Annotated in this window: 50 protein-coding genes, 1 tRNA gene and 1 pseudogene (1 of these 52 running past the window's edge); 32 read left to right on the forward strand and 20 right to left on the reverse strand. The window is 72.3% G+C overall.

The window, feature by feature from the left end; genetic code table 11:
• From QPK52_RS13605 to QPK52_RS13645, 9 genes are all read right to left on the reverse strand, one after another.
• A protein-coding gene (locus QPK52_RS13605; RefSeq protein WP_410537756.1) for an acyltransferase family protein crosses the window boundary here: on the reverse strand, positions 1-723 show its 5' portion. Its footprint begins 573 nt before the window's first position; the window shows 723 of its 1,296 coding nt (coding positions 1-723); the start codon lies at positions 721-723; its stop codon lies off the left edge, out of view.
• 87 nt (positions 724-810) lie between these two features.
• Entirely contained in the window at positions 811-2,067 is a 1,257-nt protein-coding gene (locus QPK52_RS13610; protein WP_410537757.1) for an FG-GAP repeat domain-containing protein, read from the reverse strand.
• Positions 2,068-2,075: 8 nt separating this feature from the next.
• Positions 2,076-2,861, reverse strand: a complete 786-nt coding sequence (locus QPK52_RS13615) for a hypothetical protein (RefSeq protein WP_410537758.1) — start codon at positions 2,859-2,861, stop codon at positions 2,076-2,078.
• On the reverse strand, positions 2,858-4,030 hold the full coding sequence (wecB, locus tag QPK52_RS13620) for a non-hydrolyzing UDP-N-acetylglucosamine 2-epimerase (protein ID WP_410537759.1): 1,173 nt from the start codon (positions 4,028-4,030) through the stop codon (positions 2,858-2,860). Before wecB ends, QPK52_RS13615 begins: the two co-directional genes overlap by 4 nt.
• Positions 4,031-4,131: 101 nt before the next feature.
• Entirely contained in the window at positions 4,132-5,811 is a 1,680-nt protein-coding gene (locus tag QPK52_RS13625; protein WP_410537760.1) for an FAD-binding oxidoreductase, read from the reverse strand.
• Complete coding sequence (locus tag QPK52_RS13630; RefSeq protein WP_410537761.1) at positions 5,808-7,046, reverse strand: MFS transporter; 1,239 nt, start codon at positions 7,044-7,046, stop codon at positions 5,808-5,810. Before QPK52_RS13630 ends, QPK52_RS13625 begins: the two co-directional genes overlap by 4 nt.
• A 97-nt stretch (positions 7,047-7,143) precedes the next feature.
• A complete protein-coding gene (locus tag QPK52_RS13635) occupies positions 7,144-7,938 on the reverse strand; it encodes an SDR family NAD(P)-dependent oxidoreductase (RefSeq protein WP_410537763.1) in 795 nt (264 codons plus the stop codon).
• A 202-nt stretch (positions 7,939-8,140) separates the two neighbouring features.
• Positions 8,141-9,058, reverse strand: a complete 918-nt coding sequence (locus tag QPK52_RS13640) for a UTP--glucose-1-phosphate uridylyltransferase (RefSeq protein ID WP_410537764.1) — start codon at positions 9,056-9,058, stop codon at positions 8,141-8,143.
• A 205-nt stretch (positions 9,059-9,263) separates the two neighbouring features.
• Complete coding sequence (locus QPK52_RS13645) at positions 9,264-10,502, reverse strand: transposase (protein WP_410537765.1); 1,239 nt, start codon at positions 10,500-10,502, stop codon at positions 9,264-9,266.
• 1,279 nt (positions 10,503-11,781) lie between these two features.
• On the opposite strand from QPK52_RS13645, the gene QPK52_RS13650 reads away from it, so the two are divergent.
• Complete coding sequence (locus tag QPK52_RS13650; protein WP_410537766.1) at positions 11,782-12,264, forward strand: hypothetical protein; 483 nt, start codon at positions 11,782-11,784, stop codon at positions 12,262-12,264.
• Between the two features lie 499 nt (positions 12,265-12,763).
• Here the strand turns inward: QPK52_RS13650 and QPK52_RS13655 are convergent, their stop codons facing one another.
• Positions 12,764-13,942 carry a protein kinase family protein gene (locus QPK52_RS13655; RefSeq protein ID WP_410537767.1) on the reverse strand — a complete coding sequence of 393 codons (1,179 nt, stop codon included), beginning with the start codon at positions 13,940-13,942 and terminating at the stop codon, positions 12,764-12,766.
• Positions 13,943-14,315: 373 nt separating this feature from the next.
• On the opposite strand from QPK52_RS13655, the pseudogene QPK52_RS13660 reads away from it, so the two are divergent.
• The 3 genes and pseudogenes from QPK52_RS13660 to QPK52_RS13670 form a co-directional block, all read left to right on the forward strand.
• Positions 14,316-14,855, forward strand: a pseudogene (locus QPK52_RS13660) (replication initiator); the annotation flags it as partial.
• Entirely contained in the window at positions 14,852-15,064 is a 213-nt protein-coding gene (locus QPK52_RS13665) for a helix-turn-helix domain-containing protein (protein WP_093852174.1), read from the forward strand. The pseudogene QPK52_RS13660 and the gene QPK52_RS13665, both read left to right, overlap by 4 nt.
• Positions 15,064-16,239 (forward strand): tyrosine-type recombinase/integrase, encoded by a 1,176-nt coding sequence (locus QPK52_RS13670; protein WP_410537768.1) that lies wholly within the window; start codon positions 15,064-15,066, stop codon positions 16,237-16,239. Before QPK52_RS13665 ends, QPK52_RS13670 begins: the two co-directional genes overlap by 1 nt.
• A gap of 61 nt (positions 16,240-16,300) precedes the next feature.
• Here the strand turns inward: QPK52_RS13670 and QPK52_RS13675 are convergent.
• Positions 16,301-16,374 (reverse strand) — tRNA-Gly (locus tag QPK52_RS13675).
• A gap of 233 nt (positions 16,375-16,607) precedes the next feature.
• Between QPK52_RS13675 and QPK52_RS13680 the strand changes: the two genes are divergently transcribed.
• From QPK52_RS13680 to QPK52_RS13690, 3 genes are all read left to right on the forward strand, one after another.
• Entirely contained in the window at positions 16,608-16,796 is a 189-nt protein-coding gene (locus QPK52_RS13680; RefSeq protein WP_093656872.1) for a hypothetical protein, read from the forward strand.
• Between the two features lie 101 nt (positions 16,797-16,897).
• Positions 16,898-17,473 carry a dCTP deaminase gene (gene dcd / locus QPK52_RS13685; RefSeq protein WP_093657735.1) on the forward strand — a complete coding sequence of 192 codons (576 nt, stop codon included), beginning with the start codon at positions 16,898-16,900 and terminating at the stop codon, positions 17,471-17,473.
• 23 nt (positions 17,474-17,496) lie between these two features.
• The gene (locus QPK52_RS13690) at positions 17,497-17,994 is read left to right on the forward strand and encodes a phosphoribosyltransferase (protein ID WP_093656870.1); all 498 of its coding nucleotides are present in this window, start codon (positions 17,497-17,499) and stop codon (positions 17,992-17,994) included.
• 64 nt (positions 17,995-18,058) lie between these two features.
• Here QPK52_RS13690 and QPK52_RS13695 read toward each other — a convergent pair whose 3' ends face one another.
• Positions 18,059-19,111, reverse strand: coding sequence for a Yip1 family protein (locus QPK52_RS13695; protein WP_410537769.1), 1,053 nt, complete (start codon positions 19,109-19,111; stop codon positions 18,059-18,061).
• Positions 19,112-19,270: 159 nt separating this feature from the next.
• On the reverse strand, positions 19,271-20,743 hold the full coding sequence (locus QPK52_RS13700) for an FG-GAP-like repeat-containing protein (RefSeq protein ID WP_410537770.1): 1,473 nt from the start codon (positions 20,741-20,743) through the stop codon (positions 19,271-19,273).
• Between the two features lie 222 nt (positions 20,744-20,965).
• Here QPK52_RS13700 and QPK52_RS13705 point away from each other — a divergent pair, with 222 nt between their 5' ends.
• On the forward strand, positions 20,966-21,529 hold the full coding sequence (locus QPK52_RS13705; RefSeq protein WP_410537771.1) for a hypothetical protein: 564 nt from the start codon (positions 20,966-20,968) through the stop codon (positions 21,527-21,529).
• Between the two features lie 113 nt (positions 21,530-21,642).
• Here QPK52_RS13705 and QPK52_RS13710 read toward each other — a convergent pair whose 3' ends face one another.
• Positions 21,643-23,934 (reverse strand): (Fe-S)-binding protein, encoded by a 2,292-nt coding sequence (locus tag QPK52_RS13710; RefSeq protein WP_410537772.1) that lies wholly within the window; start codon positions 23,932-23,934, stop codon positions 21,643-21,645.
• A 294-nt stretch (positions 23,935-24,228) separates the two neighbouring features.
• Here QPK52_RS13710 and QPK52_RS13715 point away from each other — a divergent pair, with 294 nt between their 5' ends.
• From QPK52_RS13715 to QPK52_RS13740, 6 genes are all read left to right on the forward strand, one after another.
• Positions 24,229-25,596: a PP2C family protein-serine/threonine phosphatase gene (locus QPK52_RS13715; RefSeq protein ID WP_410537773.1), complete on the forward strand. Its 1,368-nt coding sequence runs from the start codon at positions 24,229-24,231 to the stop codon at positions 25,594-25,596.
• 136 nt (positions 25,597-25,732) lie between these two features.
• The gene (gene dnaK / locus QPK52_RS13720) at positions 25,733-27,580 is read left to right on the forward strand and encodes a molecular chaperone DnaK (RefSeq protein ID WP_410537774.1); all 1,848 of its coding nucleotides are present in this window, start codon (positions 25,733-25,735) and stop codon (positions 27,578-27,580) included.
• Entirely contained in the window at positions 27,577-28,269 is a 693-nt protein-coding gene (grpE, locus tag QPK52_RS13725; RefSeq protein WP_410537775.1) for a nucleotide exchange factor GrpE, read from the forward strand. The genes dnaK and grpE overlap by 4 nt, the downstream gene beginning before the upstream one ends.
• A 33-nt stretch (positions 28,270-28,302) precedes the next feature.
• On the forward strand, positions 28,303-29,484 hold the full coding sequence (gene dnaJ / locus QPK52_RS13730; protein WP_410537776.1) for a molecular chaperone DnaJ: 1,182 nt from the start codon (positions 28,303-28,305) through the stop codon (positions 29,482-29,484).
• A 5-nt stretch (positions 29,485-29,489) separates the two neighbouring features.
• Positions 29,490-29,966 carry a heat shock protein transcriptional repressor HspR gene (locus QPK52_RS13735; protein WP_093663053.1) on the forward strand — a complete coding sequence of 159 codons (477 nt, stop codon included), beginning with the start codon at positions 29,490-29,492 and terminating at the stop codon, positions 29,964-29,966.
• A 266-nt stretch (positions 29,967-30,232) separates the two neighbouring features.
• Positions 30,233-31,096: a trypsin-like serine peptidase gene (locus QPK52_RS13740; protein ID WP_410537777.1), complete on the forward strand. Its 864-nt coding sequence runs from the start codon at positions 30,233-30,235 to the stop codon at positions 31,094-31,096.
• Between the two features lie 189 nt (positions 31,097-31,285).
• Here the strand turns inward: QPK52_RS13740 and QPK52_RS13745 are convergent, their stop codons facing one another.
• Entirely contained in the window at positions 31,286-31,717 is a 432-nt protein-coding gene (locus QPK52_RS13745; protein ID WP_410537778.1) for a pyridoxamine 5'-phosphate oxidase family protein, read from the reverse strand.
• A 111-nt stretch (positions 31,718-31,828) separates the two neighbouring features.
• Here QPK52_RS13745 and clpB point away from each other — a divergent pair, with 111 nt between their 5' ends.
• Positions 31,829-34,426 carry an ATP-dependent chaperone ClpB gene (gene clpB / locus QPK52_RS13750; RefSeq protein ID WP_410540325.1) on the forward strand — a complete coding sequence of 866 codons (2,598 nt, stop codon included), beginning with the start codon at positions 31,829-31,831 and terminating at the stop codon, positions 34,424-34,426.
• A gap of 189 nt (positions 34,427-34,615) precedes the next feature.
• On the forward strand, positions 34,616-35,143 hold the full coding sequence (locus QPK52_RS13755; RefSeq protein WP_410537779.1) for a YbjN domain-containing protein: 528 nt from the start codon (positions 34,616-34,618) through the stop codon (positions 35,141-35,143).
• A gap of 132 nt (positions 35,144-35,275) precedes the next feature.
• Here the strand turns inward: QPK52_RS13755 and QPK52_RS13760 are convergent, their stop codons facing one another.
• Positions 35,276-36,499, reverse strand: coding sequence for a pyridoxal phosphate-dependent aminotransferase (locus tag QPK52_RS13760; RefSeq protein WP_410537780.1), 1,224 nt, complete (start codon positions 36,497-36,499; stop codon positions 35,276-35,278).
• Here QPK52_RS13760 and QPK52_RS13765 point away from each other — a divergent pair.
• From QPK52_RS13765 to QPK52_RS13835, 15 genes are all read left to right on the forward strand, one after another.
• Entirely contained in the window at positions 36,489-36,827 is a 339-nt protein-coding gene (locus QPK52_RS13765) for a hypothetical protein (RefSeq protein ID WP_410537782.1), read from the forward strand. The genes QPK52_RS13760 and QPK52_RS13765 overlap by 11 nt on opposite strands.
• 166 nt (positions 36,828-36,993) lie before the next feature.
• Complete coding sequence (locus QPK52_RS13770; RefSeq protein WP_410537783.1) at positions 36,994-37,263, forward strand: hypothetical protein; 270 nt, start codon at positions 36,994-36,996, stop codon at positions 37,261-37,263.
• Between the two features lie 249 nt (positions 37,264-37,512).
• Positions 37,513-38,046 carry a DUF2617 family protein gene (locus QPK52_RS13775; protein ID WP_410537784.1) on the forward strand — a complete coding sequence of 178 codons (534 nt, stop codon included), beginning with the start codon at positions 37,513-37,515 and terminating at the stop codon, positions 38,044-38,046.
• 232 nt (positions 38,047-38,278) lie between these two features.
• Positions 38,279-39,982: a polyamine aminopropyltransferase gene (locus QPK52_RS13780; RefSeq protein WP_410537786.1), complete on the forward strand. Its 1,704-nt coding sequence runs from the start codon at positions 38,279-38,281 to the stop codon at positions 39,980-39,982.
• A gap of 74 nt (positions 39,983-40,056) precedes the next feature.
• Positions 40,057-41,178 carry a hypothetical protein gene (locus QPK52_RS13785; RefSeq protein WP_410537787.1) on the forward strand — a complete coding sequence of 374 codons (1,122 nt, stop codon included), beginning with the start codon at positions 40,057-40,059 and terminating at the stop codon, positions 41,176-41,178.
• 42 nt (positions 41,179-41,220) lie between these two features.
• Positions 41,221-42,045 carry an aldose 1-epimerase gene (locus tag QPK52_RS13790; protein WP_410537788.1) on the forward strand — a complete coding sequence of 275 codons (825 nt, stop codon included), beginning with the start codon at positions 41,221-41,223 and terminating at the stop codon, positions 42,043-42,045.
• A gap of 77 nt (positions 42,046-42,122) precedes the next feature.
• The gene (pyrE, locus tag QPK52_RS13795; RefSeq protein ID WP_410537789.1) at positions 42,123-42,662 is read left to right on the forward strand and encodes an orotate phosphoribosyltransferase; all 540 of its coding nucleotides are present in this window, start codon (positions 42,123-42,125) and stop codon (positions 42,660-42,662) included.
• 314 nt (positions 42,663-42,976) lie between these two features.
• On the forward strand, positions 42,977-43,999 hold the full coding sequence (gene fbaA / locus QPK52_RS13800) for a class II fructose-bisphosphate aldolase (RefSeq protein ID WP_410537790.1): 1,023 nt from the start codon (positions 42,977-42,979) through the stop codon (positions 43,997-43,999).
• Between the two features lie 152 nt (positions 44,000-44,151).
• Entirely contained in the window at positions 44,152-44,565 is a 414-nt protein-coding gene (locus QPK52_RS13805; RefSeq protein WP_237880779.1) for a DUF3151 domain-containing protein, read from the forward strand.
• 143 nt (positions 44,566-44,708) lie between these two features.
• The gene (locus QPK52_RS13810) at positions 44,709-45,608 is read left to right on the forward strand and encodes a tryptophan 2,3-dioxygenase family protein (protein ID WP_410537791.1); all 900 of its coding nucleotides are present in this window, start codon (positions 44,709-44,711) and stop codon (positions 45,606-45,608) included.
• A complete protein-coding gene (gene kynU, locus QPK52_RS13815) occupies positions 45,601-46,887 on the forward strand; it encodes a kynureninase (RefSeq protein ID WP_410537792.1) in 1,287 nt (428 codons plus the stop codon). Before QPK52_RS13810 ends, kynU begins: the two co-directional genes overlap by 8 nt.
• Positions 46,880-47,656 (forward strand): alpha/beta hydrolase family protein, encoded by a 777-nt coding sequence (locus QPK52_RS13820; protein ID WP_410537793.1) that lies wholly within the window; start codon positions 46,880-46,882, stop codon positions 47,654-47,656. Before kynU ends, QPK52_RS13820 begins: the two co-directional genes overlap by 8 nt.
• Positions 47,657-47,747: 91 nt before the next feature.
• The gene (locus QPK52_RS13825; protein WP_410540326.1) at positions 47,748-49,181 is read left to right on the forward strand and encodes a sensor histidine kinase; all 1,434 of its coding nucleotides are present in this window, start codon (positions 47,748-47,750) and stop codon (positions 49,179-49,181) included.
• Positions 49,178-49,843 carry a response regulator gene (locus QPK52_RS13830; protein ID WP_410537794.1) on the forward strand — a complete coding sequence of 222 codons (666 nt, stop codon included), beginning with the start codon at positions 49,178-49,180 and terminating at the stop codon, positions 49,841-49,843. Before QPK52_RS13825 ends, QPK52_RS13830 begins: the two co-directional genes overlap by 4 nt.
• 138 nt (positions 49,844-49,981) lie before the next feature.
• Positions 49,982-51,835 carry a protein kinase domain-containing protein gene (locus QPK52_RS13835; RefSeq protein ID WP_410537795.1) on the forward strand — a complete coding sequence of 618 codons (1,854 nt, stop codon included), beginning with the start codon at positions 49,982-49,984 and terminating at the stop codon, positions 51,833-51,835.
• Here the strand turns inward: QPK52_RS13835 and QPK52_RS13840 are convergent.
• The 3 genes from QPK52_RS13840 to QPK52_RS13850 all read right to left on the reverse strand — a co-directional run bounded on the left by QPK52_RS13840 (position 51,819) and on the right by QPK52_RS13850 (position 55,300).
• Positions 51,819-52,481 carry a hypothetical protein gene (locus tag QPK52_RS13840; protein ID WP_410537797.1) on the reverse strand — a complete coding sequence of 221 codons (663 nt, stop codon included), beginning with the start codon at positions 52,479-52,481 and terminating at the stop codon, positions 51,819-51,821. The two genes, QPK52_RS13835 and QPK52_RS13840, sit on opposite strands and share 17 nt — an antisense overlap.
• 189 nt (positions 52,482-52,670) lie before the next feature.
• Positions 52,671-54,308 carry an ABC transporter permease gene (locus QPK52_RS13845; protein ID WP_410537798.1) on the reverse strand — a complete coding sequence of 546 codons (1,638 nt, stop codon included), beginning with the start codon at positions 54,306-54,308 and terminating at the stop codon, positions 52,671-52,673.
• Complete coding sequence (locus QPK52_RS13850; protein ID WP_410537799.1) at positions 54,305-55,300, reverse strand: ATP-binding cassette domain-containing protein; 996 nt, start codon at positions 55,298-55,300, stop codon at positions 54,305-54,307. The genes QPK52_RS13845 and QPK52_RS13850 overlap by 4 nt, the downstream gene beginning before the upstream one ends.
• 96 nt (positions 55,301-55,396) lie before the next feature.
• Between QPK52_RS13850 and QPK52_RS13855 the strand changes: the two genes are divergently transcribed.
• The gene (locus tag QPK52_RS13855) at positions 55,397-55,957 is read left to right on the forward strand and encodes a GbsR/MarR family transcriptional regulator (protein ID WP_410537800.1); all 561 of its coding nucleotides are present in this window, start codon (positions 55,397-55,399) and stop codon (positions 55,955-55,957) included.
• 42 nt (positions 55,958-55,999) lie between these two features.
• Here the strand turns inward: QPK52_RS13855 and QPK52_RS13860 are convergent, their stop codons facing one another.
• On the reverse strand, positions 56,000-56,857 hold the full coding sequence (locus QPK52_RS13860; protein ID WP_410537801.1) for a diacylglycerol kinase: 858 nt from the start codon (positions 56,855-56,857) through the stop codon (positions 56,000-56,002).
• Positions 56,858-56,929 lie beyond the last annotated feature (72 nt).

Genomic DNA, 56,929 nt, shown 5'->3' on the forward strand with positions numbered 1-56,929 from the left:
GACGAACTCGAAGAGGCGGCCGGGAGGGAAGAGGTAGCCGAACCAGAACTGCATGTCCGATATGGGGGTGATCGCCGACTTGGGGGTGGCGGGCACCAGGTGCATCGAGACGAGCTGGACGAGCACGGTGCCGGCGACCATGGCGGCGGCCCAGGCCCACAGCGCGCCCTCCCTGATCCTGCGGATCGGCACGATCAGCAGCGGGAAGAGCAGGTAGAACAGCAGCTCACTGCTGAGTGACCAACTGGGCGGGTTCATGCTGAGGTTGACGTCCGCCTGCGGGAAGAAGCTGTGCACCATGAAGAGGTTGGGCAGCCAGTGCCCGACCGAGGTGATCGCCGAGCCGGCGAAGAGGACCAGCGAGGCCGCGAACACCACCAGGTGGTTGGGGAAGAGCTTGGTCACCCGGCGGCGCCAGAAGGCCGTCGTCCGCTGCCCGGGGCGGGAGGACCAGGCCAGGACGAAGCCGGAGAGGACGAAGAAGAAGGAGACGCCTATGTAACCGGTGTTCAGCAGCAGCTTCTCGTAGGTTCCGGCGATGCCCTCGTCGGCGAACGGGTTGATGGGGTCGTTGGGCGGTATGGGGGAGTTGGACAGCGAGGTGTGGAAGAAGAAGACCAGCAGCGCCGCGAAGAAACGCAGCCCGGTCAGGGACGGCAGATTGCTCCGCCTCGCCCCCTGGCCGGCCTCTGCGGCACCGCTGACAGGACTTGCCGACGACATGGAACACCACTCCTTTTTCCGGATGCCGTTCCGGTCCCCGGGCGGGCGGCGGGTGAGCCGCCGCCCGCCCCGGGCCGGAACGGCGGTTTACTTGCCGTCCGCCTGGACGGTCTCGTTGCGGTAGACCATGACCTTGGCGTCCTTGGCCACGTAGTAGTTCTGGACCGAGTAGGCGATGGTGGCGAAGTCCAGCCGGCCGTCGCCGTTGAAGTCGGCCGTGGCGATGCGGGCCACGGACTCGTCCGACACGCGCCACTTGGCCCAGACGCCGTTCGCCGGGTCGACGGCCTTGTAGTAGATGACCCCCTGCCAGGGCCACGGGCCGCGCAGGGCGACCAGGAACTCGTCGTCGCCGTCGCCGTCGAAGTCCGCGCAGACGATCTGGTGGCCCGGGCCCTCGCCGTTCTCGTTGGGGTCGCCGTAGACGTCCAGCAGGGTGCGGTGCCAGCCGGAGTCCCCGTTCGCCGTCTCGCCGGTCTTGGTGTAGACCGCCACCGTGTTGCCGTGGAAGGGCTCCAGCGCGGCGACGTAGGCCATGGGGTCGTCGCCGAGCCGCCCGGCGTTGAGGTCGCCGCTGCCCCGGAAGCCGGTCTGCTCGAACTGGGTCAGCTCACCGGTTCCGATGAGCTCGCTGACCCACTCGCGCCGGCCGGTGTCGTAGTGGAGCCAGGTGACGCCCTCGTCGGAGGCGAGCAGCAGCGAGTCCAGGTCGGAGCCGGGGACGAGGCCCGCCTTCTTCTCCGCTCCGTGGATCATGCGGAAGCTGCTGTCGTCGATGACGGTCATCGGCCATTCCTCGGCCCGGTGCACGTCGTCGGGCTGGGTGAACATCACCACCGGCAGGACGGCGTGCACGTCCTCCTTGGCCACGATCGGCAGCCCGATGATCTCCAGCCGCTCGGTCTGGGTGAAGTGTCCGGCCCTCAGCCGGTGCATTCCGGTGGCCCGGCCCACGTAGTGCTGCTTCCAGCGGGAGGGGTCCTTGTCCGGGCTGCCGTTGTTCTCCAGCCAGGTGATCTTCCCGCCCTCGGTGTCGGGGTCGACGATCGTGCCGATCGGCCCGTACAGCTCGTGGCAGAAGATGATGTCGGCGACGCCGTTGCCGGTGATGTCGGCGAAGTCCGCGCCGACCGGCATGCGGAACTTGTCGGCCGCCAGCCGGCGGGTCCAGGAGCCGTCGTTCTGGTACCAGTAGATCTCACCGAGGCGGAGGCCGTACCCGAACAGGTCGGGGCGGCCGTCGCCGTCGATGTCGGGCGCCTCCAGCCAGTAACCGTCGCGCAGTTGGTCGGCGACCAGCTCGGGAACGAACTTCGGCTTGCGCAGGGAGGGGTGGTCGGTCATGGCAATCCTCATCTGTCGTCGGTGGGCGGGGCGAGGCGGTGGTATTCGACGGCCAGCCAGACGCAGTCGGTGTCCGCCCGGTACTGGTGCCAGGGGTAGTGGAAGGAGCCGTCCGGCCGGGTGGCGCAGAAAGGATCCGGCGTGGTGTAGCCCGGGCTCATCGGCACGTCCTCGTAGAGCGTGCGGTGGTCCTGCTCCCTGAACTTCTGCATCCGCCCGTGCCCCGAGATCTGGGTGTGGACCTCGATGAAGTCGTGGCGGTTGTGGATGAAGCAGTCCGTGCCCGCGGGGGCGAACCACAGGTTGACGCGGACCTCGAAGAGGTCCTCGCGGGCCGGTTCCGAGGTCTCCCGCAGCAGGCGCGCGGGGTCGAACCGCACCCGCCCGACGGTTTCCTGCGGGCCCTTCCACAGCGGTGTGCTCCGGTCGAAGGGCAGGCCGCCGGTGGTGTCGGCATCGTCCCCGAGAAGGTCGCCCAGCAGGCTCCAGCCGGGTTCGCCGGTGATCTCGGCGGCGGAGCCGTCCCCCGCCGCGGTGCGCAGCACCACCAGGGTGTCGGCGTGCGCGACGTGCGTACCGCTCAGCAGCGCCGAGCTCAGCGGCGGGATCGGCTTGCGCGGGGACTCGCCGGCGAGGGCGTCCGTCATCGCGGTGTTGACGACGATCGCGGGGCCATCGAGGTACAGGTCCCGTACGTCGGACACCACCTCGGCGGTGACGCGCTCCCCGCCGAGGTTCAGCGGGCGGGAGGCGTTGCGGGCCCCCCGCGCCGCGTTCGTTAATGTCATGCTCATGCCATCTCCACAGTGAGGTCGGCGGCGGCCCCTCCGGGGACGAAGGGCACCGCGGGCGGGCCGTCCCCGAAGAAGTGCGCCAGTGCGTCCACGGTGCGCCGGGTGGCCCGGCCGTCCCCGTAGGGGTTGGCCGCCGTCGCCATCCGCCGGTGGGCCTCCGGGTCGCGCAGCAGCCGCAGGGTCTCCTCGACGATGCCCGCGTGACGGGTGCCGACCAGGCGCGCGGTGCCCGCCGCGACCGCCTCGGACCGCTCCGTGACGTCGCTGATGACCAACGTGGGCTTGCCGAGGGCCGGCCCCTCCTCCTGTACGCCGCTGCTGTCGGAGAGCAGGATGTCGGCGCGGCGGACGAGCCGGCAGAAGTTCAGGTAGGGCAGCGGGTCGACGACCGTGATGTTCGGGTGGCCGCCGATCCGGGGCAGCATCGCCTCCCGCACGGACGGGTTGCGGTGCAGCGGCACGACCACGCGCACGTCCGGCTCGTCGGCGATGTCCGCGAAGGCCTGCGCGATCTGGGGCAGCCGGGGCCAGGCGTCACGGCGGTGCGCCGAGGCGACGACGACCCGGCGTGGGTCGGTGTGCAGATCCTCCAGGGCCGGATCGCCGAAGCTCTCCTCCTGGCCGCCGGCCCACTGCAGGGCGTCGATGACGGTGTTGCCGGTGACGACGATCGACTCCTCGGACACGCCCTCCCGCAGCAGGTTCGCCCTGTTGCCCGGGGTGGGGGCCAGGTGGAGGGCGGATATCTGGGCCACCAGCCGGCGGTTGCCCTCCTCCGGGAAGGGCGAGTGGAGGTGGCCGCTGCGTAATCCGGCCTCGACGTGCACGACGGGGATCTGGTGGTGGAAGCCGGCCAGCGCGCCCGCCAGCGTGCTGGCGGTGTCACCGTGCACGAGCAGCGCCTCGCAGCGGATGTTCCTGAGTTCCTCCTCCAGCCGGTGCAGGGAGCGGTACGTGGTCTGCGGGAGGGTCTGCCGGGGGGCCATGACCGCGAGGTCGATGTCCGGCTTGAGGCCGAACGCCCTGAGGGTGTCGTCCAGCATCTGCCGGTGCTGTCCGGTGGAGATGACGACGGGCTCGAAGCGCGGGTCCTCCTGGAGGGCCCGTATCGGAAGGGCGAGCTTGATGGCTTCGGGGCGGGTGCCCAGAACGATGGCGACGGTCCGCATGACGTCTCTTTCCTCGTGGGAACGGGCGATTGAGCGGAAACGGGGCGATCGGGGCGGCGGGCGCCGGCGCAGGGGTCGGTCCGGTGCCCGCCGGTGCGCGGTCAGCGCTTCGCGGGCTCCACGGACAGGGAGTGGCGGAAGAAGTTGCCCGGGTCGTAGCGCTTCTTGACCTGCTGGAGCCTGGGGTAGTTGCCCTTGTAGTAGAGCGTGTGCCAGGGCGTGCCCGAGCGGTTGTAGCGCGGGTCGGCCATGTCGCTGTCGGCGTAGTTGATGTAGCAGCCGTCGGTGCGCCCGTCGATCTCCGGGACGCCTCCGGTCTCGGCGAAGAACTCCTCGTAGAGGTCCCGGATCCAGTCCATGTAGAACCGGTCGTCCCGCTCGTCCGGCCAGAACGTCTGGAAGGTCATCTTGAAGACCGAGTCGCGCTGGGCGTTGGCCGTGGCGTCCGGCGCGACCGCGTTGACCCGGCCGCCGAAGGAGAACAGCACCAGCATGGTGTCGGGATTGTGGAAGTCCGGGCGGGTCATGTACTTGTACAGCGCGGCTATCTGGTGGTCGGAGAAGTTCTCCCGCATGTAGCCGGACTTGTGCGCCGCCCGCGACATGGGATCGGTGATGGTCGGGTTGTTGGTGCCGACCATGCGCGTCGCGTTGAGCCACGGCATCTCGCGCGGCTCCGCGAGGTTGGGCATGTACCCGATCTCGCCGGAGGCCTTCTCCATCGCGCGGGGGGCGACGCCCGTGCCCGCGGTGAGCGCCGAGAGGTAGTCGTCCAGGAGCCGCCGCGCCCCCGGCACGGTCGCGTCGACCTGGGTGAAGACGCTCAGGCTGCCGTGCGCCTTGGAGTTGACGTTGAACAGGCTGGACAGATGCCGGTATTCGGAGTCCGGCGCGCTGTTCGCCTCGTGCCAGGCCCCGAAGTTCTTCAGCAGCCGGGTGAAGGACGCCTCGGTGATCTCGGACCAGGGCAGGTCGACGGCGCTGACCAGGACGCTGGAGGGCGGGGAGACCAACTGGTCGCCGGGCTTGCGGCCGAAGGCGTCGGGGGAGCGGAACCAGTAGCACGTGACCAGGCCGAAGTTGCCCCCGCCCCCGCCCGCGTGCGCCCACCACAGCTCCCGGTTCGGGTCGTCCTCCTCCCGGGTGGCGACGACGGTGCGCACCCGCCCCTGCCGGTCGACGGTGACGACCTCGACCGCGTACAGGTGGTCCACCACGAGTCCGTGGGCGCGCGAGAGCAGACCGTAGCCGCCGCCGCTGATGTGGCCGCCCGCCCCGACGCTGTAGCAGATGCCGCCGGGTATCGTCACGCCCCAGCCCTTGTAGAGGGCCTCGTAGACGTTCAGCAGCCGGGCCCCCGACTCGACGCGGAAGGCCCGCATGCGCGGGTCGTAGTCCACGTCCGTCATCTCGGAGAAATCGAGGATGACCTCCACCTCGGGGTTGCAGACCAGGTCGGCGAAGCAGTGGCCGCCACTGCGGACGGAGACCCGCTTGCCGGCCCGGAAGGCCGTGCGCAGGGCGTCCTCGGCCTCCTTGGTGGAGCGGATCATCCTGATGTAGTCGGGGCGCGAGACGTACCGCTGGTTGTTGCCCGTGGTCAGCAGCTCGTACCGGGGATCGTCCGGCCCGATGACCGCGCCGGCACCGGTCACGCGGCCGGCGGCCCGGGCGGGCGGGGCCGCCGCGGTGGCGAGCCCGGCGGCCGCCACGGTGGCGCCGCCGACGAGGGTCGCGCCGCCGGCCAGCACGGAGCGCCGGTTCGGGGGTCTGTCCGTCATGAGTACCTCGCATGGTCGTCGTGACGACCGGGCTGTTCCCGGTCGGAGGGCTCCGGGACGGCCGGTCCCGGCACGGAGCGCAGGCGGAGCTCCGACCGCCGGTCGAGCGCCCCGGAGAACAGGGCGACACCGAGGCCGGCCGCGGCCAGGCCCGCACCGATCCAGTTCGGCGCGGTGTAGCCCAGTCCGTGGTCGATGGCGGCACCGCTGAGCGAAGCGCCCAGGGCGTTGCCGAGGTTGAAGGCGGCGATGTTGGCCGCCGACGCCAGGGCGGGCGCGCCCTGGGCCTTCTGCATGACACGCATCTGGAGCGGCGGGACGGTGGCGAATCCCACCGCGCCGAAGACCGCGATGGTCACCGCCGCCGTGACCCGGTTGGCCGAGGTGAAGGCGAAGACCGCCAGCACCAGGGCCAGTGAGCCCAGCACCAGGTAGAGGGTGGGCATCAGGGCCCGGTCGGCGGCCCGGCCGCCGAGCACGTTCCCGGCGGTCAGCCCCAGACCGAACAGGACGAGCAGCCAGGAGACCGCCGAGGCGGAGAAGCCGGCCAGACCGGTCATCATCGGCGCCAGGTAGGTGAACGAGGCGAAGACGCCGGCGAAGCCCAGCGTGGTCATGGCCAGTGCCAGCCACACCTGGGGGAGCCGGAACACCGCCAGCTCCGCGCGCAGGCCCTTCCCGGTGTCGCGGCCCTGGCGCGGTACGAGCGCGGTGATGCCCAGCATCCCGGCCGCCCCCAGCGCCGTGACCGCCCAGAAGGTGGACCGCCAGCCGAAGTGCTGTCCGAGCATCGTGCCCAGGGGCACGCCCAGGACGTTGGCGAGGGTCAGTCCGGTGAACATCAGCGCGACGGCGCTCGCCCTGCGCTCCGGAGCCACCAGACCGGCCGCGACGACGGAACCGACGCCGAAGAACGCCCCGTGGCACAGCGCCGCGACCAGGCGGCCGGCCATCAGCACGCCGTAGCCGGGGGCCAGCGCGCAGAGCGCGTTGCCGGCGACGAAGACCCCCATGAGCAGCAACAGCATGGTCTTGCGCGGCAGCCTGTTCCCCGCGGCCGTCATCAGCGGGGCGCCGACCACCACCCCGAGGGCGTATCCGGTGACGAGCATTCCGGCGCTGGGGATGGACACGGACAGATCGTCCGCCAGTTCGGGGAGCAGTCCGACGATCACGAACTCGGTGGTGCCGATGCCGAAGGCACCCAGGGCGAGTGCGAGGAGTGCCGGTGGCACAGGGGCTCCTTTCCCGGGAGGCCGGGCGACCGCCCCCGCGCGAGACGCGGTGTGACGCGCGTCGCGCGGGGCCTGCCGCGGGGTGGGTGGGGCGGGATCAGATCTGTCGCAGGGCGCCGCCGTCGACGGCCCACTCGGCGCCGGTGACCTGCCGGGCCAGGGGGGAGAGCAGGTAGGCGATCACCCGGGCCACGTCCTCGGGCCGGCCGATCCGCCCGCTGGGCAGCCGGCGCTCCTCCCGGATGAAGCGGTCCACCGCGTCGTCGGGGGACATGCCGTACCGCTCCCCGAGCTGCTCGGCGAACCCGCCGGGAGCGTCGAACAGCGCGGTCCGGGTCGGCCCCGGCGACACGACGTTGGAGCGGACGCCCAGCGGACCGAACTCCGCCGTCAGCGACTTGGAGACCGAGAGCAGCGCCGTCTTCGTCGCCGCGTAGTCGACCAGCGGCGCGTCGGGGAACCGGGCCGCCTCGCTGGCGAGGTGGACCAGGCTCCCCGAGCCCTGCTCGACCAGCACGGGCAGGACGGCCTTCGTCATCCGCACCAGCGAGTGGAAGTTGAGCTCGAAGGTGTCCTTCCACTGCTCGTCGGTGACGTGCAGGAACCCTCCGCGGGAGGTGAGCCCGCCGACGTTGTTCACCAGGCCGTCGATGCGGCCGTACCGGTCCAGTGCCGCACGGGCGATCCGCTCGGCGGCGCCGGGGTCGGTGACATCGGCGCGTACGGAGGTCACCCGGCCGCCGCCGTCGTCCAGCGCGTCGACGGGCCCGGTGTTCCTGGCCACCCCGACCACGCGGGCGCCCTCGGCGGCCAGCAGCCGGGCGGTGGCTTCCCCGATTCCGGCGGAGGCTCCGGTGACGATGTACACCTTGCCGGAGATTTCGAGGTCCATCAGCGGGTTTCCTCTCGTGCAGAATGCGGTGCTTTTCGTGAATTCGGTACAGCGGTACGGTCAGGTGTTTCGAGCGGGTGCGGGCAGCCCCGGCCGGCCGGGGAACACGGAACGGTGTGCGCGGCCCGGTCGATGATTTATTCGGATGGATATGGGCGGAGGAGACCGCGCGGAAATCCCGGTGTAACAGGGAGGGGCGGTGTCAGGCGCCGGCCGCCGCGGGCTTCCTGTCGTCCACGAATTCCAGCAGCCAGTCCCGGAATTCCGGGCCGAGGTCCTCGCGGTCCCAGGCGAGGCGCACGATGGTCCGCAGGTAGTCGGCCCGGTCCCCGGTGTCGTACCGGCGGCCGGTGAACACCACTCCGTGCACCGGACCCGCCGCACCGCTGCCGGCCATCTCGCGGAGCGCGTCGGTGAGCTGGATCTCCCCTCCGTGCCCGGGGCCGGTGCGGCGCAGCACGTCGAACACGCCGGGATCCAGCAGATAACGCCCGATGACGGCGTAGTTGCTCGGTGCGAGACCCGCAGGCGGCTTCTCCACCAGGTCGGTGACCCGCACCACCGCGGCCTCGTCCGCCGCGGTCACGGCGGCGCAGCCGTAGAGACCGGTCAGTTCCGGGGCCACCTCCATCAGTGCCACGACGCTGCCGCCGTACCGGTGCCGCACCTCGGCCATGCGGTCGAGCAGCACGTCGCGCGGGTCGATCAGGTCGTCCCCCAGCAGCACCGCGAACGGCTCGTCGCCGACGTGCGAGGCGGCACGCAGCACCGCGTGGCCCAGACCCTGCGGATCCCCCTGGCGCAGGTAGTGGATGTCCGCCAGGCCGTTGGAGAGCCGGACCTGGGAGAGTCTGGCCATGTCGTTCTTCCGCCGCAGCGTCTCCTCGAGTTCGAAGCTGCGGTCGAAATGGTCCTCCAGCGGGCGCTTGTTGCGCCCGGTCACCATGAGGATGTCCGTCATGCCGGCGGACACCGCCTCCTCGACGACATATTGAATGGCCGGCTTGTCCACCACGGGGAGCATTTCCTTGGGAGTGGCTTTCGTGGCCGGCAGGAACCGTGTGCCTAGTCCGGCAGCCGGGATGACTGCCTTGGTGATCCGAGCTTTCGGTCCGGTCATGCGGAAACAGTATCCGGCGGGCGGGCCGGAACGGAACGAGAGCCGCGAGATCGTGGAGAGTTCGGTGATTTCCGGATGCCGCCGTGCGGCGGCCGGTCCCCTGTCCAGGGGTTTTCCCGGCCGGCCGGGCCGGCCGGTGGGCCGACTTGCCAAAAACGTCGTCCGCCGGTGCGGCGGGAGGCCCGGAGCCGGAGCCCTCCCCCCTCTATACCCCCGTCCGGGCGTACTCGTGCGTCTCCCGCACGGGAGGAACCGGCAGTTCGCCGGGCTGGGCCAGCCGGGTGTAGGCGTACGCGGCGGAGGCGAGCGTCATGTGATGGTGCCAGCCGGGGAAGGAGCGGCCGGCGAAGTCCAGCAGCTCGAACCGGCTGTCCAGGCAGTTGACGGTGTTCGTGGCGCTGGTGTGCAGCAGCGCCAGCTCCAGCAGCTCGTCCAGCCGCCTGTGCGTCAGATTCGTCATCCACAGCAGGCCCGTGCCCCGCCCCTCCGGGGCGGGCTGGGTGAACAGGCGGTAGACCCCCCGGTCGGCGCCGGGCGGACGCTGCCCGGAGAGCCGGAACAGCGCCGAGAGCACCGGGACGTGCCGGAACACCCCCTCGGGGCCCATGACGGTGGCCGTGTAGTGGTGCCGGTCACGGCGCGATCCCAGCAGCTCGTCCGCGGTGTGCACGGTCTCCCGCGGGTGTGCCGGATGGACCCGCTGGGCGTCCGGCCGCCGATCGGCCACCACCTTGGTGCCCGGCCGTACGGCGACGACGAAACCGCACCCCATCGCCTCCAGGCGCGCGACGGCCGGTCCGACGTCGTCGGTGTCGCTCAGATCCGCGACGACCGGTGCGGGAGGACCCGAGGTGACGGTCAGCATCTTCTCGACGAGGTCCAGGGAGTCCTTCCACAGCGGCTGGGGCATCACGTCCCGGGGGATGCGGGCCCCCCTCCGCAGCGCTTCCTCCTCTCCCCACTCGGCGGGCATGTACAGACGCCAGTCGACCGGGAGGTTGGCCCCGGGACAGGAGAGGAACAGGGCGGTGCCCAGCTGGCAGTTGACCGTGCGCCCGCTGGACGCGACGAATCTTCGGTGCACGCAGGCGGATCTGCCGCCCCGCTTGGGCGAGACGGCGAACGCGACGGTCCACGCGCGGACGGACGCCCGGCGCTCCACCCACCGGGCCAGCTCGGTGCGGGAAGGCTCCCACTTCCACGAACTGCCGCTGATGAACTGCTGGAGCGAGTACCAGGCCGTCGGCGAGCTGGAGACGGACTCCGCGAGGCGCCGCATAGACTTCCTGCCCTGGGTGAAGAGCAGTCCTCGCATGTAGGCGCGCGCCCACTGGCGCTGGTCGGCCCTCGGCAGATGCCCGAAGAGGAGATCGCTGAAGACATCCGCGTCATGGACGTCGGGTGCCGCTCTGTCCAGCGTGCCGATACCGGTGCTCTGGGGCATTGGTCGAACCCTTCTCTGACGGAGTGTCGGTGACCTTGACGACTTGCCGTGCGCCGGGCCGGGCGGTGCGGACCCGTCCGGACGAGGGGGAGGGCCCGGCGCGTGTGGCCGCCGGCAGGCCCGCACCGTAGCGGTCCTGCCGACGGGCGCGCGGAACGAGTGGAGCCGGACCGGCCCCGCCGTCGTGCCCACATGCCTGCGGCGGGAGCGTGTCCCGGCACGAAGCTCCGCGCGTAGCGCCGGGCCCGGGCTACCGCCGTTCCGGCGGTTCGGTACGCCCGTACCCCCGGCGTCGGGGGCACGGAGGAGGATGGAACGAACGCGGGGTGCACACCGTCGGCGCCGACGCCCCGCTCACGGAAACCGGACGGTCACACCGTCTGCCGGCCCGGGGTACCGCGGGGGCCCGAGGGCCGGCGGCGGTGCGCAGGAGGACCGGGCGCGGCCGCCTCTGCGGGCGGCGACTCGGCGCCCGGCGACTCGGACAGCTCCGCGACCACACCGGTCCGACGTTCCCGCAGCACGCGTGCGCCCATCTTTCCCCCTGTGAGAAGCCCCTGAGCAGGGGCCCGAAAACCAGCCGCTACATCCGGATACTCACACACGCATCATCGTGGGCGTATGTGCGTACCCGCGAACACCCGTTCCACACCTCTCGTAACAAGCCAGGTGCCGGGCAAGCGCACAAGCACAGGGCACGTGCGGGGAAACGTTCCGCCGGGTGCCGCGCGCTCGCGCGGGAAAGTCGCAACATCGGCGCGAAAACACCGTAGGACCCCTGTGTTCCGCTTCTGCGTGCCGCTGTCCTGAGCCTTTCTCGGAGCGGCCCGGCACGTCCGTGGCGAGATCGGGCGCCCGGGTTCCCCGCCGCCGCCCGTCCTGCGGGCCGGGGCGAGCCGGGCGGAGCGCCGCCGCACCGTGTCTTTTGCGCCGGGGCGGCACCGGCCCGGCCGCCGGGACCGGGCCGGCTCGCACGGCACGGATCGGGCACGGGGCGATTGGAACGGCGCCGGGAGGTCCGGACAACGAACAAGGCCCAGGTCGCTGACCTGGGCCTTCGTCATGGAGCGGGTGACGGGAATCGAACCCGCGCTCTGAGCTTGGGGATCACCGCGCGATCACCCGCGCATTACGCCTCTGACCTGTGCGGACGCCTTCGCAGACCGCACTGCAGTGGTGTCCGAAGTGACCGCTGCTGACCGCCCTTCCCCGCCCGTTCTGGCACGCATCTGGTACGGAGCCTGTGTCTGGAGGCAGCAACGCATGGAAGGATCCGGGCGTGGAGATCATGGCGGATCTGCGAGTGATGCTGGGCTCGCTTGCCCGGGAGGACGGTGTGTTCGGCCGGGTCGCGGCAGCGGACACCGGCACTGTGGAAGAGCATGTGTACCGTCTGGTGCTCGACGCGCACGAAGCCTGGGCGGACTACGCGGTCAAAGATGCACGCGGGCCGACCGGTCCCGCCGACATCCGCGGGGCACTGGAAGCCATCGACGCGGAGCAGGCCACGGACGTCATGACGTATCTGTCCGCCGGGGACCTGGTCTTCCCGGGCCGGATGCGCCGCGACCGGGAGCATGCTCACCGAGCCGCCCGGCGAGTGGTGAAGCTGCTCGGCTACGAGGCGACGTGGTCGACGAACATCGAGCTGTCCGACGCAGGCTACGGGTGGAACCCCGTCACCCGGCACTCCTTCGATGGGGTGGTCGCCGGCGTGGGTAACGGTGTTGTCGTTGCCTTGCTGCAAGTGGGCGAGGACTGACATCGAAGCGCCGCATTGACCACTGCGTTACAAGTTCGATCATCAGGCCGCTTAACCTGCTCGGTTCCCGCGTCTCCGGCAGCTCTTGGTCCTCCTGCGACTGCCTCAGTCTGTCTCCGTCCGGGGGCGTTGATGTCATCTGGTGGTGTCACCACGCCTCACCACCACTTTAGGGGAGAGGCTGGGTGATCTGGCGGCTGAGCTGCGGCTTAACTAGGCCAGAAAATGGGCGGGAATTTGCATATGAGGCACCGGTGTTGCCCGTGGCTGACCCCTGTATCTGGACCGGTTGTGGCACGAACTTCAACTGACAGCAGCGAGCCACGATGGCGGAGTACCAACAACCAGGCGCGTGTATGCCTCACTGCACCCGGCCTCCACCATGCTGCCAATTCCGTCGACCGGAGCAAGCCTCATGCCAGCCGACACGTACTGGTGGTGCTTGAGTCCTCAGCTTGGGAAGCGTACAGCTGCCCATAGGCGTTAAGCGATACAAGGGTCAAGCAGGGGAATCGGTGGGGTTTGGGGTGGACTCCAATTTCTCGACATCACCAATTAGTTCGCGCACGCTCTGGTATCGATGGGATACATCATGCGCCGTGCACTTCCGTACGATCTGGCTCGGTGCATCATTTTGGGACATCAGGGCCTCTCTGCCGCTGAAGATATAGGACAGCACCCAACCGATCGAGTAGATCTCATTATGTACGCCATACTCCTTGAAGCTCGCCAGGAGGGGATCCCGAATGGTTCCGCGCATCTCCGTCTTCGTTCGCGTGTATTCGGAATTCTTATCTTTGGCGAGGCCGAAGTCCGAGAGCTTCACAAGGACAGCCCCACCGTTGAAGGTCTTAACTAGAACGTTCTGGAGGCTGACATCGCGGTGAAGCAGATTTTCGGTATGGATATAGTTGATGCCGTACAAGAATTGCAGCGCAATTCTCTTCCTTGACGAAAACGGCAAGTTGCTGTTCCGCTTCTTGATGTACTTGCGGAGCGTAGACTCGCAGAACTCCATTAGGTATTCATTGCGGGTCGTGTCGTACTGGAACACTTCAACTATGTACGGGAACCTCAAGCGCTTGAGGATATCGAACTCCTGCCGGAATCGATGAAGATCCCGGTCGCTTAGGTCCTTGTTAGCACGCTTAACGGCAAATTTTATTCCGTAGTCAGGGTCGACAAAGGAGAATACCTTTGCGTATGACCCCTCGCCGATCAGCTGCAGCTGAGTGCGTTGACTGGACTTCTTCAGTTTGATCTCGGTTTCCGGGCGAGAAAAAACTGGCTCATATTTAATAATGGCAATTTTTTTGAAGTCATCCGGAATGGCGCTCCCTCCGCTGCGCTTCAGCCATGACTGGCAGCTTTTTATTGCGCCTGCATAGGGTTCCGCTAGATGCACCTGCATGTTAGCATGCTCGCACTCATCAAGGAATTCAGTCAATTCCTTGATGAGTGCGAGCATTTCTCTGCTATTTTCGGCCCGGTAGTGGCGGGTCGAGTCTGTCCTGTCGTTGATCGATTCAAAATGCTCGTTCAATCGCTCGTGAAGGCTAGCGAAAGCGCGGCCGAAGCGGGAATCGTTCACGTACAGGCGGAGGAAAGCATTAGAAACTTTCGCGTCTGCGTACGAGTTCGAGAGGTCGGTCAGCATCAGTTCGGTAGGGTCAGCCACTTCCTCGTCCTCCTGGCGTTTGCTTGCCTCGCGCCTTCCTCTTTTAATGTCTAGCCAGGTTAGGGGCCGTTTGGGGCCTGCGGGACGAGAACCTAGAAAAAGGCCAAGGCGAGCGTCCTACTCACGACTCGCCCCAGCTCCCATCCCGTCTGCCTGGGTCGATGGCAGACGGGATGGGAGCTCCCCGCGCTCACCACTGACGACCGGCACTCACCAGCCGTGCCCCTCCATCCCGGAGCCCGAGTGCCCCCGCCGGAGGCACTGTTCTGACCGAGGCCGCAGCAGTTCAGCGTCGCCTCATGGCCTCCGCCCTATCCCACCGTGGGCGCGCGGTCGGCGGACGGCCGGGGCGGAGACAGGAGCGCAGGCCCGGCGGGAAGCCGGGCCGCGCACGGCGAGCGGAGCGAGCCGCCTTGACGACGGCACCGAACTGACCGACCGGGCCGTCGCGGCCTACATCGCCAAGTACGCCACCAAGGGCGCCGAGACCGCCACCGGCACCCTGGACCGGCCGCTGAAGTTCCTCGCCGAGCTGGCCGCCCTCGACCTCTCCGACCACGCCCGGCGGATGATCCGCACCGCCTGGACCCTCGGCGCGCGCAAGGACCTGGAACACCTGCGGCTGCGGGCCTGGGCCCACATGCTCGGCTTCCGCGGCCACTTCTCCACCAAGACCCGCCGCTACTCCACCACCCTCGGGGCGCTGCGCACCGCCCGCGCCGAATGGCAGCGCCTCCAAGCCGCCATCGCACGCGGCGAGACACCCCACGATCCGGCCGCCGAGCCGGAGGAGACCACCCTCGTCCTCGCGCACTGGGCCTTCGCCGGCACCGGCCTCACAGCGGGCGAGCAATGGCTGACCGACGCACTCACCTCCAACACCGCCAGCACGGAAGGGGAAACAGACCGATGAAAGACCGATACCTCAGCGTCGACCAGGTCGCCGAGCTGCTCGGCACCACGCCTCGTTTCCCCCGGCGGCTGGTCGCCGAACGGCGGATCACCTTCGTCAAGCTCGGCCGTCACGTACGTATCCCGGAAAGCGCGCTGGCGGCCTTCATCGAGGCGAACACCGTGCAGCCGGTCCAGCGGCGCCGGGCTCGTCTGCGGAGGGCCGCCTGATGGCCAACAGGAAGGGCAAGCGCCGTCGCTTCGGTGCTGTGCGCAGGCTGCCGTCCGGCCGCTGGCAGGCTCGTTACCCTGGCCCGGACGGTGTGCTGCGTCCGGCCGACCGCACCTTCGACACCAAGGCGGACGCCGAGATCTGGCTGTCGCAGACGGAAGCGGACCTGACGCGCGGCGACTGGCAGGATCCGGATGCCGGGGCGGTCAACTTCGAGGTCTACGCCCGCCAGTGGATCGCCGAACGCGGTCTCCGGCCGACGACCGTGGAGCTCTACGAACGCCTGCTCCGCATCCACCTGCTGCCCGCCTTCGGGCACCGGGACCTGGACGAGATCACCGCTCCCCGTGTCCGCACCTGGCGTACCGAGCGGCTGGAGGAGACCGGGGCGCCCACCACCGTGGCCAAGGCGTACCGGCTGCTCAAGGCCGTCATGGAAACCGCTGTGGACGACGAGCTGATCCGCCGCAACCCGTGCCGCATCAGGGGCGCCGGCCAGGAGCGGGCGCCCGAACGGCCCATCGCCACCGTGGAGCAGGTGTACGCGGTGGCCGACGCCATGGGGCCGCGGTGGCGGCTGATGGTCCTCCTCGGGGCCTTCGCGACCTTGCGGCCGGAGGAACTGGCCGAGCTGCGGCGCGGTGACGTCGACCTCGACACGGGGACGCTGCGGATCACGCTGGCCTCGCCCGAGCTGACGACCGGCCGCCGTGTCACGGGCGAGCCCAAGTCGGCGGCCGGGAAGCGCACGCTGATCCTGCCCGCGTTCCTGCACACCGATCTGCGGCGGCATGTCGAGTGGTTCGCCGACAGGAAGGACCGGGGCCCGAACGGGCTGCTCTTCGTCGGCGAGAAGGGCGCTCCTTTCCGGCGGTCCACCTTCGGGCGGAAGTGGCGCAGGGCGCGCGCGAAGGCGGGGCTCCCCGAGGGCTTCCGCTTCTACGATCTCCGTCACACCGGGAACACTCTCGCGGCGGACACCGGGGCCAAACTGAAGGACCTCATGGTGCGGATGGGGCAGTCGTCCGTACGGGCCGCGATGATCTACCAGCACTCGTCGCTGGAGCATCAGCGGGAGCTCGCCGACGGCATCGACGCCCGGGTACGCGCGGCCCTGACGCCTCCGGAGAAGGGCGGCGGCCCTTCTGGCACGGATCTGGCACGGGATGCTTAGAACGGCGCTGAGAGGTCCGGGGAACGAGCAAGGCCCAGGTCGCTGACCTGGGCCTTCGTCATGGAGCGGGTGACGGGAATCGAACCCGCGCTCTGAGCTTGGGAAGCTCATGTTCTACCATTAAACTACACCCGCGAGGAGCGGACGATCACGTCGCTCATCGACGCACACTGTACCTCATCCCGGGCCCCCGGCGCACAGCCGAGGGGTCCTTTTCGTCGTGTCCCCGGGGCGTGTGACGGGCGGGTTTCCGGGAAGCGGAGGAGGGGAGTTGGGGCGTACGGTGGGAGCGGAGCGCCGGGCGCGAGACAGGCCGATTGATCCCCTAATGTGGCTTTGGTCGTTCACGTAGTGGGGAGAGGCAGGCGATGGAGTCCACCGTCGTTCAGTGTGCCGATGGGCATGTGTTCAGCACCTCGACGTTCCCGATGCAGAACCTCGGCAGCGGCCGGATCGGCCCGGGCCGGCTGCTGCGGTGCCCGCGGTGCGCGCGGCTGAGGCAGGCGGTGCCGGTGGCGCGGCAGGCCGTGACGGGCATGGAGGTCGTGAGGCGCTGAGACGCCGGGGTGCCGGGCGGCCGTGGTGAGCGGCCGTGGCGGACGAGGGCACGCGGGCCCGGTGCGCAGGCGCCGGGCCCGCGGTCTGTACGCTCGACGTCGTGCTTCTCTCAGACAAGGACATCCGGGCCGAGGTCGACTCCGGGCGGGTGAGGATCGATCCGTACGACCCGGCGATGGTGCAGCCGTCCAGCATCGACGTGCGGCTGGACCGCTTCTTCCGGGTGTTCGAGAACCACCGCTACCCCCACATCGACCCCGCGGTCGAGCAGTCCGACCTGACGCGGCTGATCGAGCCGGAGGGGGACGAGCCGTTCATCCTCCACCCGGGCGAGTTCGTGCTGGCCTCGACCTACGAGGTGGTCACCCTGCCCGACGACATCGCCTCCCGGCTGGAGGGCAAGAGCTCGCTGGGGCGGCTGGGCCTGCTGACGCACTCCACGGCCGGCTTCATCGACCCCGGCTTCTCCGGGCACGTGACGCTGGAGCTGTCGAACGTGGCGACGCTGCCGATCAAGCTCTGGCCCGGGATGAAGATCGGGCAGCTGTGCATGTTCCGTCTCTCCTCGCCGGCCGAGCACCCCTACGGCTCCGCCCGCTACGGCTCCCGCTACCAGGGGCAGCGCGGCCCGACGCCCTCGCGGTCCTACCTGAACTTCCACCGCACGCAGGTCTGAGCGCGAGGAGCGAGGAGAGACGCATGGGCGACGAGCGGGAGAACCTGACCTACGAGCTGTTCGGGCAGGCGGTCCGGGAGCTGGCGCAGGCCGTCGCGGACGACGGCTACGAGCCGGACATGATCCTGTCCATCGCGCGCGGCGGGCTGTTCGTCGCCGGAGGGCTCGGCTACGCGCTGGACGTGAAGAACCTGCACGTGATGAACGTGGAGTTCTACACCGGCGTCGGCACGACGCTGGAGATGCCGGTCATGCTGCCGCCGGTGCCCAACGTCGTCGACCTGAGCGAGAAGAGGGTCCTGGTCGCCGACGACGTCGCCGACAGCGGCAGGACGCTCAAGCTGGTGCACGACTTCTGCGCCGAGCACGTGGCCGAGGTGCGGTCCGCGGTGGTCTACGAGAAGCCTCGGTCGCTGGTGAAGTGCGAGTACGTGTGGAAGCACACCGACCGCTGGATCAACTTCCCGTGGAGCGTGGAACCGCCGGTCGTGCGGCGGGAGGGACAGGTCCTCGACTCCTGACGTGCGGACGGGGCCCGCGCACCGGCGCGGGCCCCGTCCGCATGCGGGCCGTACCCGCCGCGCCCTACAGCGTGCCGAGCTTGAACAGCGCCAGCAGCGCGACCAGTTGGATCGCGGAGGCGCCCAGCGCCTTCGGCCAGGGCAGGTCGTGCGAGCGGCGGACCATCGAGGTGAGCAGCGCGCCCGCCGCGAGCAGTGTGATCCAGCCGACGACCTGGACCACCGTGGCGCTGCCGCCCAGGAACATCGCCAGCAGCAGTCGCGGGGCGTCCGTGATCGACATGATCAGCATGGACAGGCCGACCGTCGGGGCCCACAGCCCCTCGCCGCCGAGCTGGCGGGCCAGGGTGTGGGTGACCACGCCCATCAGCAGGGCGGAGACGACCACGGCCACGCCGGTGATCAGCACGAACGGGATCGCGCTGGAGAGCGTGGAGTTGATCGCGTCCTCGCGGGCCTGGTCGAAGCCGAAGACGGCGAGCAGGCCGTAGACGAAGGTGACGATGAGCGCCGGGCCCCACACCGAGTGGTCGCGCATCCGCCAGAAGGTGGCGTCGGGGCGCAGCACGATGCCGCTCAGCAGCTGCTTCCAGTGCAGCCGCGGGCCGGAGGGCGCCGCGGGCGGCTGCCCCGCCGCGTAGGTGCCGCCTGCGGTGTAGCCGTCGTCGGCCGGGTGGCCCTGCTGCGGGGCGTGGCCGTGGTCGGGGGCCTCGCCGAAGCTGAACATCTGTGTGTGCCCGGGGTTGTTGGCGGGATCGTGCGAGGCCGGGCGCACATGGCCGCCGTGCCCGCCGTGCCCGGGGTGGTGGCCGCCGTGGCCCGGATCGCCGAAGTACTCCGGCTCGCCGTGCCCCCCGCCGCCCTGGCGCCACAGGGTGTGCCCGGGCTGACCGGGCTGTACGGGCTGCTGTCCCGGCTGCGCGGGAGGCGCGTACGGCGGCTGCCCGTACGTGCCGGGAGCCTGCTGCGGGGGGCGGTGCCCTTGCTGTCGTGCGTTCCGGGGATCCCGGCCGTGTCCCATCCTGAATCCAGCCACGCCTTCGAACGTACCGTGTTCCGCCGGACGTGGTGCCGCGGGCCGGGCGGAGGGGCGCGCATTGCCGCCGAGCTGTGACATCCCCTGGGGGATCCCCGTAGGGGAGGCCCCGGGGCGGTGGTCGGGGCAGCCGGAGGGCGGCGCCGCGGGGACGGCCGCGGGGCCCGGCCGGCGGGCCGGGCCCCGCGGGGCGCGTGTGCGGAAGCGGTTGCGCGAGTGGCGCGGGCGGTGCGGAAGGCGTCAGCCGGCGAAGTTGACGCCGAACAGCGGGGCACCGGCCGAGGAGACGCCCACCCTGCTGACGGAGAGGAAGTAGCCGCCGCCGGCGATCTTCGTCCCGTCGGAACGGAGCGCGGTGACCGCGCCGTTGCCGTTGTTCTCGCCCAGGGCGCCGACCGTCAGGTCCGCCAGGCCGTCGTCGTTCATGTCGGCGAGGTGGACGTCGCTGCCGAACTGGTCCTCGGTCTCGTTGCCGCCGGGGACGCCGGGGGAGTCCTGGTGGATGAGCTGGGAGCCGGCGCCGGTGAGGCCGGAGCCGTCCGCCGCGCCGTACAGGACGACGACCGCGCCGGTGTACTTCGCCTCGCCCAGGGACTCGCCGGGTGCGCCGACGGCGAGGTCGAGGTGGCCGTCGCCGTTGACGTCGCCCAGGTCCAGCTCGGCGCCGAAGCCGTCGTACCGCTCCGAGCCGCCGGGGACGCCGGGGGAGTCCTGGCTGAAGGACTGGCGGGTGCCGCTCGGGCCGGAGGGGGAGCCGTGGAGGACGTTGACCAGGCCGCCGGTGCGGCTGCCGGGGACGCCGGAGTCCGCGTCGAACTCCATGCCGATGACGATGTCGCCGAAGCCGTCGCTGTTGACGTCGCCGATGTCGGTGATCAGGCCGGCGGGGAGCTTCCGCTGGCCGCTCGCGGTCAGGCCGGAGGCGGAGCCGGGGACGTAGTAGTTGGCGTTCCAGTGGTACTCGCCGTCGGCGGAGTCCCTCTCGTAGCCGTCCACGACCAGATCGGCGATGTCGTCGCCGTTGACGTCGCCGGAGTGGAGGTTCATCGGGCCGGTGTCCGCTCCGCCGAGGATGGCGGGGCGGACACCGTAGGCGCCGCCGTACTCCCCCTTGCCCTTGCCGAAGCCGCCGCGGAAGACGCGGACGTAGGAGGAGCTGGTGCCGACGGCCAGGTCGGCCAGGTCGTCGCCGTCGTAGTCGGCGGCGTCCAGCACGTAGCCGAAGCGGTCGTGGGAACCCGGCGAGGGGTCGGGGACGGTGGTGCCCCCGTACAGGCCCGAGGCGGAGCCCCAGATGATCTGCACCGTGCCGCCGTTGACGTCGTCGCCGACCTTCTCGCGCGGGGTGCCGACGGCGAGGTCGGTGAAGCCGTCGTCGTTGAAGTCGGCCGCGGTGGTGTCGTGGCCGAAGCCGTCGCCGGTCTCGGACGCGCCGGGCACTCCGGGGCTGTCCTGGCTGATGAGGGTCCGCTTGGAGCTGGTGGTGATGCCCGCGGCGGAGCCGTAGAGCACCACGACCTGGCCGGCCCTCGCCTGCCCGTTGACGGTGGCGAAGGGGGCCGAGACGGCGAGGTCGCGGAAGCCGTCGCCGTTGAAGTCGGCGGTCGGGCGGTCGCCTTCGGCGGCGGCCGAACCGGCGGTGGCGGCCATCAGACCGCCGGTCAGGGCCGCCACGGTCGCGGCCGCGAGGGCCGTACGGAAACGATTGTGCACTCGGAACTCTCCTGCTGCACGAGGAGGATGCCGCCAGGCATCCCGGACTGATGCGGCCGAATCCGCCCGTTTCACCGGGTGTTGGCCAGTAATTAACGCGGAGGTGGCCCACAGGAGACCTCCGGGGAGGTGCCGGGGTTGTACGGGAGGCGGGTTTTTCTTCACCGGCCGGGCACGGGACCGTCTGTCGCCGGTACGGGTCCGTCGGTCATACTGCCCGCCGTGGAACAGCTCAGAGGTCCGGTCATCCCGCCCGTAACCGCAGCCGGCACCGATCCGGCCTACATACCCGGCCTCACTCCGCCGGGCCCGGACCGGGCCGGTGAGGAGGCCGCCGCCGAGGAGGTGGAGCAGACAGAGCAGGAGACCCCTTCCGGGGAGACCTCCGGAGAGGCGTCCGGGGAAGCGGTCCCGGAGGAGCCGGCCGAGGACGCCGCCGGGAGTGCCGGCCCGTCCTCCGGGGCGGCCGCGGCCGGTGAGCGGGACGAGGACGGTCAGCGGGACGGCGGGCCCGTCTTCGAGGCGTCCGACCGCCGCGGTTCGATCGCCGCCGGCCCCTTCGGGCTGGTGTTCCGGCTGGACGGCGAGGAGGCCCGGTTCTCCTGGGACGAGATCGGCGCGGTCGAGACGGATCTCCCGCGCTTCGGGCGCCGGTTCTCCGTGTCGGTCTGCACGACCGCCCGCCGCTGGTACGAGGCCGACGTCGACGCGCCGTCCCGGAAGGTCCTGAAGGAGTGGGACGAGGAGTTCGACGCCGTCCTGGACGAGTGGTTCGACGAGGACTGAGAGAAGGGCCGGCACGGCACGGCGGGAAGGCGCCGCATACGGCGGTGGCCGGCCCCGCGTTCCCGCGGGACCGGCCACCGCCGTCCTGTTGCGTACTGCCCGGAGCGCGACCGCTACGCGGCCGGCTCGGGCTCGGGGGCAGACTCCGTACCGGCCGGGCCCTCCGGCTCCGCCGGGGTCTTGACCGACTCCAGCAGGAGCTGGGCGACGTCCACGACCTGGACGTTCTCCTTGGCCTTGCCCTCGTTCTTCTTGCCGTTGACCGAGTCGGTCAGCATCACCAGGCAGAACGGGCAGGCGGTGGAGACGATGTCCGGGTTCAGCGACAGCGCCTCGTCCACGCGCTCGGTGTTGATGCGCTTGCCGATGCGCTCCTCCATCCACATCCGCGCACCGCCGGCGCCGCAGCAGAAGCCCCGCTCCTTGTGGCGGTGCATCTCCTCGTTGCGCAGGCCGGGCACGCGGCCGATGATCTCGCGCGGCGGCGTGTAGACCTTGTTGTGGCGGCCCAGGTAGCACGGGTCGTGGTAGGTGATCAGACCCTCGACCGGCGTGACCGGCACCAGGCGGCCCTCGTCGATGAGGTGCTGGAGCAGCTGGGTGTGGTGGATGACCTCGTAGTGCCCGCCGAGCTGCGGGTACTCGTTGGCGATCGTGTTGAAGCAGTGCGGGCAGGTCGCGACGATCTTCTTCTTGGACCGCTCGACGGTGACGCCCCCCTCGCCGTCCTCGTCCGGGGCGGACTCGCCGAAGGCCATGTTCAGCATCGCCACGTTCTCGGCACCGAGCTGCTGGAAGAGGAACTCGTTGCCCAGGCGGCGGGGGGAGTCGCCGCTGCACTTCTCGTCGCCGCCCATGATCGCGAACTTCACGCCCGCGATGTGCAGCAGCTCGGCGAAGGCCTTGGTGGTCTTCTTGGCCCGGTCCTCCAGGGCGCCGGCGCAGCCGACCCAGTACAGGTAGTCGACCTCGGTGAGGTCCTCGATGTCCTTGCCGACGACCGGGACCTCGAAGCCCGTCTCCCGCTGGAGCTCCTTCGTCCACTCCAGGCGCTGCTTCTTGGCCAGGCCCCAGGGGTTGCCCTTCTTCTCCAGGTTCTTGAGCATCGTGCCCGCCTCGGACGGGAACGCGGACTCGATCATCACCTGGTAGCGGCGCATGTCGACGATGTGGTCGACGTGCTCGATGTCGACGGGGCACTGCTCGACGCAGGCGCCGCAGGTGGTGCAGGACCACAGCACGTCCGGGTCGATGACGCCGTTCTCCTCCAGCGTCCCGACCAGCGGGCGCTCGGCCTCGGCCAGGGCCGCGGCGGGAACGTCCCTGAGCTGCTCCTCGGTGGCCTTCTCCTCGCCCTCCATGGTCTTGCCGCCGCCGGCCAGCAGGTAGGGGGCCTTGGCGTGCGCGTGGTCGCGCAGCGACATGATCAACAGCTTGGGCGACAGCGGCTTGCCGGTGTTCCAGGCGGGGCACTGCGACTGGCAGCGGCCGCACTCGGTGCAGGTGGAGAAGTCGAGGATGCCCTTCCAGGAGAACTGCTCGACCTGGGAGACGCCGAAGGTGTCGTCCTCGCCCGGGTCCTCGAAGTCGATCGGCTTGCCGCCCGAGGTCATCGGCTGGAGCGGGCCGAGGGCGACCTCGCCGTTGGACTCGCGCTTGAACCAGATGTTGGGGAACGCCAGGAAGCGGTGCCAGGCGATGCCCATGTCGGTGTTGAGGCTGACGGTGATCATCCAGATCATCGTCGTGCCGAGCTTCACCATGGCGGTGAGGTAGACGAGGTTCTGCAGGGTGCCCGTGCTCAGCCCGTCGAAGGCGGCCACCAGCGGGTACGAGGCGAAGTACGCGGCCTCGTAGCCGTCCACGCCGTGCAGCGCGCCCTCCAGGCCGCGCAGGACGAGGATGGCGAGGCCGATGATCAGGATGACGTACTCGACGAAGTACGCCTGCCAGGCGGTCGAGCCGGCGAAGCGCGACTTGCGGCCCGGACGGGTGGGCAGGTTGAGCAGCCGGATCACGATCAGGGTGAGGATGCCCACCGTGGTCATCAGGGCGATGAACTCGATGTACATCTCGTACGGCAGGAAGCCGCCGAGGACCGGCAGCACCCAGTCGGCCTGGAAGAGCTGGCCGTACGCGGTGATGATCGTCAGGCCGAGGGTGAGGAAGCCGATCGCCACGAACCAGTGCGCGACGCCGACGACGCCCCAGCGGTTCATCCGGGTGTGGCCGAGGAACTCCTTGGCCAGGGTGACGGTGCGCTGCTTGGGGTCGTCCGTGCGTGTGCCCGCCGGGACCGGTTGGCCGAGCTTGACGAAGCGGTAGATCTGCGCGACGGCGCGTGCCAAGAGCGCTACGCCGACCGCGGTGAGTACCAGCGAGACGACGATCGCGGCGAGTTGCATGGCGGCTCCTCGAACCTGCGGGGGCGGTGCCTGCGGCTGCAAGCTTACTAAGCGGTAACTTATCCGATCTGTTCGAGACTACCCACTAACGGAGGCCGTCTGTAGCCACTCGTGCGGTGATCTGCGTCGCTGAGGCGGTCCTTGCCCGAGGGGTGGCCGCGGGGCCTCGCGGAGGGCCCGGGAACGGAAGAGTGGGTCCATCCTATAGACCTCCCGGATCTCATCCGCCGAATCGGTGTCGAATGCGGTAAAAAGGGATGCGTTCGTTTCCCGTGGCCGGGAGGAAGTCCCCATATGCGCCGCCGCACTCCGCGCGCGGGGCTCGCGCGGCCCACCGCGAGGCTCCGGGAGCGCCTGTGGGGCCGGCTGTGGACCTGGCTGCTCCTGCCCTGGCTGCTCGTCCTCGCGGTCGCCGTCATCGAGGTCACCGGCGGGGTCCAGGGCCGCGTCGCACACGCCGGCTCCCTGCTCACCCCGGCGCCCGCGCTCGCCGCGGTCCGGGGCCGCCCCCGCGACGTGCTCGCCGTCTCCGCCGCCGCCCTGGCCCTCGGGCTGGCCACCTCCTTCAAGCCGGCCGCGGCCGAGACGGACACCTCCACCACCTCGCTGGTCTCGCTGGTGGTGGTGAGCGCCGCCGGTCTGGTGGCGGCCGTCGCCCGGCGGCGGCGCGAGGGGCAGCTCGTCCGGATCCGGCAGGTCGCCGAGGCCGCCCAGCTCGCCCTCCTCTCCCCGGTGCCGCGCCGCGCGGGCGGGCTGCGCCTGGCGGCCAGGTACAGCGCCGCCGAGTCCGACACGCTGATCGGCGGCGACCTGTACGAGGTCGTGGTCCTTCCGGACCTCACCCGGCTGATCATCGGCGATGTGCGCGGCAAGGGCCTGCCCGCGATCCGTACGGCGGCCGCGGTGCTGGGCGCCTTCCGGGAGGCGGCCCAGTACGAGTCCGCGCTGACGACCGTGGCCGGCCGCTGCTCACGTGCGGTGGCGCGGTGTGCGCGGGAGGCGGCCGCCGGTGACGGCCCGGACGCGGAGGCCGAGGCGGACGAGTTGTTCGTCACCGCCGCGCTGGTGGAGGTCCAGGGCGGGCGGCTGCGCGTCGTCGACCTGGGGCATCCGCCGCCGCTGCTGCTCACCGCCGAGGGCTGCGCGCCGCTGCCGGTCGAACCGCTGCCGCCGCTGGGACTGGTGCACGGGTTCACGGCCGGGTGGGACGACGACTGCGGTCTGACCGTCCACACCCGGTGGAGCCCCGGGGACCGGTTGCTGCTCCACACCGACGGCATCGACGAGGCGCGCGACGGCAGGGGGCGGTTCTTCCCGCTCGCCGAGACGCTGGAGGAACTGCGCGGGGTGCCCACCGAACGGCTGCCGGACGAACTGCTGGAGGCGGTCGCCCGGCACACCGGCGGGAGGCTGCGGGACGACGCGGCGGTCGTCGCCGTCGAGTTCTCGGAGGCCGGGGAGGCGGCGGGCGGGGAGGTGGTGGACGGGGAGAAGGTGGCGGAGGAGACGGGGGGCGCACGGGAACCGGGGGAGAAAGAGCGCGGAGGGCCGGATGGACCGGGCGGTGCGGGGAAGGCTGCCCCGTCCGGGAGCCATGACGGCCCCGGCGAGCGTCCTGCTCCCCGGACGATTCCCGACGGCCGGTGTCCCGCGGGCAGTTGAGACGGGAGCGCCGGGGTATGAGCTGGCCTGCCGGAGGAGAGTTGAGTCGGCGCGGCTCAGGTCTCTTGACGTTGCCCTCCCTCCTGCTGCACTCTTGAGCCAGATCTACTCAAGGTATGAGCTGGAGGAACCCGAAATGGCACGAGCGGTCGGCATCGACCTGGGTACGACGAACTCCGTCGTCAGTGTTCTCGAGGGCGGTGAGCCCACCGTCATCACCAATGCCGAGGGCGCCAGGACCACGCCGTCCGTCGTCGCCTTCGCCAAGAACGGCGAGGTTCTCGTAGGCGAGGTCGCCAAGCGCCAGGCCGTCACCAACGTCGACAGGACGATCCGGTCGGTCAAGCGCCACATGGGCACCGACTGGAAGATCAACCTGGACGGCAAGGACTTCAACCCCCAGCAGATCAGCGCCTTCGTGCTGCAGAAGCTGAAGCGGGACGCCGAGGCGTACCTGGGCGAGAAGGTCACCGACGCGGTGATCACCGTCCCCGCCTACTTCAACGACCACGAGCGCCAGGCCACCAAGGAGGCCGGCGAGATCGCGGGCCTGAACGTCCTGCGCATCGTGAACGAGCCGACCGCGGCCGCCCTGGCCTACGGCCTGGAGAAGGACGACCAGACGATCCTGGTCTTCGACCTCGGCGGCGGCACCTTCGACGTCTCGCTGCTGGAGATCGGCGACGGCGTGGTGGAGGTGAAGGCCACCAACGGCGACAACCAGCTCGGCGGCGACGACTGGGACCAGCGGGTCGTCGACTACCTGGTCAAGCAGTTCCAGTCCGGCCACGGCGTGGACCTGTCCAAGGACAAGATGGCCCTCCAGCGGCTGCGCGAGGCGGCGGAGAAGGCGAAGATCGAGCTCTCCAGCTCGACCGAGACCACCATCAACCTGCCCTACATCACCGCGTCGGCCGAGGGCCCGCTGCACCTGGACGAGAAGCTCACCCGGGCCCAGTTCCAGCAGCTCACCGCCGACCTGCTGGAGCGCTGCAAGATCCCGTTCCACAACGTGATCAAGGACGCGGGCATCCAGCTCTCCGAGATCGACCACGTCGTCCTCGTCGGCGGCTCGACCCGCATGCCGGCCGTCGCCGAGCTCGTCAAGGAGCTGACCGGCGGCAAGGAGGCGAACAAGGGCGTCAACCCGGACGAGGTCGTCGCCATCGGCGCCTCGCTGCAGGCCGGTGTGCTCAAGGGCGAGGTCAAGGACGTCCTGCTGCTGGACGTCACCCCGCTGTCCCTGGGGATCGAGACCAAGGGCGGCATCATGACCAAGCTGATCGAGCGCAACACCACGATCCCGACCAAGCGCTCGGAGATCTTCACCACCGCCGAGGACAACCAGCCCAGCGTGCAGATCCAGGTGTACCAGGGCGAGCGGGAGATCGCCGCGTACAACAAGAAGCTGGGCATGTTCGAGCTGACCGGGCTGCCGCCGGCGCCGCGCGGGGTGCCGCAGATCGAGGTCACCTTCGACATCGACGCCAACGGCATCATGCACGTCTCCGCCAAGGACCTGGGCACCGGCAAGGAGCAGCGGATGACCGTCACCGGCGGTTCGGCGCTGCCCAAGGACGACATCGAGCGGATGATGCGGGAGGCCGAGCAGTACGCGGAGGAGGACCACCGCCGCCGGGAGGCGGCCGAGACCCGCAACCAGGCCGAGCAGCTGGTGTACACCACCGAGAAGTTCCTCAAGGACAACGAGGACAAGGTGCCCGGTGAGGTGAAGAGCGAGGTCGAGGCGTCGGTGGCCGACCTGAAGGAGAAGCTCAAGGGCGAGGACACCGCCGCCATCCGCGAGGCCTCCGAGAAGGTCGCGGCCACCAGCCAGAAGCTGGGCCAGGCCCTGTACGCCGACGCCCAGGGCCAGCAGGCCGCGGGCGGCGCCGGTGCCGGTGCCAAGGCCGGCGGCGCGGACGACGACGTGGTGGACGCCGAGATCGTCGACGACGACAAGCCCAAGGGTGATGCAGCGTGACGGAGGAGACCCCGGGTTTCGAGCAGGAGCCCGACGTCCCCGCCGAGCCGGGCGAGCCGGGCGAGCAGCCCGGTGACGCGGCGCAGACCTCCGGGACCGCCGAGGAGGCGGGCCCGGAGGCGGCCCCCGGGACGCCCGGGGCGTCCGGGGACGCCGAACGGGTGGCGGCGCTGACCGCCCAGCTCGACCAGACCCGTACCGCGCTGAACGAGCGCACCCAGGACCTGCAGCGGCTCCAGGCGGAGTTCTCCAACTACCGCCGCCGGGTCGAGCGGGACCGGGTGGCGGTCAAGGAGATCGCGATCGCCAACGTGCTCACCGAGCTGCTGCCGGTGCTCGACGACATCGGCCGCGCCCGGGACCACGGCGAACTGGTCGGCGGCTTCAAGTCGGTGGCCGAGTCGCTGGAGACGGTCGTGGCGAAGATGGGTCTGCAGCAGTTCGGCAAGGAGGGCGAGGCCTTCGACCCGACGGTGCACGAGGCCCTGATGCACTCGTACTCGCCCGACGTCACCGAGACGACGTGCGTGCAGATCCTGCAGCCCGGGTATCGCATCGGCGAGCGCACGATCCGCCCGGCGCGGGTCGGCGTCGCCGAGCCCCAGCCGGGCGCGCAGCCCGCCAAGGGCGAGGACCAGCAGGCGGAGACGGCAGCCGATGAGGAGAGCGGTGGCCCCGAACAGGGCTGACGCGGAGGAACACCGGAAGGAGGGACGCCGGGGATGAGCACCAAGGACTTCGTGGAGAAGGACTACTACAAGGTCCTCGGCGTCCCCAAGGACGCCACCGAGGCGGAGATCAAGAAGGCGTACCGGAAGCTCGCCCGCGAGTTCCACCCGGACGCCAACAAGGGCGACGCCCGGGCCGAGGAGCGCTTCAAGGAGGTCTCCGAGGCCCATGACGTCCTGGGCGATCCCAAGCGCCGCAAGGAGTACGACGAGGCCCGCGCGCTCTTCGGCGCCGGTGGTTTCCGCACCGGCCCGGGGGCGGGCGGCCCCGGCGGCTTCAACTTCGACCTGGGCGACCTCTTCGGGGGCGCCCAGGGCGGCAGCCCCGGGGCGGGCGGCTTCGGCGGCGGCCTCGGGGACGTCTTCGGCGGGCTGTTCGGCAGGGGCGGCGGCGCGGGCACGCGCACCCAGCCGCGCCGCGGCCAGGACATCGAGTCCGAGGTGACGCTCAGCTTCACCGAGGCGGTGGACGGGGCCACGGTCCCGCTGCGGATGTCCAGCTCGGCGGCGTGCAAGGCCTGCGCGGGCACCGGCGACAGGAACGGCACCCCCAGGGTCTGCCCGACCTGCGTCGGCACCGGCCAGGTCAGCAGGGGCGGCGGGGGCGGGTTCTCGCTCACCGACCCGTGCGTGGACTGCAGGGGCCGGGGGCTGATCGCCCAGGACCCGTGCGAGGTCTGCAAGGGCAGCGGCCGGGCCACCAGCTCGCGCACCATGCAGGTCCGCATCCCCGCAGGCGTCTCGGACGGGCAGCGCATCCGGCTGCGCGGCAAGGGCGCGCCGGGCGAGCGCGGCGGCCCGAACGGAGACCTGTACGTCGTGGTGCACGTCGAGCCGCACCCGGTGTTCGGCCGCAAGGGCGACAACCTGACCGTCACCGTGCCCGTCACCTTCACGGAGGCGGCGCTCGGCGGCGAGATCAAGGTGCCCACCCTGGGCGGCCCGCCGGTCACCCTGAGGCTGCCGGCCGGTACCCCGAGCGGCCGGACGATGCGCGCCCGGGGGAAAGGAGCGGTGCGCAAGGATGGCACCAGGGGCGATCTGCTGGTCACCATAGAGGTGACGGTCCCGAGGGAACTGAGCGACAAGGCAAGGGACCTGCTGGAGTCCTACCGTGACGCGACCGCGGGCGAGGATCCGCGGGCGGCGCTGTTCAAGGCCGCGAAGGGAGACTGACCGATATGGACGGCTACGGCCGCGGACGACAGAGCCAGGGGCGGGGGCGGGGCAACCCGTACGAGCTGACGGACGAGTCACCGGTCTACGTCATCTCCGTCGCGGCCCAGCTCTCCGGGCTCCACCCGCAGACGCTGCGGCAGTACGACCGGCTCGGTCTCGTCTCCCCCGACCGTACGGCAGGGCGGGGCCGCCGCTACTCGGCGCGGGACATCCAGCTCCTGCGCCAGGTGCAGCGGTTGTCGCAGGACGAGGGCATCAACCTCGCGGGCATCAAGCGCATCATCGAACTGGAGAACCAGGTCGCCGCCCTCCAGGCCAAGGTGGCCGAGCTCCAGCAGGCGGTGGAGGGCGCGGCGCTGGCCATGCGCCAGCGCGAGGCGCAGGTGCACGCCTCCTACCGGCGCGACCTGGTGCCCTACCAGGACGTGCAGCAGTCCAGCGCGCTGGTGGTCTGGCGGCCTCAGCGCTCCGCCGACTGACCCCCGCCCGGCATGATCTCGGGGGCACGGCCCCCCGCCGCTCCCACGGTCCGCTCCGGCCCGGCCGGCTTCCCGGCCGGGCCGCTGCCGTCCCGGCTCCGGTACGGCCCGGATTCCGGCTCGGGCTCGCGTCCGGTACGGCTCCGGCGTGGGGCCGTCCGGCGTACACATGCGTCCGTCCGGGTCCGCCCGGACGGACGCACCGCCCCACCCGGTCGGCGGTGTGCGGATGGCATGCGGACGTGGGAGGGGCGCAGCGTGAGGGCATGGACAGGATACGTGCCGTCATAGCCGCATTCGTCACCGTCGCGACCTCCGCCGCGCTGCTGGGGGCCGCTCCCCTGGGCGTCCCCGCGGTCGATCCGGTGTCCGGCGCCGCGGCCGCTCGCACGGAGGCCGGCGGGACCGGTACCCCCCGGGCGCCCTGGCCCGGCGGTACGGTGCGGACCGTCGGGAAGCTCGTCGGGACCTACCCGGACGGGCAGCTGCTCGCCTGCTCCGGCGCCGTCGTGGACGCCCCCAACGGAAGCGTCGTCGTCACCGCCGCGCACTGCGTCCACAACCCCGGCGAGCCCCGCTGGAAGCAGGCCTGGTTCGTCCCCGCCTACGACCGCCACGGCACCGCGAACGCCGCCCGGGTCGGCTGGCGGGTGACGTCGGTGCACCTGGAGTCCGCCTGGAAGCGGGGGAGGCTGCCGCAGGCCCTGCCGTACGACTACGCCTTCCTGAAGGTGGAGAAGAAGGGCGGGCGGACGCTCCAGGAGACGGTCGGCGCCAACCGCCTGGACTTCGAGCCCGTCGATCCGGCCGAGCGCACCGTGGCCCTGGGCTACCCGGCCACGGAGCCGTACGACGGCGAGACGCTCGCCCACTGCGCGGGCACGCCCGCCCTGCTTACCGAGCGGGACACCCAGCAGCCGAACGTGGGCGGACTGCTGCTGGAGTCCTGCGACCTGACGCAGGGCTCCAGCGGCGGGCCGTGGCTGCGGGACTACGACGCCGCGAGCCAGTCCGGCACGGTGGTGGCCGTGATGTCGGTCGGCGACGACCGGGGCCGGGTGCTGGGCCGCCCCTTCCCGGCCGAGGCGCGCCGGCTGCTCCAGGCGGCGGGCGGCGGCCCCCGCGGCTGAGCCGCGCCGAGCCGCACCGCACGGAACCGCACCGCACGGAACCGGAGCGCGCCGGATCCACCGGACCGGCCGTCCCATGAGCCGACGCCGTCCCGCCCGATGTGCGACCGGGCGGGGCGGCGTCGCGCCGTGCGCCGGGCGGGTGCGGGTGCGGGGACGGGGACGGGCGCGGGACAGTTGCGGGGGCGGTCAGAGGGACGGGACGGTGCCCATCGCCCGGTCCAGGGCGATCTCGATCAGCACCCGCTCCGGGTTGGGCGCGGGGGTGCGCCCGTATCGCTCGGCGTAACGGGCTACCGCGTCCGCGATCGCCTCGGCGTCGGTGCGCACCGACGCGACGCCCTCCAGGGTCGCCCAGCGCCCCCGGTCCACCTGGCAGACGGCGGCCCGGGCGCCTCCGGGCCGCTCCGCGGCGGCCAGGACGTTGGCGACCTTGGAGCTGGTACGGCGGGTGATGACCCGTGCCAGACCGGCCCCGGGGTCGTAGGTGACCCCGACGGGCACCACGTGGGGGGTGCCGTCGGGGCGGAGCGTGGTCAGGGTGCACAGGTGCCGCTCCCGCCAGAAGGCGAGGTACGCGTCGTCCGGATGCCTGGGGTCCCGCCGGGATTCGCTGGCCATGCTCCGGAAACTATCCCGGCGGCGCTCCCGTTCGCGCGTTGAGTGGAATAGACTCAACTTACTGCATGCTGATGTATGCAGAGTTGGCGACAGGAGGAGGAGTACGCACCCGTGGACGCCGAGCTGACCAACAGGAGCCGGGACGCGATCAGCGCGGCCAACAACCGCGCCCTCACCGGGGGCCACCCCGACATCACCCCGGCACACCTGCTCCTGGCCCTGCTGGAGGGCCAGGACAACGAGAACATCCAGGACCTGCTCGCGGCGGTCGACGCCGACCAGGCCGCCCTGCGCTCGGCAGCCGAGCGGCTGCTGGGCTCGCTGCCCAGCGTGCAGGGCTCCACCGTCGCCAAGCCGCAGCCCGACCGCGACCTGATGGCCGTCCTCGCCGACGCCTCCCAGCGCGCCAAGGAGCTGGGCGACGCCTACATCTCCACCGAGCACCTGCTCATCGGCCTGGCGGCCAGGGGAGGCCGGACCGGCGGGCTGCTCACCGAGCAGGGCGCCACCGCCGAGAAGCTGCTCACCGCCTTCGAGACCGCGCGCGGCGGCCAGCGCGTCACCACCGCCGACCCCGAGGGCACCTACAAGGCGCTGGAGAAGTTCGGCGCCGACCTGACCGCCGCGGCGCGCGAGGGCAGGCTCGACCCCGTCATCGGCCGCGACCAGGAGATCCGCCGCGTGGTGCAGGTGCTCTCGCGGCGCACCAAGAACAACCCGGTGCTCATCGGTGAGCCCGGCGTCGGCAAGACGGCGGTCGTGGAGGGCCTGGCGCAGCGGATCGTCAAGGGCGACGTCCCCGAGTCGCTGAAGAACAAGCGCCTGGTCGCCCTCGACCTGGGCGCGATGGTGGCCGGAGCGAAGTACCGCGGCGAGTTCGAGGAGCGGCTCAAGGCCGTCCTGGCTGAGATCAAGTCCAGCGACGGGCGGATCATCACCTTCATCGACGAGCTGCACACCGTCGTCGGCGCGGGCGCCGGCGGCGACTCGGCGATGGACGCGGGCAACATGCTCAAGCCCATGCTGGCCCGCGGCGAGCTGCGCATGGTCGGCGCCACCACGCTGGACGAGTACCGCGAGCGGATCGAGAAGGACCCGGCCCTGGAGCGCCGCTTCCAGCAGGTGCTGGTCACCGAGCCCACCGTCGAGGACACCATCGCGATCCTGCGCGGCCTCAAGGGCCGCTACGAGGCGCACCACAAGGTGCAGATCGCCGACGGCGCGCTGGTGGCCGCCGCCGCCCTGTCCGACCGCTACATCACCTCCCGCTTCCTGCCGGACAAGGCCATCGACCTGGTCGACGAGGCCGCCTCCCGGCTGCGCATGGAGATCGACTCCTCGCCCGTGGAGATCGACGAGCTCCAGCGCGCGGTGGACCGGCTGAAGATGGAGGAGCTGGCGCTGGCGGGCGAGAGCGACGAGAGCTCCCGGGAGCGGCTGGAGCGGCTGCGGCGCGAGCTGGCCGACCGCGAGGAGGAGCTGCGGGGGCTGACCGCCCGCTGGGAGAAGGAGAAGCAGGGCCTCAACCGCGTCGGCGAGCTGAAGGAGAAGCTCGACGAGGTGCGCGGCCAGGCCGAGCGCGCCCAGCGCGACGGCGACTTCGAGACCGCCTCCAAGCTGCTGTACGGCGAGATCCCCACCCTGGAGCGCGAGCTGGAGGAGGCCTCGGCCGCCGAGCAGGAGCAGGAGACGAGCAAGGACACCATGGTCAAGGAGGAGGTCGGCGCGGACGACATCGCCGACGTCGTCGCCTCCTGGACCGGCATCCCCGCCGGGCGGCTGCTGGAGGGCGAGACGCAGAAGCTGCTGCGCATGGAGGAGGAGCTGGGCCGGCGGCTGATCGGCCAGGCCGAGGCCGTACGCGCCGTCTCCGACGCCGTGCGCCGCTCCCGCGCCGGGGTCGCCGACCCCGACCGGCCCACGGGCTCGTTCATGTTCCTCGGCCCCACCGGCGTCGGCAAGACCGAGCTGGCCAAGGCGCTCGCCGACTTCCTCTTCGACGACGAGCGGGCCATGGTCCGCATCGACATGAGCGAGTACGGCGAGAAGCACTCGGTCGCCCGGCTGGTCGGCGCGCCTCCCGGCTACGTCGGCTACGAGGAGGGCGGCCAGCTCACCGAGGCCGTGCGGCGGCGCCCGTACAGCGTGGTGCTGCTGGACGAGGTGGAGAAGGCCCACCACGAGGTCTTCGACGTCCTGCTCCAGGTGCTCGACGACGGGCGGCTGACCGACGGGCAGGGCCGGACGGTGGACTTCCGCAACACCATCCTCGTCCTCACCTCCAACCTCGGCAGCCAGTTCCTGATGGACCCGCTGGCCAAGGAGGAGGAGAAGCGGGAGAAGGTCATGGCGAGCGTCCGCTCCGCCTTCCGTCCGGAGTTCCTCAACCGGCTGGACGACCTGGTGATCTTCTCCGCGCTCAGCGGCGAGGAGCTGCGCAGCATCGCCCGGCTCCAGATCGGCGCCCTCTCCCGGCGCCTGTCCGACCGCCGCCTCACCCTCGACGTCTCCGACGCCGCGCTGGACTGGCTGGCGGTCGAGGGCAACGACCCGGCCTACGGCGCCCGGCCGCTGCGCCGCCTGGTCCAGACGGCCATCGGCGACCGGCTGGCCCGCGCGATCCTGGCGGGCGAGATCCGCGACGGCGACACCGTCCGCGTGGACGTCGGCCTGGAGGAGGAGGGCCTGGTCGTCACCCCGGTGCGGTGACCGCGCGGCGGCCGTACGGCGGGTCCCGCGGCGCGGGGCCCGCCGAGCCGCCCCGGGGCCGCGAGGCGCCCCGGCGTCCGCCCGCCGGGCGGACGCGTCAGTCCGACGGACGAGCACGGAAGCCCGGGCTTGCCAGGACCGGGCCGGGGTGGGAGAGGATGGCAGGAATCGTATGAAGGGAAATCCACGGTGACTATCGACCCGTCCTCGATCCCGAACTTCGGGGGCCAGCAGCCCGAACAGCAGCCGACGGGGCCTGCCGGGCCCGTCATCCCGGACCAGGACCTGGTCAAGCAGCTCCTCGACCAGATGGAGCTGAAGTACGTCGTCGACGACGAGGGTGACCTCGCGGCGCCGTGGGAGGAGTTCCGCACCTACTTCATGTTCCGCGGCGAGAAGGAGCAGCAGGTCTTCTCCGTCCGGACGTTCTACGACCGTCCCCACTCCATCGAGGACAAGACCCGTCTGCTGGAGCTGGTCGACGACTGGAACCGCCGCACCCTGTGGCCGAAGGTCTACAGCCACACGCACGACGACGGCACGGTCCGCCTGATCGGCGAGGCCCAGATGCTGGTCGGCGTCGGCGTCTCGCTGGAGCACTTCGTCTCCAGCACGGTGAGCTGGATCCGCGCCTCGGTCGAGTTCGACCGCTGGCTCGTGGAGCAGCTCGGCCTGGCCAAGGACGTCGAGGAGTCCGACGGTGAGGGCGAGGGCTGACCTCTCCGCCCCCCACACGAGGCCCCGCGCGGCCCCGGTGCACGGAACGCTTCGCGTCCGCGCCCGGGGCCGCCGCGCGTCGGGCCCGACGCGCGGCGGCCCCGGGGTGGCGGCCCCGCCGCCGGGAGGCCGTCAGGAGGCGGTCCGGGCGCGGTCCGGGGCCCCGCTCAGCGTTCCCAGACGCTCCACCGCCTCCCGCAGCACCTCCTCGCGCTTGCAGAACGCGAAGCGGACGAAGTGCGCGCCCTCCGCCGCGTGGTCGTAGAAGACCGCGTTGGGGACGGCGACGACGCCGCAGCGCTCGGGCAGGGAGCGGCAGAAGGCCACACCGTCGCTCTCGCCCAGGGGGCGGATGTCGGTGGTGACGAAGTACGTGCCCGCGGGGCGGTGGACGGTGAAGCCCGCGGCCTCCAGACCGCCGGCCAGCAGATCCCGCTTGGCGCGCAGGTCCTCGCGCAGTGCCGTGTAGTACGAGTCGGGCAGGGCGAGCGCCTCGGCGACCGCGTACTGGAAGGGGCCGGCCGAGACGTACGTCAGGTACTGCTTGGCCGAGCGCACCGCCGACACCAGCTCCGGGGTGCCCGTCACCCAGCCGACCTTCCAGCCGGTGAAGGAGAAGGTCTTGCCGGCGGAGGAGATGGAGACGGTGCGCTCGCGCATCCCCGGCAGGGAGGCGATGGGGATGTGCTCGCCGTCGAAGACCAGGTGCTCGTACACCTCGTCGGTGACCACCAGCAGATCCCGCTCCACCGCCAGCTCGGCGATCGCCGTCAGCTCCTCGCGGCCGAGGACGGTGCCGGTGGGGTTGTGCGGGGTGTTCAGCAGGATCAGCCGGGTGCGGCCGGTGACGGCGTCGCGCAGCTCGTCCAGGTCCAGGCGGTACGCCGGCCCGGGCCCGGGAGAGGGCCGCAGGGTGACGGGGACGCGGGTGCCCCCGGCCATGGCGACGCAGGCCGCGTACGAGTCGTAGTACGGCTCCAGCGCGATCACCTCGTCGCCCGGCTCCAGCAGGGCCAGCAGGGCGGCGGCGATCGCCTCGGTGGCCCCGGCGGTGACCAGGACCTCGGTGTCGGGGTCGTACTCCAGGCCGTGGAAGCGCCGCTGGTGGCCGGCGATCGCGGTGCGCAGCTCGGGGACGCCGGGGCCGGGCGGGTACTGGTTGCCGCGGCCCTCGCGCAGCGCGCGTACGGCCGCCTCCCGGACCTGTTCGGGGCCGTCGGTGTCGGGGAAGCCCTGGCCCAGGTTGATCGATCCGGTCCTGACGGCCAGCGCCGACATCTCGGCGAAGACCGTCGTGCCGAACCCGGCCAGGCGGCGGTTGAGCAGCGGTCGTCCGGTGGAGGTCATGGCGGCCATCCTCCGCCCGGCACCCGGCTTCCTCAACTCCTTCCGCCCGTGCTTTCCTGCGGATGTCGTGATCGCAGTCCCGGTGGGGGCGCGGGAGAGGGGTGTGGCGGTGGAGTGGCTGGTCGGCTTTCTGATCGGGGTCGTGGTGCTGCTGGTCCTGGCGGTGGTCGTTCCCGCCCGGCGGGACGGGCGCCGTGCGGCCGGTGGCCGCCGGGGCGGTTCGTCCGGCGGCGGTGACACCGACTGGTGGGGGGACGGTGGCTCCGGCGGTGGCTCGGACGGTGGCTCCGGCGGCGGCTCCGACGGCGGCTCGGGGGGAGGGGGCGGAGGGGACTGAGCGGCGCCCGGCCGGGCGCGGCGGGGACGGCGGGAGCGGCGCCGCCCGAACCTCTGGACTTCCTCAACTCGGCTTTGACGCGGGCGGCGCGAGGGGATCGTGACCTCAGGCCCGTGCGGGGGATGTGCGGGTACGAGGGGAACCAAGGGGACACGAGGGGGACGCCATGACGGCGGTAGTCATCATCTGCATGGTTCTGGTCCTGGTGCTGGCCGTGGTGGCGGTCGGCGCGGTCACGGGAGGGCGCCGCCGTACGCGGCGGAGCACCGGCGGGGGAGCGTCGGGGGTGTGGATCGGGGCCGGCGGCGGCTTCCACGACGGCGGTTCGCACGACGGTGGTTCGTCGTGCGGCGGAGGCAGTGGTGGCGGCGGAGGCGGCGGTGGCGGAGGGTGCGGCGGAGGCGGCGGAGGCGGCGGGGGGTGCGGGGGCGCCTGACGCCGTTCACCCGTACGGCGGTTGCAGTTCAGCGGGGAGAACATCTGACCTGCTAGGCCCCCGCTGGTATGGAAAACAGACGAAGGTGAGTAAAAAGCCTGTAGGAGCCGCACATTCCGTGATTCGGTGGCTGATGTACCCGGACCTCACGTGGGCGCGAGCCGGCGGCAGGCAGCATCCCTGTCCCCTTCGGGGCCCTGTTCCAGGGGGCTGAGTCGGCCCGCCCTCACTGCGTTGCGGAGCCGACCCATGCTCACCGATCTCAAGACCCCGTACACCGACACCCGCGCCGGTGACCTCGCCTGGGCGCTCGGGTGCGACCCAATGCCCGCACTGGCGAAGCTGGATCTCGAACTCCAGGGAACGGCAGTCCAGTTGAGATTGCTCGGCGCTTCACACCAGGTGCTGCTCGCGGACGAGGGCGGCATCTTCTGCTCGGAGACCGTGGCGTGCATCCCCGGCAGCAGGACACCGCTGCCACTGGGGGTGTCGAAACGGATAGACGACTGGGAGTACGCGTTCGCGGCGCGTGTCGAGACGCTCTCCGGCGGCTCCTTCGCGGGCCGCGCGCAGGAGTTGCTCGCGCTCGTCGCGGACCACCCGCACGGGCTGGCCGGCACCTTCCCCGGCAGCCCGAACGCCTTCACCGCCCTGCTGGTCCAGCGGCGCGGCGACCAGGTGCACTGGCGGACCTGGCACGCCTACCCGCAGGAGCGGCGGCTCGTCGTGACCCACACCAGAGTGGGGGTGCGCGTGCGGGAACCGGAGCGGGTGGGCGTGTGACCCCGGCGCGCTCGTACGGGGCGTACGCGGGTGTGAGCCGCGCGCCCCTGCTCCGCCGCGTGCCTCCGCCCCGCCGCGCGCCCCTGCCGCGTCCCTCCGCCCCGCCGTGCGCTCCCACCGGGACGTACGCGCCGTCCGCGGGGCCGGAGGGTGCCGGTTCGCGCGCCTGTGCGATCTATTGCACCTGTGTGGGTGACAGGGCTCGCGGGAGGCGTCCCGTAGCGTTCCCGGCATGATCGAAACGCCCGCTTCCGTACCGGCGGGGGCGTCGGGGCCCGCGCCGCCGCGGGCCCCGACGCAGGAGCTGCCGCAGGAGCCGTCGCGGACGCCGCCGCGGCTGCCCGTGCCGGACGGGGTCGGACGGTTCCTCGTCCTCGCCGCGGTCTTCGTCTGCGCCGCCTGCGGTCTCGTCTACGAACTCGAACTCGTCGCCCTCGGCTCCTACCTGGCCGGCGACTCCGTCACCCACACCTCCGTCGTGCTGTCTGTGATGGTCTTCGCCATGGGCCTGGGATCGCTGCTCGCCAAGCGGCTGCGCACCCGCGCGGCGGCCGGGTTCGGCATCGTCGAGGCACTGCTGGCACTGGTCGGCGGAGGCTCGGCGATGGCGCTGTACGCCTACTTCGCCTGGGTCGGCGGCTCGATGACGGTGCTGATCGGCTTCTCACTGGTCCTCGGGGTGCTCATCGGCGCCGAGATGCCGCTGCTGATGACCCTCATCCAGCGGATCCGGGAACAGGACGCCGGTGGCGCGGTCGCCGACCTGTTCGCCGCCGACTACGTGGGCGCCCTCGTCGGCGGGCTCGCCTTCCCCTTCCTGCTCCTCCCGCTGATGGGCCAGCTCCCGGGGGCCCTGGCGGTCGGAACGGTGAACGCCGTCGCGGGCGGCGCGCTGGTGCTGTGGCTGTTCCGCGGCGACCTGTCACCCCGCTCGCGCCGCGTCCTGCTCCTCGTCAACGGACTGGTGGTGGCACTGCTGATCACCGGTGTCGCCGTCGTCGACTCCTTCGAGAAGGCCGCACGCCGGGCGGTGTACGGCGGTGAGGTGCGGACGGTGCGGAACACCGCCGTCCAGGAGATCGTGCTCACCGAGGGCGTCCGGCACCCCGGCAGGAGCGAACCGACCGGTTTCGCGATGTTCCTGGACGGCCGGCTGCGGGTGTGCGGCGGGGACGAGCGGCGCTACCACGAGGCGCTGGTCCGCCCCGCGATGGCGGCGGGCCCGCACGGCAGGGTGCTCGTCCTGGGCGGCGGCGACGGACTGGCCCTGCGCGAGGTGCTGCGCCACCCGCAGGTGGAGTCGGCGACGGTGGTGGAGCTCGATCCCGGGGTCGTGGAACTGGCCCGCGCCGATCCGGAACTCGGCCGCCTCAACCGCCGTTCGCTGGACGATCCGCGGGTGCGGGTGGAGACGGGGGACGCCTTCGACTGGCTGCGCTCCTGGCCGGACTCCGGCCGGCCGCCGTACGACGTGATCGTCTCCGACCTGCCCGACCCCGGCATCTCGGACAGCTCCCGGCTGTACTCGCAGGAGTTCTACGGGCTGGCCGCGCGGGCGCTGTCCGGGCGGGGGCGGCTCGCGGTGCACGCGGGACCGGCCGGAGAACGCCCCCGCGCGTACTGGACGGTGGAGACTACGCTGCGGACCGTGGGGCTGCGCACCGCCCCCTACGTGGTGGACGGGCGGCTGACCGGCTTCACCGCCGGCCCCGACCGTTCGCAGCGGCGCGAGGGCGCGGCCGGGGACCGGCCCGGCGACTGGGGCTTCGTACTGGCCGCCCACGGTGCCCCGCCGCCGCTCGCCCTCGCACCGGCCGGTGCGGCCCCGCGCGCCTTCCACCCCGCCGATCTGCACCGCGCCTCCGCCCGCGCGGAGCGGGGCCGTCTCACCGGACTGCCGCCCTCCACCCTGATGCACCCCCGCTACCGGGACTGAGGCGCGGAGTACGACGTGCCGATGTCCGTACGGAGCGGGCACTGGTGGGGGAGGTAGTGGGTAGGCTCCGCCCCATGGAGCATGAGGTGTACGTTCCGTTCACTGCCGGAGCCGTACGGGCGGCGCTCGCCGAGCCGGAGCGCGTCGCGCGCTGTGTGCCGGGGCTCCAGCCCGAATCCTCGGAGCCCGACGCCCCGGACTCGGACGCGGCGCCCGGCGGCACCGGGGACGGCGCGGTCGTCCGAGGGCGGCTGCGGGTGCGGATCGGCGGCTCCAGCATCACGTACCGCGGCAGCCTGCGTCTGACGCACGGCGAGGACGGCGGAGGAGACGGGGACGGCGCCTGCACGGTCCGCGGCGAGGGCGCCGAGGCCCGGGGCGACGGCTCGGTGGAACTGACCCTGACGATCGTGCCGCGCCCGGCCGACGACGGCGAGGGCACCGTGCTCGTCTGCACGGGGAAGCTGCGCGGCGAGGGCCGGATCACCGAGTTCGAGGAGAAGCAGCGGTCCGCAGCCGGCCGCCGGCTGCTGGACCGCTTCGGCGGCGAACTGGCCGCCGGCATGGCGGCCGACCCGGTCTCCCCGGTGGACGCCGCCGGTACGGTCGCCGTGCCCGGCGGGATCGGCGAGCCGGACGACAACGAGCCCGTTATCCCGGGCATCCCCGCACCCGAGACGCCCGGCTCCGCGGATGCCAGGAAGAGCGGGAGCGCCGGCCGCGCCGAGGAGACGGGCGAGCCGGAGGAGCCGGGCGCCCCGGACGCCTCGGACGCTCCGGAGGCTTCGGACGAAGGGGCCCGGGGGGTCTTCGACATCGAGGTTCCGCCGTCATCGCTCGACCCGTCGAGCGATGACGGCTTCGTCGGCGAGGCGCCCGGCGAGGAGGCACTCGACGGCGGAGGGCTCACCGGCGGCCTCGGTGACGGCCTCGACGGCGGTCTGGGCGACGACCTCGTCGACGAACTGGACGAGGAGTCGCGGTCCGCCGCCGAAGCGGCCCACGCCCGCCGGACGATGATCGGACGCAGCGCCGAGGAGGTGGACCACGCCCCGCCGCGCGGCCGCTACGCCCCCGTCCCTCCGCCCGAGGAGGCCTCCCCGGCCGCGGCGGTGCTGCGCTGGGCCGCCCCCGCGGCGGCGCTGGCGGTTGCCTCGGCGGTCGTGGTGGGACGCGTGCTGCGGCGCAGGCGCTGAACGCCACGGTTACCGTCGGCTGCCGCGGTTAAGGTCATGGATGTGACTGCCCATGATGTCCAAGACACAGACAGCGGAGTCCGTCTGCGAGCCGGCGGCACCGAGGTGACCGTCGATCCGGCGCACGGCTGCCGGATCTCCTCCCTGCGCATCGACGGTACGGAAGTGCTCAGACAGGGTGAGCGGTACGGCGCGTTCGTGATGGTGCCCTGGTGCGGGCGGACCCGGCAGGGGCGGTTCCTCAACGGCGGCGAGCGGTACCAGCTTCCCGTGACCGCCGGACAGCACGCCATCCACGGCACCGTGCGCGGCGTTCCCTGGCACACCGTCCGCAGCGACGGGCGGACCGCGTCCTTCTACCACGACCTCACCGACCCCTGGCCCTGGCCGGGCCGGGTGACCCAGGTGGTGGAACTGGCCGAGGACGGAGGCGGGCTCACCCTCACCCTGGGCGTGGAGACGGCCGGGGACTCCTTCCCGGCGCAGGCCGGCTGGCATCCCTGGTTCCTGCGCAACCTCGGACAGGGCGGGCAGGACGTGGTGCTGGACTTCGCCCCCGCCTGGCAGGAGGAGCGCGGCGAGGACCACATCCCCACCGGCCGCCGCGTCGAGCCGCGCCCGGGCCCCTGGGACGACTGCTTCGGGATGCCGGACGGGGTGGACGTGACGCTGACCTGGCCGGGCGAGCTGGAGTTGAAGGTGGCCAGCCGCGCCGAGTGGGTGGTGATCTACGACGAGCAGTCCGAGGCCGTCTGCGTGGAGCCGCAGACCGGTCCGCCCGACGGGCTCAACTCCCACCCCCGCCTGGTCACGCCCATCGACCCGCTGGAGGTCTCCACGGTCTGGTCGTGGCGCAGGCCGGCGTAGCTCCGCGAGGAGCCGGTGAGGGACCGTGCGAGGGGAGCGGCACGGAGGCGGCGCGGGGCTGGCTTAGGCTCATCGGCATGAGCGACGCGCGCGACAAGCTTCTGCAGCAGATCAAGGACAAGGCCGTGGTCCACGGCAGGGTGACCCTCTCCTCCGGCAAGGAGGCCGACTACTACGTCGACCTCCGCCGGATCACCCTGGACGCCGAGGCGGCTCCGCTGGTCGGGCAGGTGCTGCTCGACCTGACCGCCGGCATCGAGTACGACGCGGTGGGCGGTCTGACCCTCGGCGCCGACCCGGTGGCCACCGCGATGCTGCACGCCGCCGCCGCGCGCGGCCGGAAGCTGGACGCGTTCGTCGTGCGCAAGGCGGGCAAGGCCCACGGCCTCCAGCGCAGGATCGAGGGGCCGGACGTGGCGGGCCGCCGGGTGCTGGCGGTCGAGGACACCTCCACCACGGGAGGCTCGGTCCTCACGGCGGTCGAGGCGCTGCGGGAGGCCGGCGCGGAGGTCGTGGGCGTGGCGGTCATCGTCGAGCGCGGCGCGGCTCCGGCGATCGAGAAGGCGGGCCTGCCGTACTACCAGGCGTACGGGCTGGAGGACCTGGACCTGTCCTGACCCCGCCCCTCCCCGGCTCCGGCTCCCGCCCCGCGCAAACCTCGCGGGGCAACCGGAGAGGTCCGTGAGAGTCACTGTTTCACGTGAAACGGTGACGCTCTGTGGCCCGGCCGGCGGTGCGGAGGCGACCTCGTCCGGCCCCCGCCGCGACGCGGTACGCGAACCGGCCGCCCCCGTGCCCCGTCCCCGCCCCCGTCACCGGACGCGGGGGTGGAGCAAGCACGCACGTCTGGGAGGATGGGGACGACGATGACGTCGTTCCGTTGACCCACACCAGAGCCGTAGAGCTTCGCACACCATCAAGGAGCGGACAGATGCCCATCGCAACCCCCGAGGTCTACAACGAGATGCTCGACAGGGCGAAGGCAGGCAGGTTCGCCTACCCCGCCATCAACGTGACCTCGACGCAGACGCTGCACGCCGCGCTGCGCGGTTTCGCCGAGGCGGAGAGCGACGGCATCATCCAGATCTCCACCGGCGGCGCCGAGTTCCTGGGCGGCCAGTACAACAAGGACATGGTGACCGGTGCGGTCGCCCTGGCCGAGTTCGCGCACATCGTCGCCGAGAAGTACCCGGTCAACATCGCGCTGCACACCGACCACTGCCCCAAGGACAAGCTGGACGGCTACGTACGCCCGCTGCTGGAGCTCTCCCGCAAGCGCGTCGAGGCGGGCATGAACCCGCTGTTCCAGTCGCACATGTGGGACGGCTCGGCCGAGACCCTGGCCGACAACCTGGAGATCGCCCAGGAGCTGCTGGCCGCCGCCGCCGCCGCGAAGATCATCCTTGAGGTCGAGATCACCCCGACCGGCGGCGAGGAGGACGGCGTCAGCCACGAGATCAACGACGAGCTGTACACCACCGTCGAGGACGCCGTCCGCACCGCCGAGGCCCTGGGCCTGGGTGAGAAGGGCCGCTACCTGCTGGCCGCTTCCTTCGGCAACGTCCACGGCGTCTACAAGCCGGGCAACGTCGTGCTCCGCCCCGAGCTGCTGAAGGACCTCCAGGAGGGCGTGGCCGCCAAGTTCGGCAAGCAGAACCCGTTCGACTTCGTCTTCCACGGCGGCTCCGGCTCCACCGAGCAGGAGATCGCCACCGCGCTGGACAACGGCGTGGTGAAGATGAACCTCGACACCGACACCCAGTACGCGTTCACCCGCCCCATCGCGGACCACATGTTCCGCAACTACGACGGTGTGCTGAAGGTGGACGGCGAGGTCGGCAACAAGAAGACCTACGACCCGCGCAGCTGGGGCAAGCTGGCCGAGAAGAGCATGGCCGAGCGTGTCGCCAAGGCGTGCGCCGACCTGCGCTCCACCGGCACCCGTATGAAGTAGGCGGCACCCGCCCGCCCCGTCCGCGTCTCCCCGCCCCGGCCCGGGCGGGAGACGCGGACGGACGCGAGCCCGGTACCCGGCACCGCCGCCGGATACCGGGCTCGCCGCGTACCGCCCTCCGCACACCGGCGGCGAGCGTGCAGACTGGGGCCATGGCCATTCACGAGAACCTGCTCGGGGGACCGCCCCCGACCCACCTTCCCGACGACCCCGAACCGCGTGAGCTGCTCGCCTCGGGCACCTCGCCCGCCGAGGTCGCCGCGAAGCACCCGACCTCCTCCCTGGCCTGGGCACAGCTCGCGGACGACGCCTTCGCGGCCGGACGCACGGTCGAGTCGTACGCGTACGCCCGCACCGGCTACCACCGCGGCCTGGACGCCCTGCGCCGCAGCGGCTGGAAGGGGCACGGCCCGATCCCGTTCGAGCACGAGCCGAACCGGGGCTTCCTGCGCGCCCTGCACGCCCTCGCCCGCGCCGCCCAGGCCATCGGCGAGCAGGAGGAGTACGAGCGCTGCACCACCTTCCTGAAGGAGAGCTCGCCCACCGCGGCGGCCACGCTCTCCTGACGCCCCTGCCGGCAGCTCCCCCGGCGCCCTCCGGCGGGAGATCCCTCCCGATCGGCCCTTGCCGTCGCCGGGTCCTGAACCGATGATCTGCGGAGAAGGCCCGGCGACCCCGGGCGAGCGCGCGAGGAGAACAGAGAACAGCCATGCCGTCACAGTCGTCAGAGCCGTCGGGGACGTCACAGCCGACCGGAGCACAGCCCGGTACCGGGGCCGGTACCGAAGCCGACAGCGGTTCGGAGAACCCGAACCTCGACTTCGCGGGCACCACGCCCTACGAGGACTACGTCAAGGCGGACGTCCTCACCCACCTCCAGCACCCCCTCTCCGACGATCCCGGAGAGATGTCCTTCCTGGTGACCACACAGGTGATGGAGCTGTGGTTCACCGTCATCGTCCACGAGTGGACGGTCGCCTCCCGGGCGCTGCGCGCGGACGACCCGCGCACCGCGCTGGAGGCGCTCAAGCGCTCGGTGTACGAGATGCTCTCGCTCAACGCCTCCTGGGAGCCCCTGGCCCATCTCACCCCGGCGCAGTTCAACGCATACCGCGGGGCCCTCGGCGAGGGGTCCGGCTTCCAGTCCGCGATGTACCGGCGCATGGAGTTCATGCTCGGGGAGAAGTCCGCGTCCATGCTCGTCCCGCACCGCGGCGCGCCGCGCGTCCACGACGAGCTGGAGAAGGCGCTGCACGAGCCGAGCCTGTACGACGAGGTGCTGCGCTACCTCGCCCGCCGCGGTGAGGACATCCCCGAGGAGGTCACCGGCCGGGACGTCTCGCAGCGGTACGAGCCCCACCCGCGAGTCGAGCAGGTCTGGGCGCGGATCTACTCCGGCGATCCCGGCAGTGAGCTGCTGCGTCTGGGGGAGGCGCTGACCGAGGTGGCCGAGCAGGTCTGGCGCTGGCGCAACGACCATCTGGTGGCCACCCGCCGCGCGATGGGCTCCAAGCAGGGCACCGGCGGCTCCGCGGGCGTGGCCTGGCTGGAGAAGCGCGCCCGCAAGAACGTCTTCCCCGAGCTCTGGACGGCCCGCAGCTATGTCTGACGCAACCGAGAACACCCCCGGGAACGCCTCCCGGAACGCCTCCGCCCACCCCTCCGCGAGCACGGCCCTGCGCGAGGAGGCGGCGAAGCTCGACGCCGCCGACGGCCTGGCCGGCCGGCGCGAGTCCTTCGTCCTGGAGGACGAGAAGGGCGAGCGCGTCGTCTACCTCGACGGCAACTCCCTGGGCGCGCTGCCCCGTTCCGTGCCCGCCCGCGTCGCGGACGTGGTGGAGCGCGAGTGGGGGCGGCTGCGGATCCGCTCCTGGACCGAGTCCGGCTGGTGGACCGCGCCCGAGCGGGTCGGCGATCTGATCGCCCCGATCGTCGGCGCCGCGCCCGGCCAGATCGTGGCGGGCGACTCCACCAGCGTCAACGTCCTCAAGGCGGTGGTCGCCGCGATCCGGATGGCCCGCGAGGACAACCCGGCCCGTACCGACCTGCTGGTGGACGCCACCACCTTCCCCACCGACGGCTACATCGCCGCCTCCGCGGCCCGGCTGACCGGCGCCGCCGTCCGCGCGATCCCGGCCGGGGGCATCCCCGGTTCGGTGGGCCCGCGCACCGCCGCCGTGCTGGTCAACCACGTCGACTACCGCACCGGCGAGCTCCACGACCTGCCCGCCATCACCGCCGCCGCCCACGAGGCGGGCGCGTACACGGTGTGGGACCTGTGCCACAGCGCGGGAGCCCTCCCGGTGGGGCTGGACGAGCACGGCGTGGACCTGGCGGTCGGCTGCACGTACAAGTACCTCAACGGCGGTCCCGGCGCCCCGGCGTACCTCTACGTCCGCCGCGGCCTCCAGCCGCGCTTCGACTCCCCGCTGCCCGGCTGGAACTCGCACGCCGACCCGTTCGGCATGAGCCACGAGTACGAGCCCGCCGACGGCGCGCCGCGCGGCCGGGTCGGCACGCCGGACATCCTGTCCATGCTGGCGCTGGAGGAGGCGCTGAAGGTCTGGGACGGGGTGGACATGGCGGCCGTACGCGCCAAGAGCCTGGCCCTGACGGACTTCTTCCTGCGCTGCGTGGAGAGCTACGTGCCCGCGGGGCGCGTGGAGTCCGTGACCCCGGCCGAGCACGCCCGGCGCGGCAGCCAGATCGCGCTGCGCTGCGCGGACGCCGGGGAGGTCATGGCGGAGCTGGTCGCGCGCGGCGTGGTGGGCGACTTCCGCCGCCCGGACGTGCTGCGCTTCGGCTTCACCCCGCTGTACACGTCCTTCGCCGACGCCGAGCTGGCGGCCCGTGTCCTCGGCGAGGTGCTGGCGGAGCGCGATGCCTGAGACGGCGTCCGCGGGCGAGGCGGAGGAGGCGGCGCTGCTGGGCCTGGCCCCGGTGGCGCCGTCCGCCACCGAGCGCTACGGCCCCCACCCCTCGCAGGTGATCGACCTGTACGGCCCGCCCGGCGGGCCCCTGGTGGCCGTCCTGCACGGCGGCTTCTGGCGGGAGGCGTACGACCGGGTCCATCTGTCCCCGCTCGCCGCCGCGCTGGCCGGCGGGTACGGGCTGCGGGTGGCGCTGGTGGAGTACCGGCGCGTCGGCGGGGGCGGCGGCTGGCCGGGCACCTTCGAGGACGTCGGCGCCGCCCTGGAACACCTGCGCGCGGCAGGGGAGGTGCGGGTGCTGGCCGGGCACTCGGCGGGCGGCCACCTGGCACTGTGGGCGGCCTCCCGCGGTCCGGTGCGGTGCCCGGTGGTCGCCGCCGCCCCGGTCGCCGACCTCGCCCGCGCCCATGAACTGGGCCTGAGCGGCGGTGCGGTGGCCGATCTGCTGGGCGGTGGGGAACACCTGGCGGCCCGGCTGCCCGGAGCCGACCCGATGCGGCTGCCGCCGCCGGACCCGCGGGCGGTGCCCGTGGTGCTGCTGCACGGCGCCGAGGACGCGGACGTACCCGTCGAGCTGTCCCGCCGCTACGCCGCCGCCCGGCCCGGCGCCCGGCTGGCCGAGCTGCCCGGCACCGGCCACTACGCGCCCGTCACTCCGGGCACGGCGGCCTTCGGGCTGCTGGCGCGGGAGCTGACGCGGTACGCCGGGCGGGCGCGCGGTACCTGAGCGTGTAGTACCTGAGACGGACCCCGAAGGATGCGACCGCGGGCGGACGACCGGGACGCCCGCGGTCCCTAGGGTCGTCACCGTGACCGATATGACGAAACCCGCCGGGGCGAAGACGGCCGCGGCCGGCGGCTCCCGGCAGCCCACCGAGCTGCGGATGGCCCGCGACGCCCTGCACGACCTGCGCGCGGACCTGCTGACCGGAGCCTTCGCCTTCCGGCCGCTGCCCCCGCTGCCGGAGGACCACCGGCTGCTGCGCAGGCTGCCCGCCGCCGCGCGCGGCCCGGCCCGCCGGCTGCCGCACCTGGCCCTGGTGGGCCTGGCGCTGCTGCTGATGTTCATCGAGTCCGTCAACTCCCAGCCCTATGACGGCGGCGGCGGCCTCGTCCGGGCGCTGTTCCTGGGCGTGCCGCTGATCGTGCTGCTCTTCCGGCCGATCGGGGCCTTCTGGCTGTCGCTCGGCGGCATGTTCTTCACGGCGGTCGTCGCCCCCGGCGCCTGGACCGCCTGGCCCTGGACGGGTGTCTCCTTCGTGGCGCATCTGGTGGTGCTGCTCGTCGTCGCCGCCCGCACCCGCCCCCGGGTGTCGGTCCACATGTGGCTGCTGACCGCCCTGGCCGGCGGGCTCGCCGCCGCGACGGACCCCTACCGGGGCGCGGCGGTCGCCTTCGCCATGGTGGTGGTCTCCGGGATCGTCCTCACCCTGCTGCTGGCCGTGCGCGGCTGGCGCGACTCGCGGCGGCAGGTCGTCGAGCAGGTCGCGGTGGTGGAGGAGGAGCGGTCCCGTCGCACCCTGCTGGAGGAGCGCACCACCATCGCCCGCGAGCTGCACGACGTGGTGGCCCACCACATGTCGGTGGTCGCCATCCAGGCCGAGGCGGCCCCCTACCGCGTCCAGGACCCGCCCGAGGAGCTGGTGGCGGCGCTGGCCACCATCCGGCAGAACGCGGTGACGGCCCTGACCGAGCTGCGCCGCGTCCTGGGCGTCGTCCGAGCGGATCTGCCCGGCGGCCTGGACGGCGGTCTGGGCGACTGGGGCCCCGAGGCGCCGCAGCCCACCCTCGCCGACCTCGGCGGCCTGCTGGAGAACGTGCGCCGCGCCGGGCTAGAGGTGGAGTCGGTGACCACCGGGAGGCCGCGCCCGCTGCCGCAGGGCGTGGAGCTGTCCGCGTACCGCATCGTGCAGGAGGCGCTCAGCAACGCACTGCGCCACGCGCCCGGTGCGAGTGCCCGGGTGGAACTGGGCTACGTGCCGGTCGGGCTCGGGCTGCGGATCGTCAACGGGCCGCCCGCGGAGCCGGTGGAGGGCCGGGTGGGGGCGGGCCGGGGCGCCGGGCACGGGGTCCTGGGGATGCGGGAGCGCACGGCGATGCTCGGGGGCGAGCTGACGGCCGAGGAGACCGAGGACGGCGGCTTCGCGGTGGAGGCGTTCCTGCCGGTGGAGCCGGACGCCGCGCGGGACACGGCACCGGACGCCGGGCGGAACACGGCACCGGACGCCGCGCTCCGGAAGGACGCGCCGTGATCCGGGTGGTGGTCACCGACGACCAGATGATGGTCCGCGAGGGCTTCTCCGTCCTGCTGAACGCCCAGCCGGACATGGAGGTCGTCGGCGAGGCGGTCGACGGGCGCGAGGCCGTGGAGGCGGTCGCCGGGCTGGACCCGGACGTCGTGCTGATGGACATCCGCATGCCCGTGGTCAACGGGCTGGAGGCCACCCGTGAGATCTGCGCGTCCGGCTCGGCCGCCAGGGTGCTGATCCTGACCACCTACGACCTGGACGAGTACGTCTACCAGGCGCTGCGCGCGGGCGCGAGCGGCTTCCTGCTCAAGGACGCCTCCGCCCGCCAACTGGCCGACGGGGTGAGGACGGTGGCGGCCGGTGAGGCGCTGCTCGCGCCGACGGTCACCCGGCGGCTGATCGCGGAGTTCTCCCGGCTCTCGGCCGCCGCCGGCCCGCGCGCCCCGCTCAGGGAGCGCATCGGGGATCTGACCGAGCGCGAGACGCAGGTGCTCGCGCTCGTCGCCCGGGGCCTGTCCAACGGCGAGATCGCCGACCGCCTCGTCGTCGCCGAGTCCACCGTGAAGACGCACGTCAGCCGGGTGCTGGTCAAGCTGGGGCTGCGCGACCGCACCCAGGCGGCCGTCTTCGCCTACGAGTCGGGGCTCGTCACTCCCGGAAGCTGAGCCCCGGAGGCCGAGCCCCGGGGCCGGGCTCGCGGAACCGGGGCAGGGAACCGGTCACGGATCGGTTGCCGTCGTCATCACCGTGCGTCCGCACCTCTATTCTCGACGGACGAGGTGAACGGGGAGGAGCCGCGCGCGATGGAACCACTGGGGGACGGTGACCCGCGCTGGATCGGCGCGTACAGGTTGCTGGGGAGACTGGGCGCGGGCGGGATGGGCCGGGTCTACCTGGCACGTTCCGAACGCGGCCGTACGGTCGCGGTGAAGGTCGTCCAGGAGGAGCTGGCCCGCCAGCCGTCCTTCCGGGAGCGCTTCGCCAAGGAGGTCAACGCCGCACGGCGGGTCGGCGGCCAGTGGACGGCTCCGGTGCTGGACGCCGACACCGACGCCGAGATCCCCTGGGTGGCCACCGGCTACATAGCCGGCCCGTCGCTGCAGGCGGTGGTCGACGAGGACTACGGACCGCTGCCCGAGCACTCGGTGTACGCGCTGGCCGCCGGGCTGATCGAGGCACTGCGCGCGATCCACGGCGCGGGGCTGGTGCACCGCGACCTGAAGCCGTCGAACGTGCTGGTCACCATCGACGGGCCGAAGGTGATCGACTTCGGCATCGCCCGCGCCCTGGACTCGGTGACCGGGAGCGGGCTGACCCAGACCGGCGCCGTCATCGGCTCGCCGGGCTTCATGTCGCCCGAGCAGGTGCGCGGTGAGCGGGTCACCCCGGCCGGCGACGTGTTCTGCCTCGGTGCGGTGCTCGCCTACGCGGCGACCGGGCGGATGCCGTTCGGCACGGCCGACAGCGGCTTCCACGCGCTGCTGTTCCGCATCGCGGAGGAGGAGCCCGACCTGACCGGGCTCTCCGGGCCGCTGCGCGAACTGGTGGCGGACTGCCTGGTCAAGGACCCGGCCGGCCGGCCCGCGCTCGACGGCCTCGCCGCCCGCGTCGCTGCGCACACGCCCTCCGGCGGGACCTGGCTGCCGGGCGAGGTGCTGGCGCAACTCGGCCGCCACGCGGTGCGGCTGCTGGACAGCGAGGACCCGGACGCGGCGGCGAGTGCCCTCGCGCCGCCCGCGGCCACGGCGCGTCCGGCGCCGGCCGTGCCGCCCGCCGCACCGGGTACGACGCCCGCGCCCCACCCGGGTGCCGTACCGGGGGCCGCCCCTGGATACACAGCTCCCGTTCCGCCGACCGTGCCGCCCCAGCCCGCGTACCGGTCGGGGCCGGCCGGCACGCCGTACGCGCCGCAGGCGTCCCAGTCGTGGCACTCCACGCCCCCGCCCCCGGTCACCGCCCCCTACCCCGCGCCCGGCGGCGCCGGGCGCCCCGGCACCGCGCGGTCGGCGCGCACGCTGTCCCTCGCGCTGAGTGCCGGGCTGAGCGCGCTGCTGCTGTGCACGCTGGTGCAGCTCGTGCTCGACCTCCGGGTCTACGGGGAGCTGGACGGCCTCCACGAGGGGGCCTCCCTGGCGTACGCGGCCGTCGACCACGACTCCCTGCGGAGCACCACCGAGGTGATGGCGGTCCTCTCCGGCCTGTTCCAGTTGCCGGTGATCGTGCTGTGGCTGGTGTGGTTCTGGCGGGTCCGGGCGAACGCCGAGGTGTTCGCCCCCGGGCAGATCCGCTACCACCAGGGGTGGGCGATCGGCTCCTGGCTGGTGCCGGTGGTCTGGTTCTTCATGCCCAAGCAGATCATCAACGACATCTGCGACCACAGCGACCCCACCTCGACCCGGACCACCTGGTACGGCCCCCGCCGCAGCAGCAACCGCGGCCTGCTCAACGGCTGGTGGACGATGTGGCTGGCCGGCATGGTCGCCGGGCTCCTCAACTACGAGCCGTGGTACGAGGCCGAGACCGTCGGGCAGGCGCAGGGCGACGCGGCCCTCACGGTCGTCACCGACTTCCTGACCTTGCCCTCCGCAGTGCTGGCGATCCTGGTCGTCCTGCGGCTGACCGCCCTACAGGACGACCGGATCAAGGCCGGCCGCTGACCCGCCCGCCGCCGATCCGGCTGCCGCCGACCCGCCCGCCGCCGATCCGGCGCAGTCGGCGTACCGCGGACAGGGCCCCGGCGCGGTGGCGCAGGAGCACCGCGCCGGCCGCCAGCCCCGCCAGGGCGGCCGCCCCGCCGAAGGCCGCCGCCGGGGACGATCCGGCGCCGGATTCCGCGGCGACACCGGTGTGCACGAAGGAGGCGGACAGCAGCTCCCCGGTGCCGCAGACCGCGACCACGGGGTAGCTCCCGCCGACGGCCAGCCCCTCCCGCAGGGGGGCGGTGGCGTGTCTCTCCCGGGCGGGACGGTCGTCGGCGCGTTCGAGCGCGACGGTCCGCTCGAAGGCGGGTGAGGAGACGACGCCGCCCGCGCCGCCCGCCTCGCACACGGCGCGTACGCCGAGGGCCCCGCCTCCGTCCCCGCCCGCGCGGGCGGGGGTGAGGGTGAGTCCCTGGCCGGCGTCCTGCCCGCCACCGCCGCCACCGCCCCCGTCCTCCGCGGCGGACACGGCGACGACGGTGGCGACGGGGGCGGCGGTCAGCGCCAGGGCGGCGGCGGCCGTACCGGCGGCCAGCGTGCGGCGGGCGCGGCGGGCGCGGCGGCACCGGGTGCGGGCGGGGGCGTGGGGGCGGGGAGACTGCATGGCGGCGACCTCCGCTGCGTTCGGGTGCGCGTCGCCCCCATGCGAGCAGTGTCCCCGCCGCCCCGCATCCCCGGGTGGTGCGGGGGGATGACACGGCTGCCCCGTACGGCGGAACGGGCCGTACGGGGCAGGTGCGGCGGGGCGGCCGCGACGGACGGACCGCACAGCCGGCGGGGCCCGCCCGGTGCCTCAGCCGATGTCGCGCCGGCGGAACGCGGCGAGCCCCGCCGCCGTCAGCCCCGCCGCGGCCAGCAGCATCCACAGGTACGGCGCCGCGGCCGGGTCGCCGCCCGGCAGCTTGGGCAGGTGCGTGAACGGCGTGAGGTTCATGACCGCCCGGGGCAGGTCGAGCGCCGGGCCGAGCCAGCCGATGACGAGCGCGCCGCCGACCAGCGCCCACGCCGCCGCGGCCGCCTCCGGCACGGCGCCCAGGAGCAGCACCGCCACCGCGGTGAGCGCCCACACCGCCGGCGCCTGCGCGAGGACCGCGCCGGTCACCCGCCACACCGCCCCCGGCTCTCCTGCGGTCAGCCCGTAGCCCGCCCCCATGGCCAGACCGCAGGCGGTGAGCAGGACGGCCGATCCCGCGAAGGCGAAGAGCAGATGGCCTGCCGCCCAGCGCAGCCGGGGCACCGCGCCGGCCAGGATCGGCTCGGCACGCTCGGAGGTCTCCTCGCCGCGCATCCGCAGGACCGCGCTCACCGCGTAGATCGCGGTGATCATGCCGAACAGCCCGGCCATCGCGGCGAGGAAGGCGTCGGTGAGGCCCGAGGCGCCGCCCATCCGCTCGATGATCTCGCGGCTCTGCTCGTTGTCGCCGAGCAGGTCGCCCGCACCCTCGGCCATGGCGCCGAAGACCAGGCCCGCGAGCACCAGCCCGGTGCCCCAGCCCAGCAGCGAACCGCGCTGGAGCCGCCAGGCCAGCCCGTAGGGGCCGTTGATCCGGCCCGTCGCCGGTCCGGGCCGGGTGGCCAGGAAGCTCGCGCCGATGTCGCGCCGCCCGGCCAGCTCGTACGCGGCGGCCGTCACCGCCGCGGCCAGGGCCGGCAACAGCAGCAGGACCCAGGGCCGTTCGTCGGCGAACGGCCGCACGTTGCGCGCCCAGGCCAGCGGGGAGGCCCAGGCCAGCGGGGAGGAGCCGTCGGTGGTGCCGGAGTCCCCGGCGGCCCGCAGGACGAAGGCGGCGCCCAGTACGGCGCCGGTCAGTCCCTTGGCGAGCCGTGCGCTCTCGGTGAGCTGCGCGGCCAGGGCGGCGACCGCGGCGAAGACCAGGCCGGTGCCGCCCAGGGCGAGTCCGGTGGCCAGCGATCCGCCGGCGGGCAGCCCGGTGCCGGTCAGGCCGAGGGTGACGAGGGCGGCGACCGCCGCGTTCGCGATCACCGCGGCCAGCAGGGCGGAGGTGAGCGGCGCGCGGCGGCCGACCATCGCGGCGGAGATCAGCTCCTGGCGGCCTGTCTCCTCCTCCTCGCGGGTGTGCCGCACCACGATGACCATGTTCATGATGGCGATGAGCACGCTGCCGATGGTGAGCATCTCCCAGACGGCCAGACCGCCGACGGAGCTGCTGAAGGCCGGGCCGTACACCGCGCGCATCGAGCTGTTGGCGTTCATCGACACGACCAGCTCGGCGCGTTCGGCGGCGGTGGGGTAGAACTGCTCGATCGCCGCGGCGTTCTGCACGGCGAGTACGGCCAGCAGCAGGACCCACACCGGGATCAGCACGCGGTCGCGGCGCAGCGCGAGCCGCAGCAGTGCGCCGGTGCCGGCCAGATCGCGGCGGGAGCCGTCGCGGCGGGCGGCCGCGGCCGGCTGGGCGACGGCGGTCATGACGCCACGACCTCCTCGCCGCCGGACGTCGCGCCCGCGGCGTCGCGGCGGTCCCCGCCCGTCCCGCCGGCACCGGCGGCCCCGCCTTCCCCGCCTTCCCCGCCTTCCTGGTAGTGCCGCAGGAAGAGCTCCTCCAGGGTGGGCGGGGTGCTGGTCAGGCTCCGCACACCGGACTCCGCGAGCCGCCGCAGCACACCGTCCAGCTTGTCGGTGTCCACCTGGAGCCGCACCCGGTGGCCCCGGACGGACAGGTCGTGGACGCCGGGCAGACCGGACAGCCCGTTCGGCTCGCCCGCCAGCTCCGCGCTGACGGATGTGCGGGTCAGGTGCCGCAGGTCGGCGAGCGATCCGCTCTCGACGGTGACGCCCCGGCGGATGATGCTGACCCGGTCGCACAGTGCCTCGACCTCGCTGAGGATGTGGCTGGACAGCAGCACCGTCCGCCCCCGGTCGCGCTCCTCGGCGACGCAGTCCCGGAAGACCCCCTCCATCAGCGGGTCGAGCCCGGAGGTGGGCTCGTCCAGGATCAGCAGCTCCACGTCGGAGGCGAAGGCGGCGACGAGGGCGACCTTCTGCCGGTTGCCCTTGGAGTAGGTGCGGCCCTTCTTGGTGGGGTCGAGTTCGAAGCGCTCCAGCAGCTCGTCGCGGCGCCGGGCGTCGAGCCCGCCGCGCAGCCGCCCGTAGAGGTCGATGACCTCGCCCCCGGAGAGGTTGCGCCACAGGGTCACGTCGCCGGGCACGTAGGCGACGCGGCGGTGGAGTTCCACGGCGTCCCGCCAGGGATCGCCGTCCAGCAGCCGGGCGGTGCCGGAGTCGGCGCGCAGCAGGCCCAGCAGAACGCGGATGGTGGTGGACTTCCCCGAGCCGTTGGGCCCCAGGAAGCCGTGGACCTCGCCGGTCTCGACGTGCAGGTCGAGTCCGTCGAGCGCACGGGTACGGCCGAAGGTCTTCACGAGACCGGAGACCGAGATGGCTGTGGTTGCCTTGGTCATGGTTGTGAAGGTACTCTAATTTCAGAAATTTGTGAACATAGGAAATGGCCAGGATGGCCCAGGCGCTCATGACCTGGAAAGATGGGGTCCGTGGTGGTGAGTGAACAGCCGAACGAGTCGAACGACCCGGCCGACGGCCCGCGTGCGCGGTCCTACAGCCCCGAGGTCGCCGAGTTCGTCGAGCGTTTCGCCGCCGAGCTGACCGAGGCGGGCATGCAGCGCATGGCCTCGCGGGTCTTCGCCTGCCTGCTGACCGAGGACTCCGGCATCCTCGGTTCCGCCGAGCTCTCCGAGCGCCTGCGGATCAGTCCGGCCGCCGTCTCCGGCGCCATCCGCTACCTCTCCCAGGTCCACCTGGTCACCCGCGAACGGGAGCCGGGCTCGCGCCGGGAGCGCTACCGGGTGCACGCGGACGTCTGGCACGAGGCGTTTACCGACCGCGACGCGCTGCTCGGACGCTGGGGCGCCACCTTCGATCAGGGCCTCAAGGCCGTGGGCCCCGACACCCCGGCGGGCCGCCGCATAGCCGAGACGGCGGAGTTCTTCGACTTCATGCGGCGGGAGCTGGCCACGATGCTGGACCGCTGGCACGCCCACCGCGAGGCCGCGCGCGGCGGCGACCCCACCGCGCGCGGCGGCGACGCCCCGGCGTCCTGACGCGTACTCGCCGCTCCCCGCTCCGAGCCCGCCCGGGCGGGCTCACACCGGGGAGGCCCGCTGGGGCGGTACGGCGGGAGGGGCGGCCGGCGGCACGGTCAGGCGCAGCGCCGAGGGGTGCGCCGTCCAGGTGCGGGTGAGGACGGGTCCGGAGACCACCGCGTCGGCGCGGTAGCGGAAGTGCGGCCCCGAGACCGTGACCGTACGGGCCCGCGCCCGCACCGGTCCGTCCTGCGACAGCCGCCGCACGACCACGTCCACCAGGCCGTCGCCCGGTGTGAGCGAGACCTGTTCCACCGGGCTGTCGAGGTCGGTCAGCAGCACCCCGTCGGCCTCGACGCGCAGCCGCGCCGCCCCGGGGCCGGGCGCGGGCCGGGCCAGGGTGCGCACCAGGGAGCGGCAGCGGCCCAGCGGTCCGCGCGCCTGGCCGCCCGGGCCGCCGTCGCGCCGCTCCCTCTCCTCGTGCAGCGGCGGGATGCGCAGGCCCCCCAGGACCACTCCGCCGCTGTCGTCTATCAGCAGGTCGAAGCGTCTCTCCCGCCCCTCCAGCACCGTCCGCGCCGCGTGCACCGCATCCAGCGGCACCCCCAGCGTCCCGGCCAGCGCCACCGAACCCGGCCGTCCCACCGGCACCACCGACAGGGCGCAGTGCGCCAGATCGCGCTCCAGGTGCAGCAGCCGCACCGCCCGCAGCAGCGCCCGGTCGTCGCCTATCACCACCGGGCGCCGGCGGCCCCGGCGGGCCAGCGCCCGCGCGGCCTCCTCGGGGCCGTCCGGCAGGCACACCTTCACCGCGGGGGAGCCCGCGGTCAGCACGTCCCTGGCGATCCGTACGGACTCCCCGTCCGTACGGCGGGCCACGGGGTCGACGAGCACGAGCAGCGGATGCGGAACCGGCACCTCGGTCCTTCCTTCGGTTGCCCGGCCGCCTGGGGCCGCCGGGGGCGGCCGGATTCGGCGGCCGCGGACGGG

Origin of the sequence: Streptomyces sp. KL2 (assembly GCF_046529545.1) — a bacterium.
GTDB lineage: Bacteria > Actinomycetota > Actinomycetes > Streptomycetales > Streptomycetaceae > Streptomyces > Streptomyces radiopugnans.

Bases quoted from the DNA above. Each gene is read 5' to 3' on its own strand.
- QPK52_RS13610 (WP_410537757.1), bottom strand. From the start codon at position 2,067: ATGACCGACCACCCCTCCCTGCGCAAGCCGAAGTTCGTTCCCGAGCTG.
- QPK52_RS13615 (WP_410537758.1), bottom strand. From the start codon at position 2,861: ATGAGCATGACATTAACGAACGCGGCGCGGGGGGCCCGCAACGCCTCC.
- wecB (WP_410537759.1), bottom strand. From the start codon at position 4,030: ATGCGGACCGTCGCCATCGTTCTGGGCACCCGCCCCGAAGCCATCAAG.
- QPK52_RS13625 (WP_410537760.1), bottom strand. From the start codon at position 5,811: ATGACGGACAGACCCCCGAACCGGCGCTCCGTGCTGGCCGGCGGCGCG.
- QPK52_RS13635 (WP_410537763.1), bottom strand. From the start codon at position 7,938: ATGGACCTCGAAATCTCCGGCAAGGTGTACATCGTCACCGGAGCCTCC.
- QPK52_RS13640 (WP_410537764.1), bottom strand. From the start codon at position 9,058: ATGACCGGACCGAAAGCTCGGATCACCAAGGCAGTCATCCCGGCTGCC.
- QPK52_RS13645 (WP_410537765.1), bottom strand. From the start codon at position 10,502: ATGCCCCAGAGCACCGGTATCGGCACGCTGGACAGAGCGGCACCCGAC.
- QPK52_RS13665 (WP_093852174.1), top strand. From the start codon at position 14,852: ATGAAAGACCGATACCTCAGCGTCGACCAGGTCGCCGAGCTGCTCGGC.
- QPK52_RS13670 (WP_410537768.1), top strand. From the start codon at position 15,064: ATGGCCAACAGGAAGGGCAAGCGCCGTCGCTTCGGTGCTGTGCGCAGG.
- QPK52_RS13680 (WP_093656872.1), top strand. From the start codon at position 16,608: ATGGAGTCCACCGTCGTTCAGTGTGCCGATGGGCATGTGTTCAGCACC.
- QPK52_RS13690 (WP_093656870.1), top strand. From the start codon at position 17,497: ATGGGCGACGAGCGGGAGAACCTGACCTACGAGCTGTTCGGGCAGGCG.
- QPK52_RS13695 (WP_410537769.1), bottom strand. From the start codon at position 19,111: ATGTCACAGCTCGGCGGCAATGCGCGCCCCTCCGCCCGGCCCGCGGCA.
- QPK52_RS13710 (WP_410537772.1), bottom strand. From the start codon at position 23,934: ATGCAACTCGCCGCGATCGTCGTCTCGCTGGTACTCACCGCGGTCGGC.
- QPK52_RS13715 (WP_410537773.1), top strand. From the start codon at position 24,229: ATGCGCCGCCGCACTCCGCGCGCGGGGCTCGCGCGGCCCACCGCGAGG.
- dnaK (WP_410537774.1), top strand. From the start codon at position 25,733: ATGGCACGAGCGGTCGGCATCGACCTGGGTACGACGAACTCCGTCGTC.
- dnaJ (WP_410537776.1), top strand. From the start codon at position 28,303: ATGAGCACCAAGGACTTCGTGGAGAAGGACTACTACAAGGTCCTCGGC.
- QPK52_RS13735 (WP_093663053.1), top strand. From the start codon at position 29,490: ATGGACGGCTACGGCCGCGGACGACAGAGCCAGGGGCGGGGGCGGGGC.
- QPK52_RS13740 (WP_410537777.1), top strand. From the start codon at position 30,233: ATGGACAGGATACGTGCCGTCATAGCCGCATTCGTCACCGTCGCGACC.
- QPK52_RS13745 (WP_410537778.1), bottom strand. From the start codon at position 31,717: ATGGCCAGCGAATCCCGGCGGGACCCCAGGCATCCGGACGACGCGTAC.
- QPK52_RS13765 (WP_410537782.1), top strand. From the start codon at position 36,489: ATGGCGGCCATCCTCCGCCCGGCACCCGGCTTCCTCAACTCCTTCCGC.
- QPK52_RS13760 (WP_410537780.1), bottom strand. From the start codon at position 36,499: ATGGCCGCCATGACCTCCACCGGACGACCGCTGCTCAACCGCCGCCTG.
- QPK52_RS13770 (WP_410537783.1), top strand. From the start codon at position 36,994: ATGACGGCGGTAGTCATCATCTGCATGGTTCTGGTCCTGGTGCTGGCC.
- QPK52_RS13775 (WP_410537784.1), top strand. From the start codon at position 37,513: ATGCTCACCGATCTCAAGACCCCGTACACCGACACCCGCGCCGGTGAC.
- QPK52_RS13780 (WP_410537786.1), top strand. From the start codon at position 38,279: ATGATCGAAACGCCCGCTTCCGTACCGGCGGGGGCGTCGGGGCCCGCG.
- QPK52_RS13785 (WP_410537787.1), top strand. From the start codon at position 40,057: ATGGAGCATGAGGTGTACGTTCCGTTCACTGCCGGAGCCGTACGGGCG.
- pyrE (WP_410537789.1), top strand. From the start codon at position 42,123: ATGAGCGACGCGCGCGACAAGCTTCTGCAGCAGATCAAGGACAAGGCC.
- fbaA (WP_410537790.1), top strand. From the start codon at position 42,977: ATGCCCATCGCAACCCCCGAGGTCTACAACGAGATGCTCGACAGGGCG.
- QPK52_RS13805 (WP_237880779.1), top strand. From the start codon at position 44,152: ATGGCCATTCACGAGAACCTGCTCGGGGGACCGCCCCCGACCCACCTT.
- QPK52_RS13810 (WP_410537791.1), top strand. From the start codon at position 44,709: ATGCCGTCACAGTCGTCAGAGCCGTCGGGGACGTCACAGCCGACCGGA.
- kynU (WP_410537792.1), top strand. From the start codon at position 45,601: ATGTCTGACGCAACCGAGAACACCCCCGGGAACGCCTCCCGGAACGCC.
- QPK52_RS13820 (WP_410537793.1), top strand. From the start codon at position 46,880: ATGCCTGAGACGGCGTCCGCGGGCGAGGCGGAGGAGGCGGCGCTGCTG.
- QPK52_RS13825 (WP_410540326.1), top strand. From the start codon at position 47,748: ATGACGAAACCCGCCGGGGCGAAGACGGCCGCGGCCGGCGGCTCCCGG.
- QPK52_RS13835 (WP_410537795.1), top strand. From the start codon at position 49,982: ATGGAACCACTGGGGGACGGTGACCCGCGCTGGATCGGCGCGTACAGG.
- QPK52_RS13840 (WP_410537797.1), bottom strand. From the start codon at position 52,481: ATGCAGTCTCCCCGCCCCCACGCCCCCGCCCGCACCCGGTGCCGCCGC.
- QPK52_RS13845 (WP_410537798.1), bottom strand. From the start codon at position 54,308: ATGACCGCCGTCGCCCAGCCGGCCGCGGCCGCCCGCCGCGACGGCTCC.
- QPK52_RS13850 (WP_410537799.1), bottom strand. From the start codon at position 55,300: ATGACCAAGGCAACCACAGCCATCTCGGTCTCCGGTCTCGTGAAGACC.